This window comes from Shewanella sp. SM29 (assembly GCF_025654245.1).
Classification (GTDB): domain Bacteria; phylum Pseudomonadota; class Gammaproteobacteria; order Enterobacterales; family Shewanellaceae; genus Shewanella; species Shewanella oncorhynchi.
The window spans coordinates 1-57479 of the sequence record NZ_JAKKRN010000012.1; the positions used below are offsets into that span (position 1 = coordinate 1).

Annotated in this window: 55 protein-coding genes and 1 pseudogene (1 of these 56 running past the window's edge); 26 read left to right on the forward strand and 30 right to left on the reverse strand. The window is 45.2% G+C overall.

What is annotated here, in order from left to right; all coding sequences use genetic code 11:
* Positions 1-157, reverse strand: a 157-nt coding sequence (locus L5L77_RS10085) for a transposase (protein WP_263185135.1), incomplete at its 3' end; no start/stop codon positions are given.
* Between the two features lie 321 nt (positions 158-478).
* Between L5L77_RS10085 and L5L77_RS10090 the strand changes: the two genes are divergently transcribed.
* Both L5L77_RS10090 and L5L77_RS10095 read left to right on the forward strand, forming a co-directional pair.
* Positions 479-1480: an NAD(P)H-quinone oxidoreductase gene (locus L5L77_RS10090; protein WP_263222661.1), complete on the forward strand. Its 1002-nt coding sequence runs from the start codon at positions 479-481 to the stop codon at positions 1478-1480.
* A gap of 490 nt (positions 1481-1970) precedes the next feature.
* Positions 1971-2375 carry a hypothetical protein gene (locus L5L77_RS10095; RefSeq protein ID WP_263181798.1) on the forward strand — a complete coding sequence of 135 codons (405 nt, stop codon included), beginning with the start codon at positions 1971-1973 and terminating at the stop codon, positions 2373-2375.
* 133 nt (positions 2376-2508) lie between these two features.
* On the opposite strand, the gene L5L77_RS10100 is transcribed toward L5L77_RS10095, so the two are convergent.
* The 5 genes from L5L77_RS10100 to cutA form a co-directional block, all read right to left on the reverse strand.
* Positions 2509-3543, reverse strand: a complete 1035-nt coding sequence (locus tag L5L77_RS10100) for an aldose epimerase family protein (RefSeq protein WP_263222664.1) — start codon at positions 3541-3543, stop codon at positions 2509-2511.
* A gap of 190 nt (positions 3544-3733) precedes the next feature.
* On the reverse strand, positions 3734-4879 hold the full coding sequence (galK, locus tag L5L77_RS10105; RefSeq protein WP_263142063.1) for a galactokinase: 1146 nt from the start codon (positions 4877-4879) through the stop codon (positions 3734-3736).
* 295 nt (positions 4880-5174) lie between these two features.
* Entirely contained in the window at positions 5175-6830 is a 1656-nt protein-coding gene (locus tag L5L77_RS10110; RefSeq protein WP_263222666.1) for a cation:proton antiporter family protein, read from the reverse strand.
* Positions 6831-7011: 181 nt separating this feature from the next.
* A complete protein-coding gene (locus tag L5L77_RS10115) occupies positions 7012-8847 on the reverse strand; it encodes a protein-disulfide reductase DsbD (RefSeq protein ID WP_263222668.1) in 1836 nt (611 codons plus the stop codon).
* Entirely contained in the window at positions 8844-9167 is a 324-nt protein-coding gene (gene cutA / locus L5L77_RS10120; RefSeq protein ID WP_113940010.1) for a divalent-cation tolerance protein CutA, read from the reverse strand. The genes L5L77_RS10115 and cutA overlap by 4 nt, the downstream gene beginning before the upstream one ends.
* Before the next feature lie 225 nt (positions 9168-9392).
* Here cutA and L5L77_RS10125 point away from each other — a divergent pair, with 225 nt between their 5' ends.
* Positions 9393-9989 carry an FxsA family protein gene (locus L5L77_RS10125; RefSeq protein ID WP_263222670.1) on the forward strand — a complete coding sequence of 199 codons (597 nt, stop codon included), beginning with the start codon at positions 9393-9395 and terminating at the stop codon, positions 9987-9989.
* 293 nt (positions 9990-10282) lie between these two features.
* On the opposite strand, the gene L5L77_RS10130 is transcribed toward L5L77_RS10125, so the two are convergent.
* The 3 genes from L5L77_RS10130 to L5L77_RS10140 all read right to left on the reverse strand — a co-directional run bounded on the left by L5L77_RS10130 (position 10283) and on the right by L5L77_RS10140 (position 16137).
* Positions 10283-11269, reverse strand: a complete 987-nt coding sequence (locus L5L77_RS10130; RefSeq protein WP_263222671.1) for a DUF3187 family protein — start codon at positions 11267-11269, stop codon at positions 10283-10285.
* Between the two features lie 695 nt (positions 11270-11964).
* The gene (locus L5L77_RS10135; RefSeq protein ID WP_263191728.1) at positions 11965-15051 is read right to left on the reverse strand and encodes an efflux RND transporter permease subunit; all 3087 of its coding nucleotides are present in this window, start codon (positions 15049-15051) and stop codon (positions 11965-11967) included.
* A 3-nt stretch (positions 15052-15054) separates the two neighbouring features.
* Positions 15055-16137, reverse strand: a complete 1083-nt coding sequence (locus L5L77_RS10140; protein ID WP_263181793.1) for an efflux RND transporter periplasmic adaptor subunit — start codon at positions 16135-16137, stop codon at positions 15055-15057.
* A gap of 128 nt (positions 16138-16265) precedes the next feature.
* Between L5L77_RS10140 and L5L77_RS10145 the strand changes: the two genes are divergently transcribed.
* Complete coding sequence (locus L5L77_RS10145) at positions 16266-17255, forward strand: LysR family transcriptional regulator (protein WP_113940006.1); 990 nt, start codon at positions 16266-16268, stop codon at positions 17253-17255.
* A 1-nt stretch (position 17256) separates the two neighbouring features.
* Here the strand turns inward: L5L77_RS10145 and L5L77_RS10150 are convergent, their stop codons facing one another.
* Entirely contained in the window at positions 17257-18624 is a 1368-nt protein-coding gene (locus tag L5L77_RS10150; RefSeq protein ID WP_173246972.1) for an MATE family efflux transporter, read from the reverse strand.
* 224 nt (positions 18625-18848) lie between these two features.
* On the opposite strand from L5L77_RS10150, the gene L5L77_RS10155 reads away from it, so the two are divergent.
* The 4 genes from L5L77_RS10155 to L5L77_RS10170 all read left to right on the forward strand — a co-directional run bounded on the left by L5L77_RS10155 (position 18849) and on the right by L5L77_RS10170 (position 22781).
* Positions 18849-19139 carry a co-chaperone GroES gene (locus L5L77_RS10155; RefSeq protein WP_006086113.1) on the forward strand — a complete coding sequence of 97 codons (291 nt, stop codon included), beginning with the start codon at positions 18849-18851 and terminating at the stop codon, positions 19137-19139.
* 57 nt (positions 19140-19196) lie between these two features.
* Positions 19197-20834, forward strand: coding sequence for a chaperonin GroEL (gene groL / locus L5L77_RS10160; RefSeq protein ID WP_011847850.1), 1638 nt, complete (start codon positions 19197-19199; stop codon positions 20832-20834).
* A 405-nt stretch (positions 20835-21239) separates the two neighbouring features.
* The gene (gene hipB, locus L5L77_RS10165; protein ID WP_263181791.1) at positions 21240-21476 is read left to right on the forward strand and encodes a type II toxin-antitoxin system antitoxin HipB; all 237 of its coding nucleotides are present in this window, start codon (positions 21240-21242) and stop codon (positions 21474-21476) included.
* Positions 21477-21479: 3 nt separating this feature from the next.
* Positions 21480-22781, forward strand: a complete 1302-nt coding sequence (locus L5L77_RS10170) for a HipA domain-containing protein (protein WP_263222673.1) — start codon at positions 21480-21482, stop codon at positions 22779-22781.
* 628 nt (positions 22782-23409) lie between these two features.
* Here L5L77_RS10170 and L5L77_RS10175 read toward each other — a convergent pair.
* Positions 23410-23859: a hypothetical protein gene (locus L5L77_RS10175; protein WP_263222675.1), complete on the reverse strand. Its 450-nt coding sequence runs from the start codon at positions 23857-23859 to the stop codon at positions 23410-23412.
* 123 nt (positions 23860-23982) lie between these two features.
* On the reverse strand, positions 23983-24306 hold the full coding sequence (locus L5L77_RS10180) for a hypothetical protein (RefSeq protein WP_263222677.1): 324 nt from the start codon (positions 24304-24306) through the stop codon (positions 23983-23985).
* Positions 24307-25227: 921 nt separating this feature from the next.
* On the opposite strand from L5L77_RS10180, the gene L5L77_RS10185 reads away from it, so the two are divergent.
* Both L5L77_RS10185 and L5L77_RS10190 read left to right on the forward strand, forming a co-directional pair.
* On the forward strand, positions 25228-25791 hold the full coding sequence (locus L5L77_RS10185; protein WP_263222680.1) for a hypothetical protein: 564 nt from the start codon (positions 25228-25230) through the stop codon (positions 25789-25791).
* A gap of 119 nt (positions 25792-25910) precedes the next feature.
* On the forward strand, positions 25911-26297 hold the full coding sequence (locus L5L77_RS10190; protein WP_219253638.1) for a carboxymuconolactone decarboxylase family protein: 387 nt from the start codon (positions 25911-25913) through the stop codon (positions 26295-26297).
* Positions 26298-26455: 158 nt separating this feature from the next.
* Here the strand turns inward: L5L77_RS10190 and L5L77_RS10195 are convergent, their stop codons facing one another.
* A complete protein-coding gene (locus L5L77_RS10195) occupies positions 26456-26707 on the reverse strand; it encodes a DUF2999 family protein (protein ID WP_006083102.1) in 252 nt (83 codons plus the stop codon).
* 358 nt (positions 26708-27065) lie between these two features.
* Between L5L77_RS10195 and L5L77_RS10200 the strand changes: the two genes are divergently transcribed.
* From L5L77_RS10200 to L5L77_RS10210, 3 genes are all read left to right on the forward strand, one after another.
* On the forward strand, positions 27066-28580 hold the full coding sequence (locus L5L77_RS10200) for an ATP-binding cassette domain-containing protein (RefSeq protein WP_263222682.1): 1515 nt from the start codon (positions 27066-27068) through the stop codon (positions 28578-28580).
* 542 nt (positions 28581-29122) lie between these two features.
* Positions 29123-29419, forward strand: a complete 297-nt coding sequence (locus L5L77_RS10205; RefSeq protein ID WP_212600126.1) for a DUF134 domain-containing protein — start codon at positions 29123-29125, stop codon at positions 29417-29419.
* Positions 29416-29931 carry a NifB/NifX family molybdenum-iron cluster-binding protein gene (locus L5L77_RS10210; RefSeq protein WP_212600127.1) on the forward strand — a complete coding sequence of 172 codons (516 nt, stop codon included), beginning with the start codon at positions 29416-29418 and terminating at the stop codon, positions 29929-29931. Before L5L77_RS10205 ends, L5L77_RS10210 begins: the two co-directional genes overlap by 4 nt.
* 19 nt (positions 29932-29950) lie before the next feature.
* Here the strand turns inward: L5L77_RS10210 and L5L77_RS10215 are convergent, their stop codons facing one another.
* The 3 genes from L5L77_RS10215 to L5L77_RS10225 form a co-directional block, all read right to left on the reverse strand.
* Positions 29951-30295 carry a thioredoxin family protein gene (locus L5L77_RS10215; protein WP_263186720.1) on the reverse strand — a complete coding sequence of 115 codons (345 nt, stop codon included), beginning with the start codon at positions 30293-30295 and terminating at the stop codon, positions 29951-29953.
* A 34-nt stretch (positions 30296-30329) separates the two neighbouring features.
* Entirely contained in the window at positions 30330-30506 is a 177-nt protein-coding gene (locus L5L77_RS10220) for a hypothetical protein (protein WP_212600129.1), read from the reverse strand.
* Between the two features lie 93 nt (positions 30507-30599).
* A complete protein-coding gene (locus L5L77_RS10225) occupies positions 30600-31253 on the reverse strand; it encodes an excalibur calcium-binding domain-containing protein (protein ID WP_263222683.1) in 654 nt (217 codons plus the stop codon).
* Positions 31254-31664: 411 nt separating this feature from the next.
* Here L5L77_RS10225 and L5L77_RS10230 point away from each other — a divergent pair, with 411 nt between their 5' ends.
* The gene (locus L5L77_RS10230) at positions 31665-32051 is read left to right on the forward strand and encodes a PadR family transcriptional regulator (protein WP_105251375.1); all 387 of its coding nucleotides are present in this window, start codon (positions 31665-31667) and stop codon (positions 32049-32051) included.
* Position 32052: 1 nt separating this feature from the next.
* Positions 32053-33003, forward strand: coding sequence for a hypothetical protein (locus L5L77_RS10235; RefSeq protein ID WP_263222684.1), 951 nt, complete (start codon positions 32053-32055; stop codon positions 33001-33003).
* A gap of 147 nt (positions 33004-33150) precedes the next feature.
* Here L5L77_RS10235 and L5L77_RS10240 read toward each other — a convergent pair whose 3' ends face one another.
* Complete coding sequence (locus L5L77_RS10240; RefSeq protein ID WP_263222686.1) at positions 33151-33966, reverse strand: transporter substrate-binding domain-containing protein; 816 nt, start codon at positions 33964-33966, stop codon at positions 33151-33153.
* Between the two features lie 327 nt (positions 33967-34293).
* Between L5L77_RS10240 and L5L77_RS10245 the strand changes: the two genes are divergently transcribed.
* The 6 genes from L5L77_RS10245 to L5L77_RS10270 all read left to right on the forward strand — a co-directional run bounded on the left by L5L77_RS10245 (position 34294) and on the right by L5L77_RS10270 (position 41045).
* Positions 34294-36351, forward strand: coding sequence for a TonB-dependent receptor (locus L5L77_RS10245; RefSeq protein ID WP_411569230.1), 2058 nt, complete (start codon positions 34294-34296; stop codon positions 36349-36351).
* 271 nt (positions 36352-36622) lie between these two features.
* Entirely contained in the window at positions 36623-37465 is an 843-nt protein-coding gene (locus tag L5L77_RS10250) for an AraC family transcriptional regulator (RefSeq protein WP_263222689.1), read from the forward strand.
* Positions 37466-37603: 138 nt separating this feature from the next.
* Positions 37604-38317 (forward strand): LysE family translocator, encoded by a 714-nt coding sequence (locus tag L5L77_RS10255; protein ID WP_263181750.1) that lies wholly within the window; start codon positions 37604-37606, stop codon positions 38315-38317.
* Positions 38318-38414: 97 nt separating this feature from the next.
* The gene (locus tag L5L77_RS10260; protein WP_263181749.1) at positions 38415-39245 is read left to right on the forward strand and encodes a hypothetical protein; all 831 of its coding nucleotides are present in this window, start codon (positions 38415-38417) and stop codon (positions 39243-39245) included.
* A gap of 544 nt (positions 39246-39789) precedes the next feature.
* Complete coding sequence (locus L5L77_RS10265) at positions 39790-40182, forward strand: hypothetical protein (RefSeq protein WP_263185659.1); 393 nt, start codon at positions 39790-39792, stop codon at positions 40180-40182.
* A gap of 185 nt (positions 40183-40367) precedes the next feature.
* Positions 40368-41045: a hypothetical protein gene (locus L5L77_RS10270; RefSeq protein ID WP_041411383.1), complete on the forward strand. Its 678-nt coding sequence runs from the start codon at positions 40368-40370 to the stop codon at positions 41043-41045.
* Positions 41046-41569: 524 nt separating this feature from the next.
* Here the strand turns inward: L5L77_RS10270 and L5L77_RS10275 are convergent.
* A pseudogene (locus L5L77_RS10275) lies at positions 41570-43515 on the reverse strand (EAL domain-containing protein).
* A gap of 224 nt (positions 43516-43739) precedes the next feature.
* Here L5L77_RS10275 and L5L77_RS10280 point away from each other — a divergent pair.
* Positions 43740-44498 (forward strand): phosphatase PAP2 family protein, encoded by a 759-nt coding sequence (locus tag L5L77_RS10280; RefSeq protein ID WP_173497921.1) that lies wholly within the window; start codon positions 43740-43742, stop codon positions 44496-44498.
* A 54-nt stretch (positions 44499-44552) separates the two neighbouring features.
* Here the strand turns inward: L5L77_RS10280 and L5L77_RS10285 are convergent, their stop codons facing one another.
* Entirely contained in the window at positions 44553-45101 is a 549-nt protein-coding gene (locus L5L77_RS10285; RefSeq protein WP_113939984.1) for a DUF2799 domain-containing protein, read from the reverse strand.
* A 180-nt stretch (positions 45102-45281) separates the two neighbouring features.
* Here L5L77_RS10285 and L5L77_RS10290 point away from each other — a divergent pair, with 180 nt between their 5' ends.
* Entirely contained in the window at positions 45282-45596 is a 315-nt protein-coding gene (locus L5L77_RS10290) for a hypothetical protein (RefSeq protein ID WP_411569229.1), read from the forward strand.
* Between the two features lie 335 nt (positions 45597-45931).
* Entirely contained in the window at positions 45932-46792 is an 861-nt protein-coding gene (locus L5L77_RS10295; protein WP_173497172.1) for a PA4780 family RIO1-like protein kinase, read from the forward strand.
* 738 nt (positions 46793-47530) lie between these two features.
* On the opposite strand, the gene L5L77_RS10300 is transcribed toward L5L77_RS10295, so the two are convergent.
* Entirely contained in the window at positions 47531-47764 is a 234-nt protein-coding gene (locus L5L77_RS10300) for a transposase (protein WP_106649408.1), read from the reverse strand.
* A 673-nt stretch (positions 47765-48437) separates the two neighbouring features.
* Here L5L77_RS10300 and L5L77_RS10305 point away from each other — a divergent pair.
* Entirely contained in the window at positions 48438-49127 is a 690-nt protein-coding gene (locus L5L77_RS10305) for an OmpA family protein (RefSeq protein WP_168825788.1), read from the forward strand.
* 265 nt (positions 49128-49392) lie between these two features.
* A complete protein-coding gene (locus L5L77_RS10310; RefSeq protein WP_263185664.1) occupies positions 49393-50229 on the forward strand; it encodes a molybdate ABC transporter substrate-binding protein in 837 nt (278 codons plus the stop codon).
* A 78-nt stretch (positions 50230-50307) separates the two neighbouring features.
* Here the strand turns inward: L5L77_RS10310 and mgtE are convergent, their stop codons facing one another.
* The 10 genes from mgtE to kdsC all read right to left on the reverse strand — a co-directional run.
* A complete protein-coding gene (gene mgtE, locus L5L77_RS10315; protein WP_113939980.1) occupies positions 50308-51672 on the reverse strand; it encodes a magnesium transporter in 1365 nt (454 codons plus the stop codon).
* A 250-nt stretch (positions 51673-51922) separates the two neighbouring features.
* Positions 51923-52198, reverse strand: coding sequence for an HPr family phosphocarrier protein (locus L5L77_RS10320; RefSeq protein ID WP_173497174.1), 276 nt, complete (start codon positions 52196-52198; stop codon positions 51923-51925).
* Positions 52185-53039 carry an RNase adapter RapZ gene (gene rapZ, locus L5L77_RS10325; RefSeq protein WP_105251390.1) on the reverse strand — a complete coding sequence of 285 codons (855 nt, stop codon included), beginning with the start codon at positions 53037-53039 and terminating at the stop codon, positions 52185-52187. The genes L5L77_RS10320 and rapZ overlap by 14 nt, the downstream gene beginning before the upstream one ends.
* Complete coding sequence (gene ptsN, locus L5L77_RS10330; protein ID WP_006083071.1) at positions 53036-53479, reverse strand: PTS IIA-like nitrogen regulatory protein PtsN; 444 nt, start codon at positions 53477-53479, stop codon at positions 53036-53038. Before ptsN ends, rapZ begins: the two co-directional genes overlap by 4 nt.
* A gap of 2 nt (positions 53480-53481) precedes the next feature.
* Positions 53482-53769 (reverse strand): ribosome hibernation promoting factor, encoded by a 288-nt coding sequence (gene hpf / locus L5L77_RS10335; protein WP_006083070.1) that lies wholly within the window; start codon positions 53767-53769, stop codon positions 53482-53484.
* Positions 53770-53797: 28 nt separating this feature from the next.
* Positions 53798-55276, reverse strand: coding sequence for an RNA polymerase factor sigma-54 (locus L5L77_RS10340; protein ID WP_105251391.1), 1479 nt, complete (start codon positions 55274-55276; stop codon positions 53798-53800).
* Positions 55277-55383: 107 nt separating this feature from the next.
* Positions 55384-56115 carry an LPS export ABC transporter ATP-binding protein gene (gene lptB, locus L5L77_RS10345; protein ID WP_105251392.1) on the reverse strand — a complete coding sequence of 244 codons (732 nt, stop codon included), beginning with the start codon at positions 56113-56115 and terminating at the stop codon, positions 55384-55386.
* Entirely contained in the window at positions 56112-56666 is a 555-nt protein-coding gene (lptA, locus tag L5L77_RS10350) for a lipopolysaccharide transport periplasmic protein LptA (protein WP_105251393.1), read from the reverse strand. Before lptA ends, lptB begins: the two co-directional genes overlap by 4 nt.
* Entirely contained in the window at positions 56653-57213 is a 561-nt protein-coding gene (gene lptC / locus L5L77_RS10355; protein WP_105251394.1) for an LPS export ABC transporter periplasmic protein LptC, read from the reverse strand. Before lptC ends, lptA begins: the two co-directional genes overlap by 14 nt.
* On the reverse strand, positions 57210-57479 hold the 3' end of the coding sequence (gene kdsC, locus L5L77_RS10360; protein WP_028759542.1) for a 3-deoxy-manno-octulosonate-8-phosphatase KdsC. The gene runs 282 nt beyond the window's last position; 270 of the gene's 552 nt are visible here — the last part of the coding sequence; its start codon lies off the right edge, out of view — the gene reads right to left on this strand; it ends in the stop codon at positions 57210-57212. The genes lptC and kdsC overlap by 4 nt, the downstream gene beginning before the upstream one ends.

Sequence of the window (57479 nt, forward strand, 5' to 3'; positions counted from 1 at the left end):
CTTTAGGTAAATCTCGCCAAGGGATACCTGTTCTAAGGCGGTAAAGAATACCTTCGAATGTTTGTCTATGTTCAGGTTTGTCATAAACACGGCCTGTGCTTTTCATTAAATGAAATAGCTTTTCCCAGCGTTCATCGGTTAGCATAAGTCTTGGCATGGCTTGAGGTTATGGTTACTTTTGGCGAAGCAAATTATAACGTCTTGCCATGCTGTCTAAAAATCACTCTCGAAAGATCAACAGACCCTAGTATTTGTCATAATATTTTTTTGATACATCTTTTCTGTTCAGCTTAGGTTCAGCTTTCAGTTCAAATGGTTAACGTCAGCCGCTTGATTGAGTGTGATGGAATATAGAATGGAATAACTGTGGCTATTTGGCTTGAAATTGCGCTAGCTTAGCCGCATTAAGGTTTAGCAAATGAACCGTTTAAGCATAGCAATCTGCTATTAGGTTGGCGCCATTCTCACAGGAGCTTTTATGTCAGCTTTACCAAGCGAGTACACCCATATTCATGTTGAGCAACCTGGGGCGCCCGAGGTGATGCGGCTATCGCGCTCGCCTTTGCCTGTCCCTGCGGCGGGGCAAGTGTTGATCCGCGTACATGCAGCAGGAGTGAATGGCCCCGATGTTAAACAAAGGGTGGGCGCGTATCCACCGCCACCGGGTGCATCACCGATTATTGGTCTTGAGGTTGCTGGAGATATTTGTGCCCTCGGTGACGGCGTGAGCCAATGGCAAGTTGGCGATAAGGTATGTGCCTTAGTGCCGGGCGGCGGTTATGGCGAGTATGTGCTCACCTATGCTGCCCATTGTTTGCCGATCCCGACGGGCTTTAGTTATGTGCAGGCGGCTGCGCTGCCAGAAACCTTCTTCACCGTATGGGGTAACCTGTTTATGCGTGCGGGACTCAAAGCGGGCGAGACGGTACTGATCCACGGTGGCTCAGGTGGCATTGGTAGTACGGCTATTCAGTTGGCCAGTGCGCTGGGTTCAAAAGTGATAGCGACGACGGGACAGGATGAGAAACGCGATTATTGCTTGAGCCTTGGCGCCGCTGAAGTCATCAACTATCGTACTCAAAACTTTGTTGAACCTGTGATGGCACTCACTCAAGATAAGGGCGTAAACGTGGTATTTGATATCGCGGGTGGTGATTTTATCAATCTTGACTTACAAGCCTTAGCGATGGACGGGCGTATGGTGTCGGTAGCTATGCAACGGGGGCCTAAGGCCGAGGTTGAGATTTTCCGCCTGATGGCAAAACGTATCATGTGGACAGGGTCGACCCTAAGACCGCAGAGCGTGGAGGCCAAAGCCGCCATTGCCGCTGAGTTATTGGAGAAAGTTTGGCCGTTGTTAAACGCCCCTAAAATTGTCCCCAATATTTTTGCAACCTTTCCATTAGCACAGGCCGCTAAAGCCCATGCTTTGATGGAGTCGGGTGAGCACAGGGGCAAAGTAATACTGACTGTCATTTGAGCTAGGCATACTTGGTTTTGCAGCGACATATTTGCTTTAAGTCGCTGCCATTCGAGTCAATCTAGAAGACATTCTGACATCATAGTGGCTTAGTCATTGTTCGGTAAATATGAGTTTGTAGCGCTGTAATTAAATCTTCATGGATAACCTTGATGGTTAACTTTACAGCAACCTCGAATTGTTAACGTTGATGACTCATCAAACACCATAGATATGATTGCTTTTTCTTGGGAATAAAACTTGCCGCGTCGATTTTTTAGACTAAAGTCGTTAATGATTAAACTTTTTGGGTACTTTGGCAGAAATTAATTCGTAATTAGTGAAAATTTCATGGTATGAGGCATTGATTATCGGAAATATTCTGTAAAAATACCCAGTTGAAAACGTCAGAGACTTTCAGGCGCTATTCGTGGATCAAAGCAAGCGATGCTTCGCTTATTCAGGCTAAAAAACTCATGGTGTATGTGTTGATTTAAGGGTATTAGCATATATGTATAACACAGCAAAGAAACAGGTTTGGTATGGTGAGCTGAGAACATCGAAAGGCAACGCGATTGTCGTCCATGACAACCAGCTGCCCGATGCCTCCCCAGGACGTATCTACCTATACAATACCGATCGCGATGCGATCATTGAGTATGTGGAAGATATAGTCAAAGTGAACCTATACGACTTAGATGAGGCTGCGTTAAAAGCTGCTGAGGCTAAGTTTGGTGGTGCATGGAAGGCGGCAAGATCTCAATTTATGAGTAAACATCAAGCTCGCATTGACTTGAACAACGTGAAGGAAAGTGCGCCTGTACGTAAGGCGAAGCCTGAAGTTGAACCAGAAGTCGAATCTGATGCCGTTGGCGTGGATTTTGACGATGATTGGGGCGATGATTTTGATGATTAACACAGTGTCGGCCTAAGGGCTAACACTGTGAGTGTAAGGAATAAAGTAGTGTTTATTTTATTCCTTATCGCTTTATTTATTCCCTTCTGCTAAACCGCGCTTTCCTCGTTTTCTCAATTTTTATTGCGAATGGCTACGCATCGGCATCGAACTGATAACGACTGATGTGGTGATAAACCTTGCCTGGCATTAACCAAACGTTATCACCAAAGCGCTCGCCTTGGTTCGGTGAGTCTGGCAGCATTTGCGGCTCTAAACACACAGCATGATGTTGATTTAATACCTGTTGATTGCGACCTACAGTGCCATTTAAAAAATTAGCACAGTACAGCTGCACACTCGGTTGATTAGTATAAACCGTCATAGCGCGACCGCTGATGGGACTGCTTAAACAGCCAAAACGGGCGAGTGAGCCATCGGGATTATTCATCATATAACAGTGATCATAACCGCGAGTGCTTGCGAGTTCAGCGGCATGCAGCTTATCACCTAAGCGTATTGGTTGACTTAAATCGAAAATCGACCCAGTTGTATCGGCAATCCCAGTGGGAACACTGACATCGTTCATGGTCAGATAGCGCTTGGCATCGATTTGCATCAGATGTTCGTGATTGGTCTCTGAACCATCGAGGTTGAAATAACTGTGCTGGGTGAGGCTTACGGGACAGGCTTTATCGACGGAGGCTAAGATTTCTACGTACAAATTATTGCCTGCGAGGCGGTAATCCAGCTGAACCGTGCAATTACCGGGGAAACCCATGTCGCCATCTGGGCTCATTAAGGTCAAACGCACACCATCGGGGAGTTGACCTAGTTGCCAGTTTTTACGATTAAAACCCTCATGGCCGCCGTGTAAACAGTTAGTCGCTTGGTTTACATCTAATTGATAATCATGACCTTGATAGTGCATTTTGCCGTTAGCGATGCGATTTGCAAAGCGGCCTGCAATGGCACCTAAATGAGCCGATTGGGTCAAGTAATCTTCGGCGCTATCACAACCTAAAACGATATTGGCACGTTCGCCGTGTTTATCAGGGGTCCACAGAGCGCGGATAATACCGCCTAAGCTGATGACTTCTAATGCGAGTATGCCATTGTCGATCCGAACCCGTTCGATTTCACCGCCGCGGGGATCTGTCCAAGGATCCAAAACACTGAAACGTACCATTTAGCTTCCCTCTGTGTTGAATATGCTCACTGCTTATTGTGTTAAATGAGTATGTTAACCCTATCATTTGCCATCAACAGCATAAAGTTCAGTGATGAATTCGTATGTTATCGACGGCGTAGTCACTCTATTCGGTTGTCTTTGGTTTAAGTGCGGCTAAGTGCTTGTTCTAGCAAATTGCCTGTTCGGGCTAGTTATCGATGCGGCCCGCGCCAGCGCTGGCGGAACATAAATACACTGTGGCATCGATGGCGGTTTTTTCGAAGAATTCATGTTCAACGGCGGCAACAACAGCGTCCGTCAGTTCATGGTCGACTAAGGCGACCACGCAGCCGTCGGTCATGCGGATGCCACCACGTTCGCCGATCACTTGGCTAACAATTTCAACTAAAGTATCAAATTCGGGCAGTGTGACTTCAAAATCATCACGCAGTGAAGCATGGGATTCAGCCATTAAACGACTGAATTTTTGGATGTTATTTTGCTCTAGGGCGCGGGCAGCATTTTGAGTTCTTTGGTTCTCAGTGACTACGTGTTTCGCTCGGCGGTATAGCACTTCATCTAAATCGGCCTTTGCACTTTCTAGTTGGCGTAAATCGAGGTGACGCAGTGCATCTAAGCCAAAGTACTCTGCCGCTTGTGCACACTCAGTGCGACGTTGCTCATTGGTCGCAGCTAAGCGTTGTTTCTCGATATGGGCATCTATGATGATAAGGCTTAGGTTTTCTGGAATGGGAATAGCTTCGCTATCGAGATCTAAGCAGTCAATCAGGAGTGCATGGTCTTGCTCACCCATGGCGCTGCACATTTGATCCATGATGCCACAGGCCGACTCAACATACCTGTGCTCGCCGCGCTGTGCGAGTTGCGCCACCGCCATTGGGGATAAATGCAGTTGGCTGGTATCACTAATGGCTGTACCGAAGGCGACAACGAGTGCGCCCGAAGATGAAAGACCTGCAGCAAGTGGCACATCGCCCACAATGGCTAAGTCTAAGCCCTTGGCTAATAAGCCAGTTTGCGCCATAGCTGCAGTAAAACCTTTGAGGTAATTCACCCAGCCATCTTGCGGGTCCATGTCGTTTTCTTGGCCGAAAACCCACTCTTTAATTTGTCCGGGAAACGCATCGGCGACGGCTCGAAATTTAGTATCTTCACGGCGTTTTACCGCAATGACTGTATGAAAATTAATGGCTGCCGGGAGTACAAAACCGTCGTTGTAATCCGTGTATTCACCGATCAGATTGACTCGCCCAGGGGCTTGATATAAATCGTCGGCTTTAGTGCCAAAGGTTTGGACAAATAACTTTGTGGCGCGTTGCGCAGGGTTTGACATGCTGTAAAAAATTCCAAAAAAGCTGAGCTAATTTCGTTACCGTCATCGATTTATATCACGACTGAGTCAGTGATGTAACTGAGATTTTTTGCTGAAATGGCGATAGGCTGCAATGAGTAAATCGATACTGGGATGAGGATGCAAAATAGCGTATTGAGTGTTTTATCTAGTTAATTGATTTGTAAAGATTAGTCAGCATTTAGTTGGATGCCGCACAAACTAGCAGAGGCTGTTACTGCTCGTTTGTGCGACCTGTTATGGTGTGATTTTAATTTAATGCAGCATTAGCAGGCACTTAACTATGTGGCTCCGCATTAAGTTTAGGATCAGGCACTTGTACAGTATCTTCCGCTTGAACTGTGTTTTTCTCCGAGTTTTGCAATAGCTCGTAAATTACATGATCCACAAAACCGGCACCTGCGGCTTCGTACAGGTTGTACACACTGTGTACCCCCGATTCTCGAAGCGCCGCGGCATCATCACTGTACTGCACAATTGCACTGATTTTACCTTGATAATTCAGTTTTTTGAGTTGCTCAACTGCAAACATATTTCCCGCGTGGTGCGGCATGGCTAGCAGTACCAGTTTAAGATTAGGTGCTCTGTCGAGTTTTTCCCAAAAGTCGGTATCTGAGGCGTCACCTTGCACTACATTGCGACCCTTTGTTTTATGTAAGTCGACTAAGTCTTGCTTGTGTTCAATACCGAGAATTTCCCCATCAAATTGTTCCCTGAGTTCATCATAGGCACCGCTACCAATACGGCCCATGCCTAAGATTAAAAAGCGTGGATTGCCAATGGCGATGGGTCTGTCTTCTGGGTGTAACGGGCGTTTTTCAAGCTTGATTAAACGCTGCTGGAATCGCTGGTAGATATTACCGACGGTGGCGTTAAGTGGCGCGGCGAGTAAAAAACTAAAGCTTAATGCCACGGCGATGATCACTAGCCACTCAGGAGGTAACCAACCTTTATAGGTGGCTACTGCGGCGACGATCAAACCGAATTCACTGAAGTTACCTAGGTTAAATGAGCCCAACATAGAAGTACGCGAACGCAGCTTAAAGCGGGTAAGAATGTAAACAAACAGCAGAATTTTGAGTGGCACTAACAACACCAATAGCGCCGCGAGGACGATATCCGATACCGTAGGTAAGCCATTGAGTCCTATGGTTAAGAAGAAGGCAACGAGGAAGAGTTCTTTAAAATAGAACAGGGATTTTGCCAGCTCGGAGGACTTTTTGTGGCCCGCCAACAAGATACCGATAATCAGTGCGCCGAGATCGGGTTTTAAACCAACAGATTCAAATAACCAAGCGCCAACCACGAGTGCCATAACTAGGCCGAAAAGGACTAAGAGTTCACCGTGGCCGACACGGTCGAACGCTTTATAGATGAGCGGTTTAGCCAGTGGCAGTAAGAGTAATGCAAAGGCCCATACCGAAGGTACATCGCCTTTAGAAATGGTTAAAAACAGTACGGCGAAGATATCCTGCATAATCAAGATACCAATAGCGACCCGGCCGTAGAGGGATTGCACGTCGCCTTTATCTTCTAACACTTTGACCACAAATACGGTGCTGGAGAAGCTTAATGCGAAGGCAATTAACGTCAGTTGTTCTAGGTTCAGACTCGTGAGTTGGCTTAAGCCCAGTAAGCCGAAGAGTTTCAGAATCGGCACAAAAATCACGATCGAGAGCACTAAGTGCACACTCGAACCCGCCCATACTTCGGCCTTGAACAGGCTACGAATATCGAGTTTTAACCCTATGGCGAACAACAGTAAAGTGACGCCTAGGCTGGCGAGTTCTTGCAGTAATGGCAGGCTTTCTTTATCTATTCCTAAGATGAACAGTACAAAGCCTGCCACTAAGTAGCCGATGAGCGGAGGGAGTCCTATACGGCTGACGAGCATGCCGCAGATGAGTGTAATAATGAGGATGCCTGGTTCCATGATGCTCCAATCTAAAAAGTCTAAAATTGTAAGTGATTGTATAAGAAATCTATGACACTTGGATAAAAAAGCGGACTTTTAATGAAAAAAGTCCGCTTTTTATTGGTGTTGCGGTAAATACACTTGGCTGTTAAAACTCGCGTGAACTAAATCACTCCGCTGGTCTAAGCCTAAATCGTTACTATTTCACGAGATGATCTAAATGGGTGGCAAAATCTTTGGGGCCCATAAAACCAGTCACGCGTAAATCTTCCCTTTGCTCACCTTGTTCATTAAACATCAACAGCGTAGGCAAACCGAGCACATTGTATTTTTCGAGTAAGGCCACATCGACCTTGTCACTTTTAGTCACATCCGCTTGTAGCAGTACGATTTTATTCATGCGGGCTAACACGTCGGCATCTTTAAAGGTGATGGCTTCGAACTCTTTACAGGCAACACACCAATCGGCGTACAGATCGAGCATCACAGGCTTACCTTGGGCGGTAGCGGCTGCAATTTCTTGCTCAAGATCTTCAATGGATTTAATGCGTTTAAAGCCATGGACTTCTTCGGTCGTCGCCGCAGTGCCTACGGAATTGTTATTAAAACCAAAGTGTCCCATCACAGCTTGGAATCCGTAGGAGAAGCTCGCCAGTAGTGCCAGCGTTAATAGCACTGAACGTACAGTTTGTTTCCAGTTAAATTCACTGAGTTTGTTCTGATGCATCAAGTAGCCAGTGAAGCTTACGCCCCACAGTGACCAAAGCACATCGGATGTTACGCCTGTCCAAATGCGGCCAAGCATCACGATAGATACAGCGATCAGCAGGAATCCGAAGATAGTCTTGATGATGTCCATCCAAGCGCCGGCTCTCGGTAATAATTTACCGCCTGAGGTGCCGATAATCAGTAGTGGTAATCCCATACCCATGCTGAGTACATACAGGGCTAAGAAACCTTGGAGTAGGTCGCCGGTTTGCGCCACATAAACGAGTGCACCCGACAGCGGCGCGGTAGTACAAGGTGATGCGACAAGGCCAGAAATCACGCCCATTAAGAACACGCCAACTAAGTTGCCGCCTTTTTGATTATTCGAGACTGAGTTCATCTTCTCCTGCCAGCTCGATGGCAGTTTCAAATCGTATAGGCCAAACATAGATAAGCTGAGCACAAAGAACAAAATCGCGAGTACGACTAATACGGCAGGATGTTGTAATGCCGCTTGGTATTTTAGTCCCGCCGATGCAACCACTAATCCTAAGATAGAGTAAGTGATTGCCATGCCTTGGACATAAGCCATGGACAAGGTAAAGGCTTTTGCGGTTGAGAGCTTTTGCCCTTGGCCGACAATAATACCCGACAAAATCGGATACATAGGAAATACGCAGGGCGTTAATGCCAGACCGACACCTAGACCAAAGAAGATCACTAAAGTCCAAATTAAACTGTCGTTCGACAGCATTTGGCTCAGGGTATCTTGCTGAGTAATGGGTTGCGTATTGGCTTTATCGGCAGTGCTTGGCTCAGTGCTGGTTTGCTCAGTCGTCGTGGTTGATTCGGCGCCTGCAATTAAGCCATCGTTGGCTGCAATCGCCTTTAAAACGACTTCATGCTTGGTCGGTGGATAACACAATTTACCTTCGGCACAACCCATAAAGGTCACTGTGAGTGTGGCATTTTCATCGGCCTGTTTTAAACCAACGGGAATATCGACATAGGTATAATAGACTTCTTGCTTACCAAAATACTCATCTTCATGGGGCTTTCCCTTTGGTAGAGCGACCGTGCCTAACTCGGCACCATTGACGCTAAATTTAAGCTTGTCGCGGTACATATAGTAACCGTCGGCAATCACCCAATTGAGTTTGACCTGATTACCTTCCTGCTTGGAATCGAAGACAAATGCTTGATCGACAGGCATCAATTCAGGCTCACCCTTCATGAAGTCGAATTTGGTACCGAAAACTCCTTCACTATGAGCTAAGGGCGCAAGAAGCAATAAAGAAGTGAAAATAAGGCTGAGTAGTTTTTTCATGGCTGAGTGTTGTCTTTTATCCAATCTAAGTAGGCTGGTAGCCCGTGGGTCACAGGCACGGCAATAATTTCGGGTACTTGATAAGGGTGAAGCCTAAGCACAAGTTGTTCTAACTCTGTATATCGACTTTGTAAACATTTAATCTGTAAGCTAAATTCTTGCTCTTCACAGATTTTTCCTTCCCAAGCATAAATTGAACGTATCGGGGCGGAAATCTGAACACAAGCGGCAATACGCGACTCAATTAAAGCTCGAGCCAAAGTATTGGCTTGTACTTCATCGGGGCAGGTAGTGCTAACCACTAAATACTGATGCTGCATAGTGTTAGGTATCGTCTCTTAAGAATCTTAAAGTTCGCTTAAGCCAACTTCGTTAGGCTACTTTACGTGTTTTAATGGTCTCATACATTAGCGGGTTAACAAAAGGGTGAGCTAAATATCAGTGTTTTGCTCCCTTACTTCGTCCTAATGGTTATCCTGACTTGAATTAAGACCGGATAACCCCCATTTAGTTTACAGAGATAGTCAGATAAACCTGAGGTCGGTATGTTTTTCATTATTTTTTTACTCTTTGTGCTGATCCCAGTAATAGAGCTGTCGGTGCTGATCCGTGTGGGTGAAGTGCTTGGCACTTGGACGACCATAGGTTTAGTGCTGTTTACCGCCGTGCTCGGGGTCTCTCTGGTTCGCAGCCAAGGCTTAAACACCTTAATGCAAGTACAACAAAAACTCGCCCGCGGTGAAGCACCGGGGCAAGAAATCGTTGAAGGTATGATGTTAGCTATGGCGGGCATCTTGCTCGTGATCCCCGGTTTTGTGACCGATGCTATTGGCCTATTATTCTTGACGCCATTAACCCGTCGTCCCATTGCTGCCTTGTTGTTCAAACGCATGCAGTTACGGGTTGTTGCCGGTTTACAGGGCACAATGCACGGTGGCTTTCAAGCGGGCCAAGGTCCCTTTCGGCCTAAGCCACAGGACCCATTTGGCCAAGCGCCATTTGATGATAGTGTGAAAAAGGACGGTAATGTGTTTGAGGGGGACTTTGAACATAAAGTCGATCCAAGTGATATCAAACCCGCTAGCCATCAACTCTCTGATAAAGCGCAGGACAAAGAACAGGACAAAGACCCTAAGCCTTAGTCTTAGTCTTAGTATGAGTCTCGTATTGTCTTAGTCGCTTGTTGCGTTAGTTTGTTATTGGATTAACTCATTTGATTATCGCGTTTATTCGCTTGAGTTTTCTCCCTAATATGCCTTAGATACCAGTGGCCCACTGAATCAATCTGACCTGTGCCGCTGGTTCACTTCCCCGTAATAGCCATTTCACTCTTAAAAAAACTCCAATACTAATAACCCGCTCACTCAGCATAAGAGTTAACATGATATTAGAGAAAAGCTTTTTTATCGCATTCATGCGATAAAGTAAGGTATTTTTAAATCATGACTCTGTACCCAAGAGAAAAAGCAATATCAGTGCTGTTGTCCATGTTGAGTAGGTTTTCGACGATAGTAAATTCAATTGCACTGTTATTCAGATAATACCTATAGCCTAGAAATACTTCGTGGGAAGGTTTTGAAAAGTCATTATCTGTTTTGAGTAAACCTTCATAATGATGTAATTCAATAAGCCAACCATGGCGTCCCATTAAATACTCATAACCTAAAGATAACATTACAGCATGGTCTTTATAGTCTATTCCAGATAGACTTTCATCATTTCGTCTAAAGCTTATACCTGTTGTGGAGTAAAAATGATGCATTCCAGATGTATAGCTATAATTCAGCTGTAGTGCTTGCTCAAAACGGTTATCTACAAATGGGCCAGAATTAACATGGTTGTAATATAAGCTGCCACCTATTGATAGACCATAATTATCCTCACTAAGCAATTGATATTCTAAATAGAAATTTAGGGCATTCGTTAGCGTATCGCCAGAAAGATCAGGTTGATTTATACCATTCTTTGAAAATATTTGGTTTTTGTCTTTGATTGTATTGTCGCGGCCATTTTGACCCACACCAAATGCATCATGAAACCAGATAGTGACCGAGTCAAGATGGTTATCCCCACTAAAACTCCACTTATAATTAGTATCAAACATCCATTTTTCAGTGAGTTGCCACTTTATTCCGCCATTAAGAGAATTATGATAATAGTCAGCATAGTAATCGTCAGTTTCAGCCCATACACTTGCTACTGTTGCAGATCCGTATATCTCTTTTTTCCCTTCAGGCAGTGCAAATCCTGAACGAAGTAGAGGCGTTAAGCTACCCGCCTGTGTAGGTGATTGGGCATGCACACGAAGTGGCCCATAATGACTATAATTGATATTTTCTGCGAAAGTACTCGGTAAAAATATTACCGTATAAATTAGATGTGCTCTAATAGTCACAAATAAAATTTTCTTTGCATATTTCATCGAAAACTCTTTTTTAGCTAATCTCTATTAAAAGCAATGTTTTGTAGTGAGGCTGATGTTATGTATAAATGACTTAAATTTTGTCTGTTTGAAGCAATAAAGTTTTTGATTAGACAGATTTCTAATTGATTTTAGAATTAAAAACTACAAAAAACATACCATAATAGTACAAGTGCGAGCCAGAATGACCTACAGATAAACGGGATTGTAGTGAGTATTAGTAAAGTGCTAATAACTGCCAGTAATATTGTCTGTTTACTCATCGTCTGGACGCTATCAAAGCGTAATTTCATGATGTTTCTCAAACATAAATTAGTATTCCAACAAATTAATAACATTATTTATGTTGTTAGTTATAGGTAGTGGTATTTCAGATGGCATTGTAAATGAATAATCAGCACTAAATATACCGCTGCTATTTACTCGTGTAAATGTGTGTAACTGGTAATTGTCCCGTATTAGCGGTGAAAATATGGAACTGATAGTTCATGTTTTTAATTAATATATTTATTTATCAGTCATATTAGTTATCGTAATTAAAGATCAATCTCAGTTTGCCAAACTTGTCCATCTAATGGATGTGTTTGTTTAAATGGTCCCTCAAACCGCAATAGATCAAAAATGAAATGGCCAGCCAGCCACGAATGACTGACCGGCCGCGCCGGGAAGCGTTTTTGGATAAAATGCGGAGCAGGTTAGCTGGGTGATTGACCTCCTGTTGCCGTCGCTTTGATATTGAATACTAGGCTGTACATCACTGGCAGTACGATGAGCGTCAGCAGAGAAGCGAAGCCTAGACCGAAAATAATTGTAATCGCCATAGAACCGAAAAACGCGTCGGGGATCAGCGGTATCATCCCGAGCATAGTGGTTATCGCGGCCATCATCACTGGACGAACACGGCTGACACAGGAGTCGATTAAGGCAAAATAGGCTGGTTTACCTTCACTGAGCTCGAGGTTGATCTGATCGACCAAGACAATACCGTTTTTAATCACCATGCCCGACAAACTCAGTAATCCGAGTAGTGCCATAAAGCTGAAGGGCGCATCGAACAACAAGAGTCCCGCTGAAACCCCAATCAATGCCAGTGGCACAGTAAACCAGATCACTAAGGGCTGACGCACTGAGTTGAACAAGAATACGGTAATCAAAAACATCGCCAGATAACCTAAGGGAATTGAGCTAAATACCGACGCTTGTGCTTCACCTGCGGTTTCAAATTCACCGCCCCATTCCAAGCGGTAACCCGCGGGCAAGCTGATCGCTTCGACTTGGTCTTTGATTTTGCGCAGTACAGAATCGGCGGTTTCATTGCTACCAAGCTTAGGATCGGCCATTACTGCGAGCATGCGCATGCGATCGCGGCGCATCACCAGCGGATTTTCCCACTCAGTGTTGAAGCTACTGACTACTTGGGTGGCGGGCACAAAGGTATTGTGTTCGCTGCTCCAAATTTGCAGCTTCCATAGGCTGTCCGCTTGCAAACGTTCTTCGGCGGGCGCTCTGGCGACTATCGGCAACAAGTGGCTGGTTTCTCGGTATAAACCTATTTGCTTACCGCTAAAGTTAACCAATAGGGCATTGTCGAGGTCTTGCTTACTGATCCCTGTTTCGCGCGCTTGGGCATTTTCCAGTTGCGGACGGATCAACGGCACTTGATTACGCCAGTTGTGACGTATGCCATCCATGCTTGGTTCGGCGTGGAAAATCGCCTCGGCTTGAGCACCTAAAGCGCGCAGCACTTCAGGGTTATCACCGTAAAAGCGTGCCTCAATTTTGGCGGCGGGCGAAGGGCCGTTCTCCATGTTTTTTAAACGATATTGTGCATGCGGGAAACGTTGATTTAACAAGGTTTCTAATTCTGGCATATAGGCTTTAACTGCGTCTAAATCCTGCATTTCTACAATCAACTGGGCAAAGGCGGGATAGCCTTTTTCTGGCTGATAGGGCAGGACGAAACGCTGCGAACCTTGGCCAATAACGGTTGTTAAGTGTTTTAGCCCAACGTCTTTTTGCTCGTCCAGCGTAAGCATTAACTTCTCAATATCAGCGGTAAAACGCTCGGTCGCCTTGATGTCAGTCCCCTCTGGCATCCAGATATCCACAAAGAAAATCGGCGTGTTAGAAGCAGGAAAGAACACATTCTTGATATGACCAAAGCCCACTACAGCGCTGAAAAGCATAGCGATAACCAGCAGTATGCTCACCAGCCTAAAGCGCAGTGCCACAATTAAGCTTGTGCGATATAAGCTGAAGAACCAGCCCTTGTAGGGGTCTTGGGCTTCTTCATCGCTCGGCGCATCTTTAAATAACAGATGACAGAAAAACGGCGTGAGTGTGATGGCGGTGATCCAGCTGATAAACAGTGAAATCATCAACACTTGGAATAAAGAACGGCAGAACTCACCGGCGGCATTTTGCGATAAGCCAATGGGGGCAAAGGCAATAATGGCAATCACAGTCGCGCCCAATAACGGCCACTGGGTTTGGGACACTATCTGTTTGGCCGCTTCCAAACGGGTCTTACCGCGACGGATACCAATTAAAATGCCTTCAGTAACGACAATGGCGTTATCGACCAACATACCAAGGGCAATAATGAGTGCGCCGAGGGAGATGAGCTGTAGATCAATCCCGAGCACTTTCATCACGATAAAAGTGCCTAGAATCGTCAGCAGTAAGATCAGGCCCATCAGCAGGCCTGAGCGCAATCCCATAAACAGCAGAAGCACGGCGATCACTATGGCAATGGATTCCATTAGGTTGATTAAGAAGCCGTTAACTGTCTCATCTACCGCCTGGCTTTGATTATAAACCGTCGCTAAATTCATGCCGATTGGGCGTTGCGATTCAAGCTCGGCTAAACGGTCACTGACCTTTTGCCCGATTTCGACTACATTCACACCGCTAGAGAAAGAAATCCCCAGCGATAACGCAGCTTCACCTTTATTGTGATAAAGCACGTTAGGGGTTTCGTCATAATCCCTTTCAATATTGGCAATGTCGCCAAGGTAAATCAGCTCAGAGCTACCCGGAGGGCTGACGATCAAACGCGCGAGATCCTGCACATTGCTAAATTCGCCCGTGGGATGAATGCGGATACGGTTATCGCCAATCACTAAGCTGCCCGCGTTAGAGACGACGTTTTGATTGTTCACTAAACCATAGATATAGCTCTGATCTAACCCCAGTGCCGACAGCTTTTGCTGGGAGATTTCAATTACGACTTGCTCAGTGACGTTGCCAGCAACAGAAACCTTTTTTACTCCAGGTACTAGCACTAGCTCGCGGCGCAGATAGTCGGCGTAATTGCTCAACTCGCGGTTGCTGTAATCAGGTCCCGAAAGGTTAAATAAAATGCCATATACATCGCCAAAGTCGTCCATCACCTGTGGCGTTGCTGTGCCCGGCGGCAAGTTTCCCGCAGCATCATTGACTTTACGACGCACTTCATCCCACACCTGCGGCAGGCTGGTTTTATCGTAGCTTTCTTTAATCTCGATTTGGATTTGTGATAAACCCGCACTATTAATTGAAGTCACATGCTTAATGGCGTCGAGTTGCTGCAGGGCATCTTCGAGCGGTAATGTCACTTCTTCTTCAACTTGCTCAGGCGATGCACCGGGATAAGCCGTGATCACTAAAGCTTCTTTAATGGTAAATTCGGGGAATTCTAGTTGCCCCAAACCAGTAAAACTGACGCCACCACCCACGAGTAGTAGCAACACAAACATCCAACTGATGACTTTGTGGCGTATCGAATACTCTGCAATGTTCATCAATTACACCCCACGCTGCCAGCGTAGTGGTTTGACTTTCATGCCATTGGATAATTGAGACACTCCAGCGCTGACGATGAGATCGCCCTTGTTAACGCCCGTTAAAATCTCAACACCTCGATTACTCACGCGTCCTAGCGTCACCATCGTCGGTTTTACTTCACCCGATTGCGCTTGATAAATCCACACTTGCACTTGGCCATCTTGGTCGCGCTTATCGATAGCGGTCACTGGCACTACCGTTGACGCGAGGGCACTAGGATCTTTGACTAAGGCTAAGGTCAACTCGGCACTCATTCCTGGAAGTAACTGAATATCTTGAGGTTGAGGTAACGAAAACACCACTTCATAGGCTTGGGTGCCCGGCGTGACTTGAGTCGAGTATTCTTTAAATTTGGCATCGAAACTTTGCTCGGGGAAGGCACTAAAACGCACCTTAGCTGTAAAATGAGCTTGATCGGTATATTGCTTCAAACCCGCCGCCATCGACTCGGGAACTTGAATGCTAATATCGAGCAAATTATTGTTTTGTAATGTTAATACCCCTTGATTTGCTTGCACTATTTGGTGGTTATCCACTAAACGTTTGGCGACTGTACCGCTAAAAGGTGCCGTTAAATGGGTGTAACTCAGTTGATCGCGTGCAGCGGCTAAGGCGGCGGTGGCCGATTTGAGTTGCGCTTGAGTGCTATCAAACTCAGATTGTGAAATCAGCTTGCGATTGAGTAGCTCGACTTTACGTTTAAAGTCAGCGGCTAACAGTTCATGCTCCGCCTCGCGGGTCATTAAATTATTGTGGGCGTCCCTGTCATCAAGTTTTGCGAGTAAGCTACCTTGAGTGACTCTTTGCCCTTCAACTAATGCTAATTCTGTTAATTGTCCTGAAATGCGGAACGACAATTCTGCGCGACTATTGGCGGCAACGCGGGCTGGAAATGTTCTGAAATCTCCGTCTTCTACATTGAGTACTTCAAACAGTTTAACCGGACGAATTGTTGCCACTTGCACTGAACTTTCCGCAGGCGAACAACCACTGATCAGGGCTGGAAGCAGCATTGTCAGCGGCAAGAGTCGATATGATTTCATGGTGGAGATTTCCTAGTTAACAAATTGTCAGCATTTCTGGGCGCGAAGATACCAGCTAAATTAGTTGCAATAAACGGGATACTTTGGGATTATCAGTCCCACATAATGAGATTGAACTTAAGGTCAAAATGAAGACAGAGGACTTAGCGTTATTCCACCGAATTGCTGAAACCGGTAGTTTGATTGAAGCGGCGGATTTACTTAACTTACCTAAATCGACTGTGAGTCGGCGTTTGCAAGCCTTGGAAGATGAGCTGAACATTAAATTGTTCCACCGTCAGAGCCGCTCTATGACGCTCACTTCTGCGGGCAGCCATTTTTACCAGCGCTCGCAGAATATTTTGGCTCAGCTCGACGAAACCCTATTCGAAATGACCAATGACGATGCTGAGATCAGCGGGCATTTGCGTATTCAAATGTTCCCCATCCACAGCATGAAAATCTTGATGCAAGCCATTTTCCGCTTTATGGATATGCACCCTAAACTCACCTTAGAAGTCATCAGCAGTTCAGAATCCGTTGATATGGTGAAACATAATCTCGATGTGGCTTTTGTGGTCGAGCCTGCGTTGGATACCTTAGATTTAGTAGTGCGGCCGATTTTTACTACTGACTTACGTTTTTACGCGAGTCCGCAATATTTAGCGGCACACGGTACACCTAAAACACCGAAAGAGATTGAAGCACATAATGTGTCTATGTTCCGTTTATCCAACGGCAAAATCTTTAATGAGTTATTTATCGGTTCAGAACAAGAGGTGAGAGTCAGAGGTAATTTCTGCTCCAACAGTATTGAAGTGGCGGTTGAGTTTGGATTGCAAGGACGCGGCATAGTGTATGCGCCTGCTGAAGTCGTGGATGAATATGTACAAAGCGGTGAGTTAGTGACTTTGTTACCTGAAATCCAGCCCCACCAAGGCGAGTGTTTCTTAGCTTATCCATCAAGACGTTACGTGAGTTTAGCCTGTCGACGCTTTATCGACTATATCATGCAAGAGTTAGTACCAAATGGCGTGCCGATCAACATGAGTGAGCAAGGCCCACGTCGATCCTGCAAAGCCTCTACGGGAGCGTTTTCAGACGACGTGTTGCGCTTTCCCGTTAAAAAATCAAGCTAGTTTACCCCTCGCTAATGGCGTTTGCGGTCGTGATCTTTGTGGGCTCACAGATCCGCTGCGCCAGCCAATAACAGGCAATTCCCATCAAAATATTGGTCACAGGTAGCGCGAGCAGCAGGCCTTTAACGTCACCTATATACGATCCCAAGGCTGCTAGCGGCAGCATGAGCAGTACTAAGCGGCACAGATTGATGACTAATGAACTCATAGGCCTGTGGTAGGCATTGAGCGAGGTCGCGACAATAATCACTATACCTAAAGGTCCGTAGGCGCAGGGCAGCACTAAGATATAAAAACTTAGCCATTCGATAACCTGCGGATCGGTACTGAATAAATGCGCGATAGGCTCGGCTAAAAAGATCAGTGGGATATAGAGTAAGGTTTGGAAAATAAAGATAAATTTTATCGATAATAGCAGGGCTTCTTTCGCTCTGTGTGGCTGTCCTGCCCCTAAATTTTGCGCAATAAAGGGCATTAAACTCGACGACAGTGCCATCACTACGATTAATAGCACTGACTCTAATCGAGTACCGGCACCAAAGGCTGCTACGGCGCTGTGATCGATATGCGCCAACATGGCCATAATAATGGCATTGGCTAACGGATTGATTAAATTCATCAAGGCGGCGGGTTGTGCTATATGGGCTAGTTTGCTCCAGTTCGCGCGCATTCTGTCTATGTCAAAGGCGGCCCATTCGAGCATTTTGCGCCTGACAATCAACAAATATCCCGACAAAGATAAGGCAATCAACCAAGCAAACAGGGTTGCAATTGCGGCGCCTTGGATTTCTAAACGTGGAAATGGCCCAATACCAAAAATCAGTAACGGATCGAGGATAAGATTGATGAGCGCCGCCAGCGCCATGATCATCGCCGGCGAGCGGGTGTCGCCAGTGGAACGTAAACCTTGATTGCCTACCATCAACAATACCAGCAGCGGTGCGCTGACATACCAGTAAATCATATAGTCGTGGATCAGCGGCAAGCTGTCATCGTTTGCCCCGAGTAAGCGAAACAGTGGCGTAATAAAAATGCTACCCAGAGCGGCTAAACTGGCGATCAAGACAAATGTGAGCAATAAGGCATCATGCAAGAACACTTTGGCCTTGTGGGCATTACCTGAACCGATAAGTCGACCTAAATTGGTCGAGACTCCAGCGCCAATACCAATGGCGATGCTCGAGATCACTAAGGTCACCGGAAAGGTAAAACTGATGGCGGCTAAGGCTTCAGTGCCCAATTGGCTGATAAAAAAAGTGTCAGCGAGGCTGAAACCTAGAATGGTCATAATGCCAATTAAGTTGGGGAGGCTCATGTTGAGCAGTACACGACCAATTGGCGCGGTGAGCAGCCCGTGTCTGTCTTTCATGGAAAAATAGTGCCTTGTTAGCGAGCGGAGGCGAGATTCTAGCAGGATTGTGCGGACTTGAAAAAACCGACATCAAAAAATTGAAGTTTTTTTTGTAAATGCCCTTGGATCTCGACACTGTCAGCCCCATATCTCAGACAGCAAAAGAGCAGACTAAGGTGTCTGTTTTTTTAATCACAAATAGGCTCGATTGTAGGGCATCAAATCATTAGGAGAGTTCATAGATGAATATTCGTCCATTACATGACCGCGTAATCGTTAAGCGTCTAGAAGTTGAATCAACATCAGCGGGTGGCATAGTACTGACCGGTAGCGCCGCTGAAAAATCAACTCGCGGTGAAATCCTTGCTGTGGGCAATGGCCGTATTTTAGAAAATGGCACAGTTAAGCCACTGGATGTCAAAGTGGGTGACGTGGTGATCTTCAACGAAGGTTACGGCGTTAAGAAAGAAAAAATCGACGGTCAAGAAGTCTTGATCCTGTCGGAAGCTGACCTGATGGCAGTAGTGGGTTAATCCTCAGCATCAATTCGACATTCCAATTAATCATTAAAAATTTAAAGGATAATCAAGATGGCAGCTAAAGAAGTTGTATTTGGTAATGACGCTCGCGTAAGAATGCTGGCTGGCGTAAACATTCTCGCAAACGCAGTTAAAGTGACCTTAGGCCCTAAAGGCCGTAACGTGGTATTAGACAAGAGCTTCGGCTCACCACTGATCACTAAAGACGGTGTTTCTGTTGCCAAAGAAATCGAGTTAGAAGACAAATTCGAAAACATGGGCGCGCAAATGGTGAAAGAAGTTGCTTCTAAAGCCAACGACGCCGCCGGTGATGGTACTACTACTGCAACTGTACTGGCTCAAGCCATTGTAGTTGAAGGCTTAAAAGCCGTTGCAGCCGGTATGAACCCAATGGATCTGAAGCGCGGTATCGACAAAGCCGTTATCGCTGCAGTTGCTGAATTAAAAGCCTTATCACAACCTTGTGCAGATTCAAAAGCGATTGCCCAAGTTGCGACTATCTCTGCAAACTCTGACGAATCTATCGGCGAAATCATCGCAACTGCGATGGAAAAAGTCGGTAAAGAAGGCGTGATCACAGTTGAAGAAGGCCAAGCGTTAGAAAACGAATTGGACGTAGTAGAAGGTATGCAGTTTGACCGTGGCTACCTATCTCCATACTTCATCAACAAGCCAGAAACGGGCAGCGTTGAATTAGATCACCCATTCGTGCTGTTAGTAGATAAGAAAATCTCTAACATTCGCGAACTGTTACCTATCCTTGAAGGTCTGGCAAAAACCGGTAAGCCATTGCTTATCGTTGCTGAAGACGTTGAAGGCGAAGCATTAGCAACATTAGTTGTGAACAACATGCGCGGTATCGTGAAAGTGGCTGCTGTTAAAGCACCTGGCTTTGGCGATCGTCGTAAGGCAATGCTGCAAGACGTAGCAATCCTGACTGGCGGTACTGTAATTGCTGAAGAAATCGGCCTAGAGCTTGAAAAAGCAACGCTGGAAGATTTAGGTACAGCTAAGCGTGTTGTGATCACTAAAGACAACACCACCATCATCGATGGTAACGGCGAGCAAACACAAATTGCTGCTCGTGTAAGCCAAATCAAACAACAAGTTGAAGAATCAACGTCAGACTACGACAAAGAAAAACTGCAAGAGCGTATGGCTAAACTAGCTGGCGGCGTAGCAGTGATTAAAGTTGGCGCAGCGACTGAAGTTGAAATGAAAGAGAAAAAAGCCCGCGTTGAAGATGCTCTGCATGCAACTCGCGCTGCGGTAGAAGAAGGCGTGGTTCCTGGCGGCGGTGTTGCTCTGGTTCGCGTAGCTTCTAAGATCGCTGAAGTTGAAGTATTAAACGAAGACCAAAAACACGGTGTGGTTATCGCACTGCGTGCAATGGAAGCGCCACTGCGTCAAATCGCCACTAACGCGGGTGAAGAAGCGTCAGTTGTTGCTAACACAGTGAAGAACGGTAGCGGTAACTTCGGTTACAACGCTGGCAACGACACTTACGGCGACATGTTAGAAATGGGTATCCTTGACCCAACTAAAGTGACCCGTTGTGCATTGCAATTCGCTGCGTCAATCGCAGGTCTGATGATCACTACAGAAGCTATGGTTGCTGAGATCCCACAAAATGCTAGCCAAGATATGGGCGGTATGGGTGGGATGGGCGGAATGGGCGGCATGATGTAATTTTTGCTGGTCTAAAACGTTGATTACGGCGTTGCAGCTCGCTCACATACACACAACGTATGCTACGCTCACAGCGCCTTGTATTGAACGTTTTATCCTGCGCAAAAACGTCTGCGGTCTTTAGCTTAATCGCTTAAACCTAAATTGTTGTAAAAAATGAAAGCCCCGACACTGGAAACAGTGTCGGGGCTTTGTTTTTAGTCTGGTAGCTTGGGCAAGTTTCAGGTGTACTTAGCTACACTTTTTGGGATTTAAGCACTGAAATGACCACAAAAGTGTAACATTGTACACTTTTGAGTGGCTTGTCATTTTCAACAATCCAAAAGTGTAGTTCTGTACACTTTTATATTGAATAGGGCTGGTTTTAGGACTAAGGTGTATGAAGTTACACTTTTGGAGATGATTATGGCATCACCGCTAAATCAACAATCCCTCGGCTTGTTAATTAAAGAGCGAAGGAAAAGTGCTGCTCTTACTCAAGACGTGGCAGCCATGCTGTGCGGCGTAACCAAAAAAACGCTGATCCGAGTTGAAAAAGGTGATGATGTTTATATCTCAACCGTATTCAAAATCCTTGATGGTCTGGGGATTGATATCGTTTCGGCTCAAACCAGCGACACCGAAACTAACGGCTGGTATTAACCCATGAGTACTTCCAAAAAGCTCACGTTAGAGATGCACCTCGGTGATTTAATTATCGGGGAATTATCCTTTGATGCGACGACCGACACCTTTGCCGTACATTACACCAAAGACTGGCAACAGAGTGGATTCCCACTATCCCCAACAATTCCCTTAGATGGCATAGGAAGTAGCAGTCAGATATCGATGTTTTTGGTTAACTTATTACCGGAAAACAAAGGATTAGATTATCTAATTGAATCGCTTGGCGTCTCCAAGGGAAATACCTTTGCCTTGATCCGTGCAATTGGCCTCGATACCGCAGGTGCTGTTGCATTTGTTCCTAAGGGGACTTTGCTGCCTGAAACACAATTACGGCCAATTAAGGCTGAAGAAGTTATTCAGCGAATTGAAGATCCCACAATGTGGCCGATGGAAATTTGGGACGGCAAACCTCGACTGTCGGTAGCGGGTGTACAACCTAAATTAAACCTGTTTTATAACGGTGAAGAATTTGCATTTGCCGAAGGCGCGCTTTCATCAACCCATATTGTTAAATTCGAAAAATATCGCCATTTAGTGCTCAATGAATTTATGACGATGCGCCTAGCTAAGGCGATTGGAATGAATGTGGCTAATGTTGATATCGTTCATTTTGGCCATTACAAAGTACTCTGTGTCGAACGCTTTGACCGACGTTATATGCCAAATGAGCAAAGGGTATTAAGAAGGCATATTGTCGATAGCTGCCAAGCACTTGGTTTTAGTGTTAGCAAAAAATATGAACGTAATTTTGGTTCAGGGCGTGATGTTAAAGATATTCGTGAAGGGGTAAGTTTTAACAGGCTCTTTAGTCTTGCTGCAACATGCCGTAATCCAGTGGCTGCTAAGCAAGACATTTTGCAATGGGCGCTGTTCAATTTACTGGCCGGTAATGCCGATGCACACGGTAAAAACTACTCATTTTTTATGACGCCAAGCGGAATGGAGCCAACTCCTTGGTACGATTTGGTCAGCGTGGCTATGTATGAAGATTTTGAACAACAGCTTGCGATGGCAATTGATGATGAATTTGATCCAAACAGCATTTACGCGTATCAATTGGCTGCATTTATTGATGGCTTAGATTTACCAAGGAATTTATTAATCAGTAACTTAACGACAATAGTGCGAAGAATACCACAGGCAATAGATGGTGTGATTTCAATGCTCCCGGCCCTCGATGAGAGTGAAACAGTATTTGTGGCTCATTACAAAGCGCAGTTGCTGGCGAGATATGACCGTTACCTTAGTTTTGCCGCCGAGATCAGGGATGTGGAAGTGTAGTGCTAGCTACATCTTATCAGCCAGCGTTAATTTCGCAGGGAAGGGGGTACTCCTGTCACCTTCGCTTTATTTGTTAATCTATAGAGTTGGGCATATCCCATAATTCTTGATTGCTTTTAAAAGCAAAATCAAAGTCGTGGGGCTTCACCCCCTGATTTTTAATTAAGAGTCGACCAAAAGGGGAAAAGCGCCTGTTCCCCTTTTGGAAATCCCCCGGCGTCCCTAGCGAAGTTACATGCATTGGTTAGTAGCTTCGTGCTTATTCGAAAATCGCTAACGCTTCCGATGGTACATCCTGTACCCCGAAAGCTACGCAGACGTCCTGTCTGCGTCACACGCCATTCTTTCAATAAAGAGTCTTCAACGCCCCGCGGCAACTTCGCAGGGGAGGGTGAACTTCTGTAGTCTCGGTGTCTGTTGTTAGATCCAAAAGAGTTATGCCTGCCCCATCTTTGTCGCAGGTATTTTTTAAGCATGTTATTCCCCTTGGGATGCATTGCCTCACGGCAGAATTGAGCGCCTCACGGCGGGTTAAAGTGCCCACGCTTCACAGCGTTTGCGGGCTTGCGGTTTATAGGTATACGGGGATTTTAGGCGGGAGAAAAGCGTACCCGTTAACGGGTACTTATTATAAAGATTTCAATTCATCTGGTATATCAACATTAAAGTATGAAAAACTAAAAAGTAAACGTTCTTTAATAATGTGAGTATCATCTTTATCAGTAAATTCTTTTATCTCGGAGATCACTTGCTTTAGTATTAAGTTGAAATAATCTTCATCGAAAGCTTCTACCTTTATCTCTTTTCTTGTTAAGTTTTCTACCTCGAAAAAGCCAAAGTGCTTAAGAGCACAATATGCCATATAAGCGAAATCTAACGATATAGCAAGTCTCAGGGATTTTAAATTCTCTTGGTTTAAAATCACCCCAGCCTTGAAGCTTAAATACATTACTAATAAAGTAACGTTACATGGCAATATTGCCCCTTTTACAATAACTTCTTTTAAATCAACTTCATTGAGTTCATCCAAAGCAACGTTTTCATTGTTTTTATCAGAAAAGTGTCTTTGAGAATTCAAAATAGTACCAATTTTATCGAAACCCTGATTAACTGAGTGAGGAATGATTTTTACGTCATCAGAGAAATCATTAATTTTTGAACTTAACTCTTTAGTTATTATTAAAAGTGCATTACTTGCGGATTAAACATCCTTTGCTGATAAGTTAATTGTTGTTGCAGTTCCCTTGATATCGTTAAAAGACTTTGCTAAATCACTATTTGAATGAACAGCATAGAAAATGGCAAAGACCGCCAAAATTAATGAAGAAATTGTCGCCGCAAATGATACATAAGCAACTATCTGTACGTTTTCAGCAAAATTTGCACTAGATAAATATACTATCAAGCCAACTAGAATTAGCACTATGTAAAAAAAATGAATGCCACTTTTTTCAACAAACTGTATATAAATAAGTTTTTTAAAGCTGTAATTTTCTTCTACTTCACTGTTAGATGTTTTTTTCACTTTTTATCTCCAGCAACTTTTATTTCAGCACATTACTGTCATCGACTCCTAAAATCAATATGTTACTCTGTTAACTCCTTGTTTGAATGATCAAAGTTTTGTTTGATAAAATATTCCCCTTAACTACCTCATTCATATCCTTCATCACATAATCCAGCGGCACCAGCTTTGCCAGTACGATGGGGCTGATATCCATTTCGGCGGCCACAACGAATGATAGTCGCATTACCTAATGCGGGCACAGCCACATTTTGTAACGTGTTTGACGTTGTGGCTATCCTTCTGCTTTATTTATTGGCTTTTTTAACGCTGATTACAATTCATATTGATTGATGGGACTTGGCTTTTAATAGCATTAACATAAAGCCTGAATTTAACGAGCCATCCATTGTTAAATTTGCAGAGTGTATGCTTGTAAAAAGGCATGCAGATAACTGGATAGTTGGTTGGATTAAGCATTGGCATGTATGTGACCGTTGACGGCATGGCCGCTCTTTCATATCTGACCCATAGGGATATGGGAAATGTCACTATGATGTCTGGAACATCATTGACCATGTGATCGCCGCATTTGCACTTCCGAATGCAGCAGATGCCGTCGTCGACCCCTCATGGATACTTCTTGTGAAATAAAAGGGGTGGCGCGTCACTGGAATGACAGTGCTTAATCATCAGCTTCCGCTGTTAAGCAGCAAACGAGCAGTAAAAGAATCTAACGAGCCATCCATTGTTAAATTTGCAGAGTATATGCTTGTAAAAAGGCATACAGATAACTGGAAAATTGGTTGAATACTAATATATTGGCAGACATTTAAGCTGAACAAAAATAGTGGGTTAAGCTCTTATTCTCAATTACAATGCACTATTTTTATTCGCTAAATGCGGCATTAAACGAGCAGGAAACCCAGTATGAATATCCCAATGATTACCGCGCTTCAGAGTGCTATTACCGAAGCGCTCGCGAGTATACCAACCGCTGAGGCGGAGCAGATCTATGCATTGTCTTTCTATATCAACAACGAATATGACGATCCCCGTCTGCCTACGCTGACAGTCGGCTATAACACAGTCGACGAGTGGCATGCCTCGATTCCAAAGGCTTCTAGCTCTGACGAAGCAAAATGGAACTATGCCTTCTGGCTTCAAAACGAACTCCTCGTCTTTGGGGATTCTGACTCTCAGACTGCGGATATCTTAGCTCGCTGGGTGGCCGATCTCGGTCTCGGGTACAGTGATGCGGAGGAAGATGTCGATTTTGAGCGCTGCCTTGAGCTTGGTCAGGAGATAACCGAGCAATTTGTAGCTGCAGTATGTGTTGTCGCTTCTACACTCCATTCCAACTTAACCGTTAGTCGCGTTTTCGGTCGTTCGGTACCCATCATAGTTCACGAGCTCGAGTACTATAACGAGATCGCAGATCAGACAGAGGCCTGTAACCCTCCCAGACTCGCCGAAGAGTTCGTTGCTTGGGTGCGCTCAATCTAACGTTGGTTATCAGTTATAGGTGGTAAGGATATAGGGCAGATTGGTTGGCGGCGGTTCAATAAGTCTAATCGCAGAGCTTAATCACATAGCTTAATCACATAAGAAAAAAGGATGCATCGATGAACGATGAGCAATACGAGAAGGGGCTTGAGGTGCGTCGTGCTGTGATGGGCGATAGCTATGTGGATAAGGCGCTCAATAGTGCGACGGATTTTACGCAACCGCTGCAAGATTTAGTTACGGCCAATTGCTGGGGTGAGGTTTGGGTGCGTGATGCCATCTCAAGGCAAACGCGCAGTTTGATTACCATAGCGACGCTGGCGGCATTAAAGGCGCCGACTGAGTTAAAGGGCCATGTGCGGGGCGCGCTAAACAATGGCTGCTCGGTTGAAGAGATCCAAGAAGTCTTACTGCATTGCACCGTTTACTGCGGTATGCCTGCAGGGATTGAGGCTTTTCGAGCGGCGAAAGAGGCGATTGAGGAGTGGCAGGCGCAAAACAGTTAGCTCACTTGGTACTATCATTTTGAGCGTCAATGGCTTTGAGGTTTAGTTGCTGTCAGATTTAGTTACTTTGCGGTTTAGTGGTTTTAACATTCGCTAGGGGAGCTGAATTACGCGTATTCCCCTAGCGCATGATGGCTACAAACTTGAACAGTCTGCGCTTATTTTTGCAGTTGGGCTTTTGCGGCTTCTACTTTTGAGAAATCCAAACCGAGTTCAAGCACGGCTTCTTTGATCAAGGCCGGTTTTTGCATCACTAGGCCCAGCAGTTGTTGTAGTTTTTCGGCTGGGATGCCTAATTGACCGAGCGTACCCATCGCCATTAATGGATTTTCGGTTAATGTTTGAAACAGTTCTTGGATTTTAGCGTCACTGACGTTGTGTTCTTTTAAGATGGCAATAATGGGATTCATTGCATTACCTTGTTGATATGAAAGTTAAACAGGTGCCGATTTTATCACAGTTCTGCCAGAGTGGTTGCCTCACACATGCGTACCTGTTGGATGTTGCCACGCTTTGCCTATGCCATTAAGCGCATTAGATTTTATTCCCAATAAGCTTTACTCTGGTGTCGTATTCCCCAAAATCTGCCGATAAAAACCTGAGCGACTGTCGTGCATCGTGAGCTATTGCATTGGATATTATGGCTCTAGATATCATGACTCTAAGATATTGTGGCTCTAGATATGATTGCCTTAGATATCATGGCGCAATGCGATTGGGTAATCGCTGGCTTTTATCATCCCTTAAAAATAGAAAGGAACTGTGGTTATGCTTGATGTTGTCGCGAACCAAGACAAAAGTATTGTGGTTAAACAGTTACGATACGGGCGTGATAATGAGGTGTTAATCGTCGATGAGTGGCAACTGCACCCTGCAGAACACTGGGCGATTTTCTCGACCGATAGCTATTGTGGTTCCTTGCTCGGGCGAATATTAACGGGTGATATTCTGCCCGATGAAGGGACGATTTCTGGCTTGCCGCAACGTATCGGCTGGGTGTCACTTGGGTTGCAGCAAGCATTGCTGGAGCGCGAGTTAGAAAAAGACGAGTTGGATTACGGTTCGAGTGTCGAATCCTTAGTATTGGAATGCTGCCAAGATACCAAGCAACTCCCAGCATTATTACAAAAGGTTGGGCTTGAGCCTCTGCGTCGGCGCGGTTTTCGGCAATTATCCACGGGCGAAACGCGCAGAGTCATGCTGGCACGTGCACTGGCAATGTTACCGCAATTGCTGATTTTAGATGACCCTTATGCTGGCCTCGATGTTGAACATCAGGCGAGTTTATCTGAGCTGCTGAGTGAAGTGGCTGAGCATACTCAGTTGCTGATCATCACCTCACGCCAAGAAGAATTGCCGCCGTGCATCAGCCATGTAGCGCTGTTTAATGGCGAGATGCTGAAATCGGGGCAGAGTGTGCACAAACTCAGCCCGTCGATGTCGATTGAGCAATGGCATAATCATCCCGTGATGGCGCAGCTGAATGCGTTATCGGCACAGCGTAGCGATGAACTCTTGGCCTTGATGGAGCGGCAAAGGCACAACGCCGAGGCGTTTGATCCTCTGGTCGAGATTAAAAATGGCAAAGTGGAATATGTCAGTGGGCTGATTTTCAGCGGCGTGAATTGGCGCATCGAGGCGGGGCAACATTGGCAAGTTCGTGGCCCAAATGGCTGCGGTAAAAGCACTTTGCTGGGACTGATTTTAGGCGACCATCCCCAATGCTATAGCAATGACATCACGCTCTTTGGCCGACCTCGCGGAAGCGGCGAGAGTATTTGGCAGATTAAACAACGGATTGGCATAGTATCGTCGGCGCTACACTTGCAATATCGCGTCAGTTTCTCGGCATTAGATGTGCTGCTTTCGGGCTTTTTTGACTCTATTGGCCTGTACCATAAACCCACTAAACCTCAGCTAGATTTGGCGAAGGAATGGTTGGCGATTCTGCACATGACAGGGCTGGCGAGCACAAGCTTTAAGAAGCTCGATTATGGTCAGCAGCGGTTACTGCTGATAGGTCGCGCCTTGATTAAACAGCCACTGTTACTGATTTTAGATGAGCCGTATCAGGGCTTAGATTTTATCAATCGCACCTTAGTGATGCGGGCGCTGGAGATGATAGCCGAGCATCATCTGAGCCAATTGCTGTACGTGTCTCACCATAGGGAAGATGCCTTACCTGCGATTAAAAACTTTGTCGATTTTATCAAGCAAGATGACGGCTATTCGGTACAGGTGAACTACTGTGAGTCTGAGGATTTAACCCGTTTAAATCAGTAAATGCCACCTATCGTAACAGCTTAACGGCTGCTTATTTGTTTGCAGAGTTTGTCATTATCCCTCGGCACTCCAACACAGGTTAAAATTGACTTTACAGGGCGCTAGCCATTGAGTGTGTTAGTCACGCTCAATGGCAATATATCTGTGGCGCGAAAGATTTTCGTATTCCAGTGAAAACTGAGATACACCACATATCGATAATGAGGGTATCGCCCTAGTGTTTTATCCCCCATTCGTCAGACAGCAGTTCTGTTAATTAGTCATGCTTGATATAGGTAACTGTGAGCCGTCTTACAGTTTTGAATGTCGTTGGCGCGAATAATAGTTTCTGGCCTAGGCCAAAAACTCGTAACAGTTTTATGGTTCATCCACTGAACTTATTCATCAAGTCAGTTATCACGCTTGAGAATCCAGAGCTATGGACTCCCTTAGCTAGATGAGCCCTAGATGAGCCTTAGTGTCGTGCGCTGTAAACAAGATGTGCACTAAGACCTAAAACACGATTTCAAGACATTTAAGACGACATAAAGATAAACACATATATGCCAAGACCCAAAAAATGCCGTCAATTATCGAGCTGTGTGCCCTGTAGCCTATTTAAGCCTAATGGGATCCCTGCGGTTAAATTAACTCATATTCAATTAGAGGCCGATGAGTTTGAGGCCCTCGAACTGGGTGACGTTAAAAGATTAAGCCAGATCGATGCCGCTGCCTTGATGGGGATCTCTCGGCAAACCTTTGGATACCTTCTCGCCAATGCCCGTAAAAAGGTGGCGACGGCTATCACTCAAGGTCAAGCCTTGAGGTTGCCAACCCAAACAGACAAGGATTTATCATGATTATTGCCATGCCTATGAGCCGCGAACGCCTCGCCAGTCACTTTACTAAAGCCCTACAAATTGGCTTTTATAATGAACAGTTTCAGCTGATTAAGCTGGTCGATAACCCGGCAATTGAGGGTGACTGTAGTGCTAAAAAAGCCTTATTAGAGCTGATTATTCAACAAGGTACCGACATTGTACTTGTGCAGAATATCGGTGAGCGCATGTTAGGAAAGTTGCTAGATGCGGGGATTAGTGTGAGCAAAGGCAGTGCGAGTCAAACAGTGGTGACTTTACTTGCACAAACGGCTGATCTTAATCTTAGATTGACGGATGCATCCCAAGGCCGCGCTTCACTCAAACATGCAGCCAAGGGCGGATGTTGCCACTCTACAGGTGACGGCTGCGGTTGCAGTGGTAAAGCTAAAGCAGCACCTAGATCAACACGTCTTATGGGCATGCCCGCAGCACAGGTTAAGCTTGATCAGTCAGTGCATTACGCTGGGTTTAGACCCTTGGTAAACAAATAATCTCACTGTCTAATTTGGATTATTCCGCCACAGTTAAACCATAGGGGCGGGCAAGCGCCCCTCGAATATCCGCTAACGAAAATACCTTGGAAAACCGTCCAAAGGTTTTGCCATAAAACACACATTCCACTACAGGTAAGGCAAATACATTGCGGCTCGCCGCTATCTCACCTTGGGCTTGGCAATCAATATAGGCCATCCGTATCTGCGGGAACTCTTGCGCCAACATCTCAGCAATTCTCGGTTTGAGCGTTTGGCACACACCGCAGTCCAGCGCGCCAAATAACAACAGCACCGCAGCATGCTCGGTTAACAAGGACTCCAGCATCTCAGGTGAATCCATTTCGATGATATCAGTGTGCATGCGTTACCATTTGGAAGTTGTGATAGGTATGAATTCATGGGCTAGTTTGCGTATTTCTAGGGTTAAAGCCAGCCATTTTTACCACGCTACTACCGATAAATTGACCAAGGTAGAATAAGCCAAGCATGAGAAGCCCGATACTGGCAGCAATCACTCCGATTTGCTGTATGCCTGTCAGGCTATCTCGCCATTGTTTTAGATTATTTATCATTTCACTACTAGCTACTAGCTACTAGCTACTAGCTACTAGCTACTAGCTACTAGCTACTAGCTACTAGCTACCTGCTCATCATATGTCGCATCGCTAACTGCACCACTGGCGCTCGCAGGGAATGCCATCACCGTTACCATCCATTTGAGTATTGGGGCAATTTTGGATGTAGAAAGTCGCCTCAGCACAGGAGCTCATGTGGCTGCAATGGGTTTTACCCGCTTCACATTGGAAACTTGGTGTTGCCGTTGCTTGTGTTCGCGCTTTAGTTTCATACATGGGCATTGGCTGAATGTCATCATTCGTGAGGACTGGGGCTTCATCGATTGCAGGATCTTCATTGAATTCTTGGTATTGTTTAAAGCCAAAGATAACGATGGCCACGATTATTAGCAGCGGGATTATCGTATTAAAGGACGATTTTCGTGAGTTATGGCGATGCGCTTTGTCTTTGTTATTGAAGTTGAAGTTTTCATTGCGTGATTGGATATGAGAGTGGGAGCGTGTTGTTGCACTCGCTGCAACGACTGCGACGCCTTCAATCGAGGCGATAACCGCTTTTCTTTTGCCGTCATTTTGCACTTCCGTTTGAAACAGAATGCTGTCGCCCACTATGGGTTTTCTCGCCATCTTTTTCAGCACTGAAATGTGAATAAACACATCTTGGGCTGCGTTTTTTTCAGGCTGAATAAAGCCAAATCCCTTTTCATCGTTCCAGCGTACCAGTACGCCTCTATCCATGAGCATTTTCTATGTCCTTAATTTAACGGCTTAATATTTTTAGTTATTGAATATCAATACTTACTTGAGTCGTGCCTATTTATCTCTTTTAAGGAGCAAACCGTACTTAGGTTGACGAGTCAGCGATTCAATGTTGGCAGCTAAGTTACTCAAGCATAGGAAGTTTTGCAATTTTTTATCTTGAATTTGCTTATGTGTGACTCATTCGCATTGAGTGTATGGCGGTGGGGAAATGTGAGCACTTAGCAGAAACGGTTGGCATTTTTGTAAATTAAATACAAACAATAGATTGCATTAGTAACAAACAAAGTGATCAAAAAATGTGCGTAAAAACTTGCAATCTTACTGTGTGCTACATAGTATTTGCTGTGTGGCGCACAGTGTGTGTGACACAGTGTTAAGGATAGGAATTCGACAATGACAAGTTCACAGCTAGTCAAAATGCGACTCGAGTTGCGCCGTGGGGTATTAGTGTTGGCGGTACTGGGATTATTAAAACAAGCCCACTACGGTTATTCGCTCCGCAAACAGTTGCAGGAAGGCGGTATCGATATTGACGAAGGGACTCTGTATCCCTTAGTGCGCCGCCTAGCCGATCAAGGATTGTTGGATAGTGAGTGGCGACAGGCCGAAGGGCGTGAGCGTCGTTATTACCAATTGTCGTCATTGGGGGCTGAGTTGCTCAGTCAACTTACCGATGAATGGCAGCAACTTAATGGCGCCTTGGCTTTTTTACTGGAGCAAAGCGCTGACACTAATGGCTCTGATATGAAAAGCTCAGACGAGAGTGCAGAGGAGATTTGATATGGAATTAGTCGATCGCTATATCGCCGCGGTGCAGCGAGAATTGCCCGAGAATAAACGTCAGGAAATTGGTCGTGAATTAAAAGCTAATATCTGCGACCAATTGGATGCCCTATCTGAACAAGGCGAATTGACTGAAGCGCAAATTGTCGCGGTATTAAAGCAAATGGGTCATCCCTGTAAGGTCGCGCAGCAATTTGTTCCGGCAGTGCCTATTATTGCCTCTGAGGATATTCCGCTTTTTAAACATACACTTTTCACTGTGCTTGGGGTCTTGTTTGTGCTGCAGGTTGTGGGCGGCACGACTCAATGGTTGGACTCTGCAGAGGGGGATCTATTAGGATTTATCCACCATATTGCCAAAGGTTTTATTGGCGATGCCTGTCTTGCCTTTACCGCTATCCTGTTGGCCTTTTGGAGTTTCTCGGCTCAGGGGAAACCCCTATCTGGCAGTAATTGCCAAAAATGGCAGCCGCAGAATTTGCCTAAGGTTGGGCCCGGTTGGCAGCATATTAGTTTAAGCGATGTGTTTACCGATCTGGCGACATATCTTTTTCTCTTACTTGTGATCTGGTGTTCTGTGTGGATGAGTAGCGAGCAATTAGCCGCGCGGACTGTGATTTTCAGCGCCAGTGCTCAGCAATTGTTGCAATGGTTTAGCCCTATTATTTTGCTGTCTATGGGGAATAGTCTCTGGCAACTACGCCGCCGAGTGTGGACTACTGAATTGTTACTGGCGAATATGGGGATCAATCTTGCTTATGCCTCGTTCTTAGTCTTTCTGGCCTTTAGTTCGCCACTATTACAAAACCAAGGAGCTGAATTAAATGGGGAGTTTACGTTATTACAGTTAGAACATTGGCTAAGTTATACTCTAGTGATTGCCGCTATGTTCCCTGGCTATGAGGTGATTCGCGATGGGTTGCGTTGGCGTAAACTCGCAAGCAAATAAGTAAGGTTTAACCTAGGTTTTGTAGGTGAGTTTTATTCACTTTTTCATCGAATACATGGCCTGTTCAGTATGATTGAACAGGCTTTTTACATTAGTGCCATCTTCTGTGGAGAAAAGTAAGCCACGACTTTTACCGTCGATGCAGATTTATTCTGGGGTATCGCCATTATTCATTTCATTATTAAGCGATTTTTGGGCCTGTTGTTTGTAGGTGTCAAATATGCCTTCTTGCTTCATCTGTTTTAGCTCACGAGCAAGATTAACGGCGAGTGCCGCGTGACGTTTATTTAAGTAACCATAGCTGGTGAGTTCTTCTAGGGTGGCAATCGCGATTATTTTGCTGCCTTGAAACTCAGGCGTTTGTAATAGATCCAATGAGCTTGCCTCCGTATCAATATAGATATCGATTCGGTCGCGGAGCATTTTACGAAAGGAGCTCGCGGGGGACGAAGATTCAGTCAGACGCTCCTTAGGAATGAGTCCCTTTAGCTTTTGTTCTGCGAGGAACACGCCTCGATAGTATTCGATCTTGTATCGACTCTTTTGCAGCGCTTGCCAGTCAGGTATTTTGATTTCGGGATTGTGCGCGAAGGCAATTAAATGGGTATCGATAACCGGTTCTTCAATTCGAATGAGGTTGGTAAACTTTTCGCCATAATGAGATACACGCCCCGGCTCACCATCCACTTTACCTGAGTCCGCCATCATACTGGCGCGGGCTGCGGGAACCACTTGATAGGAGAAGTCATATCCTAAGCGTTCAAAGGCTTGGGCGTAAATCAGTTCAGCCCATTTAAAGTAGAAGTTATGTTTGGGGTCCTCATAAAACGCCATCGTAATGATAGGTTTATCAGCAATCATCGCTGTGGTTTCTGCTGTTGATTTGCTGGTTGCATGAACCGAGACACAAAAGAAAAGGCCTACCCACACACTCCAAATGTGCATATTGCTCCATCGTTGCATAGCGTGTCTCTAAAAGTGTTGAGTTATTTAGAGTATAGCTAGCCTGATAAATGGGTTCATTTTTATTCAAGCAAGATTATTTCATTTCCATGATTTCGCACTAACACACGGTTGAAATGTGATCTACTGGCGGACATTTTGTCCTTTTGGGTTTAAAAATGTGCGATACGGCACATAGAAATGATATTTGCCTGTATTTTGCTGGTTTTTTATTCATCAGAGTTTGAGCTTGATCGGTTTTTTGCTTGTAAATAAGGCGTTAAATCCCTGCCGTCTATCACCTGTAGTAGGAAAGAAAGGATGAAATCGGGACTGGGATTATCAGGAATGCGGTTATCAAAGCTTTGGTTATCAATAACGTGGTTATTACCTCTTTGTTGTTTATCGAGTGCCGTAGTGGCAGAGGCGACAACGGACAATATCGAACGCCTAGAGGTGCGCGGTAGGCAAATTAATACCTTAGGCCATAGTACCTCGGCATCTGAGGGAATAGTCGGCGTGGCAGAAATCGAGAGTCGCCCCCTATTACGAACCGGCGAAATCCTCGAATTTGTTCCTGGGATGATAGTCACTCAGCACAGTGGTTCGGGTAAAGCGAATCAGTATTTCTTACGCGGCTTTAATTTGGATCATGGCACAGACTTTAATACTCGAGTCGATGGTATGCCTGTGAATATGCGAACCCATGGGCATGGTCAGGGTTATACGGATCTTAACTTTTTGATCCCTGAACTTATAGGCGAGATCCGTTATGCCAAAGGCGCTTATTATCCTGAGGTGGCCGATTTTTCTGGCGCAGGTGCTGCGCAATTACTGCTGGCTGATCAACTCCCTCATAACCAAGTTGGGGTGACGTTGGGTGAATATGGTTACCAGCGACTCGTGGCGACTCAGGAGCTAAACACTGACATAGGTCGTTTTATTTGGGGTGGTGAGGCGCAAACCTATGATGGCCCATGGACGGATATTGATGAGGATGTGAGTAAGATCAGTGTCGTCGGGCGTTATTTAACTCGGCTCGGCGAGGGTGACTTGAGCGTCACTATGATGGCCTACGACAACAGCTGGAATTCGGCGGATCAGATCCCCGCCCGTGCGGTGGATTCTGGATTGATTGATTTTTATGGATCTTTAGATAAAGACGTCGGTGGTGAATCTAACCGTTATAGCGTTTCAGCTAATTACGATGCGGGTGATTGGCAGGGAAATGTCTACGCCATTCGCTCGACTATGAATTTATTCTCTAATTTTACCTATTTCTTAAACGATCCCATCAATGGTGATGAGTTTGAACAAGTCGATGAACGCACGATTTGGGGCGGCGATCTCAAGCGTGATTGGCAGACTTCACTTGGTGGCACTCAACTGAATTACAGTGTGGGCGGCGATGTGCGTTATGACGATATTGGCGCAGTGGGTTTGTATAACACTCAGGCGCGACAACGGCTGAATACGGTAAGGCTTGATGAAGTGCAAGAGTTGTCGAGTGGCATCTTTGGCAAAGTTGAGTGGCTGCCTGCTGAGCAATGGCGTTTTAATCTTGGGCTGCGTTACGATTATTTTGATGTGCAGGTCGACAGTGATAATCCGCTTAACAGTGGCGATGCGTCCGATGGTATGTTCAGCCTCAAAGCCGGTGCTTCTTATTTGTGGAGCGATAATCTTGAGTTATATGTTAATGCAGGCCAAGGGCTACATTCGAACGATGCCCGCGGTGCAACGATCAAGGTTGACCCCGTGAGTGGCGATGAGGTCGAAAAAGTCGATCTGCTCGTGCGCTCAAATGGCGGCGAATTTGGGGTGAAATACTATGACAGGGACTTTATTAATTTCTCTGCTGCGATCTGGTATCTGCAACTAGATTCAGAATTAGTATTTGTGGGCGATGCGGGTAACACTGAGGCGAGTCGTGCATCTGAACGTTATGGTGCTGAATTAACAGCTTATTATTGGCTGAATGAGGCAATCAGTATCGATATGGAATTAGCGTGGACTAACGCTAGATTTACTGAAAATGAATTTGAAGAGGGCAAGTATATCGATGGCGCGGTCCCCTTTGTTGCCAGTGCGGGCATCACCTATCGACCCGACGGCGATGGCCTGTATTCCAGTGTACGCGTGCGGCACCTTGGCGAGCGGGTGCTCGACAGCTTTAATGACCACAAGGCTGATGCGACCACATTAGTTAACCTCGCGTTAGGATACGAGTTCCGCCGCTTCGACACTAAGCTTGAGCTGCTAAACGTGTTTGATAGTAAAGATCACGACATAGATTATTTTTATGCTTCTCGTTTGCCCGGCGAAGCAGGCGAAGGCGTTGAAGATCAGCATTATCATCCTGTTGAGCCACGAATGGTAAGAGTCAGCGTGAGTTATCATTTTTAGTGATATTCATCTGTTAAGGCGATATCGAAGGTTATTACGTATGTCGCCGAGCAAAAATGTATCTCATTAAGCGTCCAGATAGTTGGGCGCTTTTTTCTGCTGCACTCATTTAAGCGCTAATTTAAGCGCTAATCTAAGCCCAAATCGCTTCAAACTATGTGGCTGCAATAATTTACTATTCCCGCGCTGACAATGGAGGCTAGAATGATGACGAGTCGATCTGAGTTTCCCCCTGTTTTACAGCTGATGCTATAGGTAATCGCCGCGAGTTATGAGTACTGCAACACCCATTGAAAACATTAATTATTGGCGTCATCCTAGCTTATCAGGCATAGAACTGAGTCAGGCGGAATTCACGCATTTCAGCTTTGATAAACATGTGCATCTGGATTACCACTTAGGTGTGGTCACCCAAGGTGCGCAGCAGTTTGTGAATAAGGGCAGCAGTTATCAGCTTGGTCAGCACAGCCTATCGACCTTAAATCCCGACGAAACCCATGATGGTCAAAGCCGCGATGCCGACGGTTATCGGGTGAAAGTGATGTCGATTCCCGTGGAATACATGAATGAAGTCAGCCTAGAACTGGGTTTGAAGGAGCACTTTTTCAGCGCGCCTATGGTGGATGACCCGACGCTTTATCAATATTTTATTCAGCTACACGAGCTATTAATTCAAGGCCAATGTGGTGCGCTTGCGGGTGAGTCCCACTTACTGAATTTTATTCATCTGCTGCTGGAGCGTTACCCAAGCGGTATTTCATCTTGCCTATCTAAACCGAATCAACCGCAGGGGTTATCTAAGTTGCAGGTGAGCTTAGTGAAACAGCGAATTCACGATGAGCCTTGGCATAATACTCAACTTGAAACCTTAGCCAATGAAGTGAATTTAAGTAAATTTCAGTTTTTACGGCAATTTAAACAGGCAACAGGGATGACTCCCCATGCGTACCTTAAACGGGTGCGCTTAGAGTTGGCGAAAAAATCCTTAAGTCATGGCGCTTTAGTGGCGGATGTGGCGCAGCAGTTCGGATTTTTCGATCAAAGTCATTTAAACAAAGCTTTTAAGCAGGCATTCCTATTATCGCCAGTGCAATTTCAGCGGCGTATGCTCTAATTTCCGCCCGTCTTTCGACGCCGCTGGTTTTTAAAAAACACTGAATAGTGCAATTTATTACAATTCAGCGCTGCGACAAATTGCCATACTGGCTGCCTCAGTTATCGTTATTAGCCTTTTTTGCGGAGCCGCATATCTATGGATTTATCTTTATTACTCACCTTGGCTGTAATCCATGCCGTTGCTTTAATCAGTCCCGGACCCGATTTTGCCATTATGGTGAAGATTGCGACTCAGCAGTCCAGAAGCACTGCGGTTTCCGCCGCTGTGGGGATTTCAATAGCCATTTTAGCTCATACGATTTTGAGTCTGACCGGTGTGAGTCTACTCATTAAGAGTTCGCACACTCTGTATCTCTTAGTGCAAATTGTGGGCGCTTCTTACCTCGCTTGGATGGGGTTTGGTGCCCTGCGTGCCGGTCTTGCGATACTCGCTAAACGTAAAATGAGTGCCAGAGTCCATGCAGGAACAAATGATGATGCTGTTATTAGCGCTGGTGACGTTGAAGGCGTGGCGTCTGTTGCTGGTGGCTTAGGTGGCGCTATGTCGCGCAGGCAAGGTTTTTTGACTGGGCTTTATACCAATCTATTGAATCCGAAAGCATTAGTGTTTTTCTTAACCTTGTTTTCGGCCTTGATTACCCCAAGTGTTACAACGAGTACTAAAATCGCTTCCGCTATTTTGTTGTTGTCTTTGTCATTGGCATGGTTTGGTTTTTTAGCGGTAATGTTGTCAAAGGCGCAGGTGCAACTTAAATTGCAGCGACTAACACCGGTTATCGATGCGGTTATTGGTGTTATCTTTATGTCGGTAGCCTTGGCGATTTACTCAAACCTATTATTAACCGCTTAGTCAGGCGCAGTGTAAATCACCTTAGGTTTTAGTCTGAGGCACTTATGGTATTCTTGGCTTTTAGTCTCAGCAGAGACATTTGGAGTAAGGGATAAAGATGCCATTCGCCTCACGACTCAAGGGAAGCAAATTAGCTGTTTTCAGCCAAGTTACACTGATGAATATCGCGTTTTCTGCGGCGTTAATATTCAGCGTTATGGGTTTAAGCATCAATGCAAACGCCGCTGATGAAGCCATGCCAGAGGAATATATTCCTCTGGTGCAGGGACTTATCGACGCCGCCAAGGCCAATGATCTTGAGGCGATTGCTAAGCGTGTGGCTTACCCGCTTAAACGTGAATATCCGATCCCCGCGATTCAAAATACCCAGGAAATGATCGCACGTTTCGATCAGGTTTTTGATCCTAAGCTGCTTGAGCAGATCGCCCATTCTAAGATTGAAGCCGATTGGCAGACGATGGGCTGGCGCGGCATTATGCTCGGTAGCGGCGTTGTGTGGCTGGATTTTGATGGCAAGATCATCGCCATTAACTATCAAACACCGGTAGAGGCAAAACTGAAAGCAGAGCTTATTGCTAAGCAACAAACGGCATTACATCCGAGTGTGAGTGAATTTGTCAGCCCAGCGTTATCTTGGGAGACCGCCAAGTTTACCATTCGTGTCGATGATATGGGGAACAGCCAATACCGCTATGCCGCATGGGCAAAGGGTAAGTCATTGAGCGACAAGCCAGATTTAGTGCTGAATAAAGGCAAACTCGTATTTGATGGCAGTGGGGGGAATCATTCATACCAATTTCGCAGCGGCCCATACCAGTATTATTGTTATGTCACCGTCTTAGGCGGCAGCGATAGTCCTCTAGGCGAGCTAGTGGTGTTTAAGAATGACCAAGAAATACTGACACAAGCTGTCATTAAAGCAGACTAGTCTCGTTTCCATATCCCTATTAGTGAGATTTAAAGCCGCGACCCTATGGTGATGGTCGCTGCTTTAGTCATCCATGTTTTAGAAGGTCACTGTTGCAATAGTGCTAATCTTAACTAACCCTGTCGCTGTTCGTTTAGCTAAAAAGCTATTGCCCCAAAGTTATCTTACTTTGTCTTCAGTTGTGCAGCATGAATTGTCATTATTTCCTCAGTGACTCGCCGTAAATATATCCCTATAGGCTCGACGGCGATATCCATGCCGCCAACGGTCACTGTTGCAACAATGCCAATCTCAGCCAACCTTTTCACTGTTAGCTTAGCTAAACCAATTCCGTGTTTTGAGCACCTAGACAGGCTAAATGAAACGTATAGTCGTTGACCAAACTTTAGTAATGTTACAAAGTGTCTGCAGGAACTCGTTCAGATCACTTAACAAACCACTAAAGCAGGACTCGTCATCGTTAGCTCGGTCTCGCTTGGCTATAGATTTTTAACCAACAATTATTCACCCCTTCGTAGGGTGCTATTAGTCATTGAGGCTTCCATTGAGTAATCGAACTTTTGAAAGAAATTACTTTCTAATTATATTTATACCTGTACTGATGCCCGGTCTTATTCTTTATAGCCTTATTCAGGGGAGTAATGATAAAGCACTTATATCATTAGGTATTTTTTGTTTTGCTATCTATTGTCATTCTCTAAGTTCAAAAGTTATAAAATCAGTAGCCGGTTTTACTACAAGGATGGTGTCGTGCAGCATTGCTTTAACAGTAGCTTTGGCTATTGTTGCGGTTTCACCTGAAGCAAAAAATGCTTTTGCTGGAGCAGTTCTATTTTTGTATATTCCAAATTTACTTATTAGTATTGTTGTTCTCAACAATAGTCAGCTCGCCAAAGAGCTAAAGGAAAAACTGAAAAAAATTTATAACAAGTGCTAACTAAAAATGCTTGTCTTTAGTTCATACTGGAATGGCCTGTATTTGACTGTCAACCTGATACCCCAAAGCTTGCTTCGCTTTATCAAACTAGCTCTGCCAGTTACAGACATATTGACCAAGTTTCAGTAATGTTAGAAAGTGTTCACAATTACTGGAACGTTTCAATGCGACAAAGGTTAGCTTTGATGAATAATCAGATTATTACTTATGGACTAGCTCTTTTTTTACTGTATGCAGGAAGCACTGATGCACGCTTTATTCGTCAAGATTTAGCACAGGCAGTGTTGTCAGCTGAAAACATCGTTGACGTAACTGTTATTTCATCGGAAATGATTGAGTGGACACATACACCCAAATGGAAAGTAAGTTTAGGCGACAAATCGCTTTGCGGATACAAGAATAAAGTTAGGGTAAATGAAAGTTTGTCTAAACCCAATTCAGACCAGTTGACCCTGGGCTCTAAAGAAGAACTTATACCAGGGCGACGATACCTTCTTTTTATTGAAGAACGTGGTGGTTTTGCTAACGATGTTATTTATAAACGTGAAGGAGATGAAAGAACTAGATTCGAGGATTGCTTGTCACGAGTTCCGAAACTTAAAAGTAACTGGCTCACTACATCCTACTTTAGCGGCGATTCAGAATCTAAAGTGACCTTAAGTTATTGGCTGATCCCGCCTAATGATTTACCTCATAATACTTTTTATATATCCGAAGTAAGGCAAAATGGAAAATTAGTTCCATTAACGGAATCTGCTGTAGATGTGAAGATCAAGGACGAATTAGTGCTGCCAAGAGATATCGTTTTATGGAAGGATTTAAGATCATGGATGATAGATTTAACTAATCCTTCAACAAAGTAATATTAAATAGTTATTTGTAGTGGCATATTAATTTTCTGGCAAATTCAAAGGAAAAAATAGCTGTTTATTACACTTCTTTGCAGTGTTTGACAGCTATTTTATTGCCTCTGATAGGGGCATTAACATATAGAGATTTTAATCCGAAAATTACAGGTTAGAGTGTTGGAACTAACACGTTTAAGTCTAAAAGCGTGCAGCGTAAGGCTTTTAAATCTACAGATTACGCTAATGCCAAAAAGGTGCGCCATGGTGATTAGCGAGACGACCGTCCGCCCCATGGACGGGGTGGTCGAGCATCCAAGGACGGACTGGCTGCGAGTCGACGAGCAAATACCATGGTAAACCTATATGAGTGGATATCAGCAGACGCTAAACTGCTAACGACTAAAATTACTGGTCCCAAACATTAGTCTTCAACACATATCTATCCCAATGTAATTTATAACATTCTGTGGAAATGACAATTCACGCAGCATTATTCAGTCGGTTTTAATTCGCGAAATAAAAGAGCATTAAGGATGAACTTAATGCTCTTTTTTATGGATAAATGCCTGCTCAAACTGTGTTGCGGTAATGGGTTTACCGTAGAGGTAGCCTTGGCCTAAGTCGCATACCTCGTGACGAATAAAGGCATCTTGTTCTAGGGTTTCTACGCCTTCGGCGATCACTTCCAAGTCCAGTTTCTTACCAATGGCAATAATTGCCTTGGTTAACTCTCTATTTTGTTCGTTTTCTTCGAGTTTACTAATAAAGCAGCGATCGATTTTTAAGGTGTCGAAAGAGTATTTTTGTAGATAACTTAAGGATGAGTAGCCTGTGCCAAAATCATCTAGGGAGATGCGGATACCGAGTTCTTGTAGTTTTTGGATGGCATTGTGGGCAATGTGTTCATCCTGCATCAGCATGCCTTCGGTAATTTCAAGTTCTAAGGCGGTGGGGGGCAATTGATAAAGGGTGAGTAAGTCGGCTATGTGTTCGCTAAAGCGGGGATTGCGAATTTGCAAAGGGGAAATATTGATGGCGATTTTAAACTCTTGGCCTACCTCGCGACACCATTTTGCCGCCTGAGACAGTGCGGTATGTAATACAAAATTGCCAATATCGATAATCTGGCCATTACGTTCAGCTAAGGCGATGAATCTGTCTGGGGCGACATTGCCAAGGATGGGATCGGATTATGCCAGCGCAGCAGGGCTTCGGCACCAATCACTTGCTTCGTCTTTAAGTTAATAAAGGGTTGGTAATGCAGGCTTAACTCGTTCTTGTTCAGTGCATCGACCAAGTGGGATTCCAGTTGATAGCGTAGGTTTAAAGCGGCTTGCGTATCTTGATTAAAGAAGCTGTGAGTTGAGCCATCAGCCTTGCTGATCGTCATGGCCGCTCCGGCTTTTTGCAGCAGGATGGCGGCATCGATACCATCCATAGGCGCTTGTGCTATGCCCATGCTCGAGGGAATCGTGATTACAAAATCAGCCACACCAAAGGGGGTATTACAGCAGTTAAGCACTTTATTGATGAGTTTATTGGTTTCGTTATTCGAAGGTTTGTGGGCTTGAATAATCACAAATTCGGCGCCAGCGATGCGGGCGATAAAGGTGTTTTCATCGGTATAGTGCTGTAAACGTTGGCTGAGAATAGTGAGAATTTTATCGCCAATCAGGTAACCATAACTGTCGTTGATGGATTTGAAATTACGCAGCCCAAGATAGAGTACTGAAATCTTTTCTTTGCGATTCACTTTTTCGAGCATGATCGACAGACTATTAATCAAATTGATGCGGTTGGGTAATCCCGTGAGTGGATCGTAGCTTTTATGGTATTCCAGTGAGGTTTCGGTGGAGGTGCGGTTTTCGATTTCTTTGATGAGCTTGCCGCTAAGTTCGGCGAGTTCATGGGTGCGCTGTTGTACTTTTTGCTCTAGCTGCTGATTGTACAGTTGTAGCTTAGCCTGTTGATAAAGGGTGACTAGGTTAGCTTCGATACCATTTTGAAACCGAGCGAGTAAGCTGCGAAAAGATTGGCGGTAATTATGCTCTTGGCTATCGAGCATGCAGATAGTGCCAAAGGCACTGCCATCTGGCCAACGTAAAGGTAAACCACAGTATGCGATCATGCCGAGTTTAATGTCAGGATTTTTGTCCCAGTTTTTATCCTTTAGGGCATTAGGAATGTGGAGTTCCTTACCTTCTTTGATCACTGTTTCGCAGTAAAGTCCGTGGCCTAAACTGTCTTTATCATGTTTTTTATAGGGATTACCTTGGGTGCGGCTCGAGGTAAAGACCTCAATATCGGTTTGATGGACACGCATGATCAAAGCGGCGGGAGTGTCGACTAATTCAGAGAGTAAATCTAAGGTTTGTTGCCAGTTATCAACCATTTCTTGGGGAACAACGATTTTGTCTGTGTCGATAGCAATGTCGGCAAATAAACGATCTTTTTGAGACTGGTTAATGGCGAGGTTGTATGGCATGAATGCTCAGTCCTAGAGGCGCGATACTATTCATAAACTATAGTCTTTTTACTCATGATGTGAGTCTTTTCGATAAATTTAGTTACTGCAAAATCTCGGTTCTATCTTAAATGCTGCGCTGTTAAATCTCTTAAGTGTTAGGTAAGAATTCAACGGTACTCTAACACTAAATGTTCTGATTTTTGGATTTATTAGTGAATAACTATCTGAAAGATAAAGTTATGATGACATTTATGGATTTTGCTAAGGGGCATTTAATTACGCCGCTTTTAGTGTTTGCAGTGATCATAGTGGGGCTTGAATGGACTCACGCTGATATGAAAGTCGCGACTTTGTTATTTCATTGGCAAGGAGGTATCGACTCTTGGCCATTGAGAGGATATTGGTTGACCGAAGATTTACTGCATGTCACTGGGCGTAACTTTGTCATCTTGCTGGCGGTGAGTGTCGTAGTCGGCATTGCCTTTAGTTTTCGAAGTGACAGGGTAAAACCGTACCGCAAGGGCCTGATTTACCTATTTAGTAGCGTATTGGCGAGTGTGTTGCTGGTCCGAATTGGCAAGAGCGTTACTCACATGACCTGCCCGTGGGATGTGATTGAGTTTGGCGGCCAGATGATACATACCTCCTTGTTTTCTCGTTTACCTAAAAGTGCTGAGTTTGGTCAATGTTTCCCTGGTGGCCATGCCAGCGGCGGGTTTGCTTGGGTTGCCTTGTATTACGTGCTGCGTGAGTATCGCCCGCATTTAGCTAAGTTTGGATTAATCTTTGGTTTGAGTTTGGGCCTAGTATTTGGCATTGGCCAAGAGTTACGCGGCGCCCACTTCTTGAGTCATGATTTATGGAGTTTAGCCATAGCATGGACGTCCGCTAGCCTACTCTACTATGTGTTTTTTCTGCGCTCGCCTGCGTTTAGAAAGTCTAAATTGGTCGCTTTGGGTCAAATGTTCAAGGTTACAAGTAGTGGAATACCGCAAAAATAACGAGCTGCGAAGCTAAAGCCCTGAGTCCTTATTGGGTTCAGTGTTTTTTATGGCTTAAAATCTAAATTCGAAGCGCATATCTGGTCTGCGTAGGCGAGATCTTTCATCTAACAGTTGGTTTTTTTCGTTGAGTAGGCTGTTTTTCTGTTTCAATAAGTCAGCCTTGTCGGTGAGATTATTGATCTTGCCATCAAGACTGCTTATTTCTCTCTCTATGGTATTTAAGCGGTCGGCAATCTCAGTTAAACGTTTGTTGGTCAGGTATTGTTGATGGCCTTGGTTATAGCGCTCAACAAACTGGTTATTACTGCAAACCCCATAATAACTTTCTCCCGCTAAGCCTACGCGGTAGCCATTTTCTGGCACGCAGTAACTGGCTAACCCTTGCTGGTATCCTTGTTTCCATTGCGCGGTATCGACACTGAGATTAAATTCACGACAATCTTTTTGATATTGATTTAATTGCCCAGAACTTGTCCCACGGTTGCCATCGGCAAGCCCAAGGGCAAACCAATCACTATTGGCGCATTCTTCAATAGATAAGCTGCTGCATTGAGTCAGGGATAAGACTGAAAGTGCGAGGAAAATGCTGGGATAGTGCATGGATAAGTTCTCTATATGTTGTGGCGTTTAGGATAAAGGCTCTTATGGGGGAGATCTAGCTATATATACCGCCGTTTATACGGTCATAGATGCGTTTTGTTGGGCAGAATCCATCACAGTTTAGCGGATGAATGCATGATAACCAGCTGATATTGTGTTAGTTTGTGGTTAACACTTTAAATGTCTGCTTTGGTGCTCGCTATGATTTCACATATTTCATCTGTGTATTCTGCTTCATTACCGGCAGTTAAGTCGTCTCATCAATCCCTTGATACTGCCGAGCCAAGTGGACTTAAATCCTTTACCTATGGTGTATTAGGGCTGGCGGCTCCCAAAGCTGAGGTCAGTTTTGATGGCAATGCAACGAGTAAAATACCTGAGCCTAGTGCGGATGATGTAGATGACGTTAAGAGTTCAAACGACACTTATTACAGTGCAGGCCAAATATTGAAAGCGGCGGCGACTGTGGGCAGTGTGATTGCCTTGTTTGTTTGAGTTAAGTTCCTGCACCAATTTAGCTCTGGGTATTATTTCAACTGGCTTGGATTGGCATATTCGCCGTGGAATATGGCTTGTTGTTTTGAGTCTGGTTTTATTGGGGTGAGCATAAAAGAATATTCTTTTAGTTAAAGTGGTATTTTCAGTCTCTTTCTTTGCCAAAGCGCTGAGTAAATCTGGTATTGTGTTTAACACGCAAGTGCATTAGTTTTTACTTAAAATTCGTTTAACAATCCTAAACTATATTCATCAAACTTCCGCTGGAGACCGCTTTTGTATGAAGATTTGCCCGCAGTATTCCATATCATGCCTAAGTAAGGTATAAGGGCGCTATGAAAACTCCGAAACGAATCCAACCCCTGGTTGATGAAGGACTGGTCGATGAGGTCATTAGCCAGTTAATGAGCGGTAAAGAAGCGACTGTGTACGTTGTACGCAGTGGTGATGATATCCGCTGTGCCAAAGTCTATAAAGAAGCGGACAAGCGCAGTTTTAAGCAAGCTGTGTTATATCAAGAAGGCCGAAAAGTCCGTAACAGTCGTCGCGCGCGCGCGATGGAAAAAGGGTCTAAATTTGGCCGTGATCAGCAGGAAGAAGCTTGGCAAAATGCTGAAGTTGAAGCACTTTACCGTTTAGCGAATGCGGGTGTGCGTGTGCCAAAGCCTTATGGTTGTTTCGATGGCGTGTTGCTGATGGAGTTAGTGACGGATGCCGAGGGCAATGTCGCGCCGAGATTAAACGATGTTAGTATGTCGGCAGAAAAAGCCTTGAAGGATCATGCGTTGGTGATGACCTATGTCAAACGTATGCTCTGTGCGGGGTTAGTGCACGGTGACTTGTCTGAGTTTAACGTGTTAGTTGACAGTGAAGGGCCAGTGATTATCGACTTACCTCAGGCCGTCGATGCCGCTGCAAATAACCATGCTAAATGGATGTTAGCGCGTGATGTGAATAACATGACTCAATACTATGGTTTGTATGCTCCTGAGCTGTTAAAAACACAATACGCCAAAGAAATTTGGGCCCTGTTTGAAGCCGGTGAATTGAAACCTGAAACGCCATTAACGGGTGAGTTTACCGAAGTGCTGGTTGAAGCCGATGTTAGTGCGGTCTTGGAAGAAATCCAAGCAGCCTTTGAAGAGGCACAAGAGCGTAAGCAGCGGATCCAAGAGGCAAACGAAGAAGACTATTAATCGTCAGTCGTTGTTTTTCACCCATAAAAAAGACGCTCAAAGTAGCGTCTTTTTTATGCTAAAAATTAAGTGAAATTATTATTTTTATTGTTGATTTTATTATTGTTATTTAATTTTTGGCGTTAGCCAATCCTTGGCTTAATCCCCAATGGAAGCTGGGGCCATCCTTGTTGCTACAAACAAGCTAGCAATCATCGAACAGTGTGATAAAAGGACAAGAGCTGAGAGAGAAATATGTTCATGACTTGGGGGAGCACAATTCACATATTTAATCTTTGGGGAAGATAACTCCCTCAATCCTTGCCGAAACTTTGGTCACTCTTCAGTCAATCTATGTAATACCAATCACGGCCTTCCTTGGCGCACTACACTCATTGCAGTGCTGGATCATCATTGATCCTGTGAATAAAATGACAAGGCCAGAGAGAGAAATATGTTCATGACTTGGGGGAGCACAATTCACATATTTGATCTTGGGGGAGATAACTCCCTCCCTAGTCTTGCCGAAACTTTTGCATTGTCCCTATCCGTTTGTTGCTGTTAATACTATTTCCCAATCTTCGCTGGGTTCATCAATTTGGACGACAAGGCCGGACTAAAAAGGGCGCTGTTATTATTGTTGTTAGCACATCTTTTACATCGTTAGCGTTATCAGCAGGGCGATATGCAATCTCGTCCGGCCTTGTCTATTCGGGCACGTTTAGCTTGTTGTACAGGCACTCAATTGCCATGCAGCACTTAACCTATCGTGCGTAGCTCTTGATTGAGCTGTTTAATTTTTTTCTGTAGCTGGGCAATCTCACTCATTAATGCGCATTCTCTTTGCTGGGGTTGCAGATCGCTTTCTCGCACCCATTGGTAGACTGCCTTAGCAGATAAACCGTATTGACGTGCAACATCCGACAGTAAGCGACCTTGTACTTTAACCTCGGTGATAACATGTAGCTTGAGACTATTTTCTGCGATTCCCATGAGCGTTCCCTCTTTTTACTGCCTTCTAACCAAAATATGACCGTTTGCGTTGCCTTTTATTGATGATATTGACGCTGTTCTAAATCCCACTGGCTCAGACCTAGGTGGCGCAGACAAATCCATTCGTGGCGACATAGTGCGATAAAGTTCATGACTGTTTTCATACTTCCTCCTTTATGACCCTAAATACTCGAGCCCATTTTCTGTCTCGATAGGTCCATTTAATTTGGATTAATCCTGTTGAAGTCGACTTGAGTTTTCGGCGATTTCTACCGCGTCTGACTGTCTACTCACTTAGTAGTATGTAAAATTCGTGCCAATATTCTAATTTTTATTTTAATGTTTAAAATCATTGGCTTGTATATTCGATTAAAACGGCGTGATTTTTTAGTGCTGCCAAAAAAGGTGCAAGGCGCACTATTTCGGTGCCATTGGCTTGATATGGAGCAGGGCGGTCTAAGCCATGATTGAAGCCCGAAATCTGTATCTTTGCTGACTAAAATCTGGATTAGCATAATTGAAGATGGATAAAGGATTGTCTCCAGCGCAATTGCTTATATACTGCCTGCTTTGTGGCAATCCCTAGGTCATTCGTATTACCTAATGGACGTGATATTTCTTGCCCTTTTGAGCGGTATTCACAGTCATCAATCATATAAAGAGGTTATAAATGATGAAGTGTTTTCAGGCAGTGCAATCTAAACCATCCCTGTTAGCCATAGTGGTATTGACGACCGCGCTAGTTGCATCGGGTTGTACAACAATCAATCCCTATTCAAACGAAGAACAAACCGCTAAAGCGACCAGTGGCGCATTGATTGGTGCCGTCGCGGGTGCCGCAATTGGGGTGGTATCTTCGAGCAAGAGCGACCGCGGTAAAGGTGCTTTAATTGGTGCTGCATCGGGCGCCGCAGTCGGTGGTGGTATTGGTTATTACATGGATGTGCAAGAGACTAAATTACGCCAACAATTAGCCTCAACGGGCGTGAGTGTGACCCGTAACGGCGATAACATCATTTTGAATATGCCTAATGAAGTGACCTTTGGCGTAGATCAAACCGAGTTAAGTGACGGGGCTAAACGCGTGCTGAACTCAGTGGCGGTTGTGGCCAAGGAATACAGCAAAACGCAGCTTAACGTATTAGGTTATACCGACAGCAGTGGTTCAGACTCTTACAATTTACGTCTGTCACAGGTCCGTGCTAGCGAAGTGGGTAATTACTTGATGAGTAAAGGCGTTGCCTCTGCCCGTGTAAAATCAAAAGGTATGGGTGAAGCGAGTCCTATTGCATCAAATGCCAATGCAAATGGCCGAGCACAAAACCGCCGCGTTGAGATCGTACTAATACCAACGGGTAAATAGTCTGGTCTAAGCACAAAGTTCTCGCTGAAAAAGTCGCCTGGGGCGACTTTTTTGTTTTCAGTGGTGGGCTAATTGAGTGATTAGCTTGCCGGGCTTCAATTAGACAATTTGTCCTTTATGAAGCGCACCTTGAGTGACCTGCACCACAAACATATCACTGCTAATTACCTTGGGATGAGTTCAGCTTGATCCCTTTATCGATTTCACGTTCTGTATGGGGATAAGTCACAAGAATGACTTTTAGTGCCTAAAGGAGAATATGACTATGATAAGCAAAAATGTGTTAGTAGCCTTGAGTTTAAGTCCTGTCATCATGGTGACTGCTGTACAAGGAGTGCCGATGAAAGCCGAATTGACCACAGGAGTCACGCCGATAGAACTGCGCGCCGCAGGCAGTTTAAAGGCTGCGATGAGTGATATTATTGCTGCTTATCAAGCACAGTCGCAAATAAGTGTTGTAGCGCAATATGCGCCCTCAGGTTTATTGTTAAAGCGCATTCAAGAGGGCGAGAAAGTCGATATCTTTGCCTCGGCGAATATGAAACATCCACAGGCATTAGTGGATTCGGGTCAGGGCGAAGCGGTGCAAATGTTTGCCCGTAATCAACTCTGCGCTGTTGCTCAAGACACAGTTCAGGTGACGAGTGCGACGTTACTCGATACCTTGTTAGATCCTAAGGTTAAAGTCGGCACCTCAACCCCGAAAGCCGACCCCGCGGGTGATTATGCCTGGGCCGTTTTTGCTAAGGCCGAAGCGGTAAAACCCAATGCGAAAGCCGCGTTAGAGACCAAGGCATTACAACTGACGGGCGGCCCTGAGAGCGTTAAACCGCCTAAAGATCGCAACCCCTATGGCTGGGTGATGGAAAACAAGCAAGCGGATATCTTTTTAACCTATTGCACTAATGCTGTGCTGGCTAAAAAAGAAGTGCCGAGTTTACAAATCATAGACTTACCGCAGGAACTCGCCGTGGGTGCCGACTATGGTTTACTGGTTTTGCAAGGCGCTAATACTGCCGCTAAGCCGTTAGCCGAGTTTATTCTATCGACAAAAGGCCAAGCGATTCTGAGCAGTTATGGTTTTCAACCTCCGGCAAAATAGCCTTCTTTAGTTTTCCAGTGGGATAAAAAACGGCACCTTTGGAGTGCCGTTCTGTGGTTAGCTTAAACTGTTAAAGCGTTAGTTCATCAGGTAGAGCGTCGCTAACCCGAGGAAGGCGAACAGGCCAACCACGTCAGTGACTGTGGTGAGCACCATACCGCCAGCGAGGGCAGGATCGATTTTAAGTCGTTTTAAAATCAATGGAATACTCGCACCTGCAAGCCCAGCTACTGTCATATTGATCAGCATAGCGCTACCAATTAATCCCGCCAGTGCCATATCATCCTTCCATAGCCACACGGCGACAAAGACTAAAATAGACCACATCAAGCCATTGAGAAAACCAATAGATAGCTCTTTACCGATAAGCCAGCGGGCGTTGCTTTGGCCGATATGGCCTAAAGCAATACCACGGATCACGAGGGCTAAGGTCTGATTACCGGCAACACCGCCCATGCTAGGGACAATCGTCATTAGGATGGCGATAGTGGCAAATTGCTCAATAGTGCCTTCAAACATATTGCTGACCGACGATGCGAGCAGGGCGGCGAATAAGTTAATCGTGAGCCAGAGCGAGCGACGTAGGGTACTTTTTAGCACTGGACCAAAGGTATCTTCATCTCCGTCCATCCCCGCCATACCCATCATGGAATGTTCAGCATCTTCGCGGATAACATCGACTACGTCATCGATTGTGATACGCCCGAGTAGCTTACCATCACTGTCGACGACAGGTGCCGATACCCAATCATTGCGTTCGAATTTCTGCGCCACTTCGCTGTCGGACATGCTCACCGGAATACTTTGAATATTGGGATCCATGATATTGCGAATTGTGGTGCTTGGCGCGCAAGTCAGCAGATCTGCCAGCCTAACACCGCCAAGGACTTTGTCCTGTTTGTCGACCACATATAAGGTATCTGTGGTGTCGGGTAGGTTGCCCCTTTGCCGAAGATAGCGCAGCACCACATCGATATTCACATCGGGTCTTAGGGTGACAGTATCTGTGTTCATCAAGCTGCCGGCGGTCTCATCTGGATAAGATAGGGCTTGTTCTACCCTCAGGCGATTTTGCTCCGTCATCGACTGCAACACTTGTTTGTAAACGGCGTCGGGAAGACTTCGCAGAATATAGGCGAGATCGTCGGTGTCCATGCTTGCTGTCGCTTTCGCGACTCGCTCAGGGCTCATGCTGCGGATCAGTGGGTCTTTGAGTTCTTCACTCAACTCATCGAGTATGTCGCCTATTTGTTCCTGATCGATGAGCTGCCACAATACTTGTCTGGCACTTGGCGGTGATGATTCTAAGATCAGCGCGATATCTGAGGCGGCCATTTTTTGCAGCATATTACGCACATGCACGAACATGCCGCTGCTAAGCGCTTGGTTTAACTGGTCAAGACTATGTCCGGTGTGATCGTTTTCTGCATTATCTACGGGCATTTGTCCTCCATTGTGCGGCAAATTGGTTTGAGATCTTAGTGTTGGGCTAGGATTTAGCGGTGACTAAGCGTCAGTCGATGACACAGATTAAGGCGGCTAAGGTAAGGTTAAGGCCAGCGCAATGACCGCTAGTGTAATCACCTGTGGCTTGTATCGTCGAGCGACAAATGTTTTGCCATGTCTGAATGGCAAGTTTTTTAAACTAGACATGAAGTGAAACTAACGATGAAGTGCTTAGTGTGAAGTGAAACTAACAGGCTTCGTCAAACTTAGCGTCGATTAAGGCACAAATGGCATCGAGAGCCGGCTCTGCATCTGGGCCTTCGGCGATAAGCCTGATGGTTTTACCCATGCCAGTTTCAAGCATCAGCAAGCCAAGCACACTGGCGGCCGATGCTTGTTTATCGCCTTGTATTAAGGTGATGGTCGCATCAAACTCGGAAGCCAGTACCACCAACTTAGTGGCGGCACGGGCATGTAAACCGAGCTTATTACAGATGGTTATCTGACGCTCAAGCTTTGGCATTATTGAGCTCTCGATGACGGGCATAAACTTTATGTTTACCGTTACTAAAGCGTTTTGCCAATTGCTCTGCGACGTAAACCGATCTGTGCTGTCCACCTGTGCAGCCAATGGCCACAGTTAAATAACTGCGATTGTTACGCTCGAGGTGCGGCAGCCAAGTCTCCAGTAAATTTTCGATTTGCCAGATGAACTTATTGACCAGTGGTTGGCGATTTAAGAACTCAGCTACGGGTTCATCTAAACCAGTCAATGGTCGCAGTGCCAACTCCCAGTGGGGATTGGGCAGGAAGCGCACATCGAACATAAAGTCGGCTTCGGTGGGCATTCCGTGCTTAAAGCCAAAGGACTCGAAGTTGATCACGAGTTCTTTATCGACACTACCAAGGAGAATTTGTCTGACTTGGTCGCTTAAATCATAGATATTCAAATTCGACGTATCTATGTAGTGATCGACCAGTTTTGACATAGGCTCGAGCAGTTTTCCCTCCAGCTTTATCGCTTCTTGCAAAGAGACTCGGCTCTTCGACAAAGGATGCAAACGGCGGGTTTCGCTGTAACGCTTGAGCAGAATTTTATCGCTGGAGTTAAGGAAGAAGCTCGTTAACTCAGTATCTGGAGGTAGGCTAGCGAGTTGTTTCACTAAGACCTTATCCTGCTCAGGCATGTTACGCACGTCGACACTGATGGCGACGAGATCGTTACTGCCTTTGAGTTGCTCAAGCAAACTGCCAATCAATGGCAAGGGAAGGTTATCGACACAATAATAGCCGAGATCTTCGAGTACCCTAAGGGCGACAGATTTGCCTGAGCCTGAGCGGCCCGACACTATGACCAGTTTCATCCAGTGATTACCTGATAGAGTTCCGTTTCATCATGCGTCTTGCGTAATTGCTTTAATATTTGCTTGTCGCTCAGCTTTTCGGCCATGCAAGACAAGGTACTTAAGTGCTGCTGACATTGGTCTGCAGGCACCAGTAGTGCAAATAAAATATCAACAGGTTGCTTATCGATAGCATCAAATGCTATCGGCTCTTCACACTTAATTAGTATGGCAATGGGCTGATCTATATCGGCTAGTCGACCATGTGGAATGGCGATGCCGTTACCTATACCTGTGCTCCCCATCTTTTCGCGCGCCACTAGGCTTTCGAATATCTCTTGAGATGAGAGGGTCGGGTACTGGGCAGCGACTAAGTCGCTGATGAGTTCCAGTACCTTTTTCTTACTGCCCGGAGTGGCGCAGGTAGTGCACTCCGGCCGCAGTATGGTACAAAGTTCCATTATTAGTGTTTTGTTAACTTCTCTTTGTGTTTAATAACCTGACGGTCAAGCTTGTCAATCAGGGCGTCTATAGCGGCATACATGTCAGCATGCTCTGAAGTAGCAAAAACTTCACCACCTATGAGGTTTATTCTCGCTTCGGCAATTTGTTGCATTTTCTCAACATTGAGCACAACGTGCACATTATTGATCTGTTCGAAATGGCGTTCAAGTTTTGAAAACTTTTCTTCTACATATGCACGTAACGATTCGGTAATTTCGACATGGTGTCCACTTAGGTTTATTTGCATAGAAACGTCCTCCGATATCCACTGTAGGTTATAAACTTTTACGCTGATTAGAAGGTGGAATAAGCATAGCCTCTCGGTACTTCGCAATGGTTCTGCGGGCTACGTTGATCCCTTGTTCTGCCAGAAGCTGTGCCATCTTGCTATCGCTTAATGGTTTTTTCTGGTTTTCCGCTGCCACCAGTTTCTTTATAAAGGCTCTGATTGCTGTGGATGAGCACTCACCACCATCGTCAGTACCGACGTGGCTAGAGAAGAAGTATTTTAGTTCAAAAAGTCCCTTAGGGGTATGCATGTATTTTTGAGTTGTGACCCGTGAGATGGTGGACTCATGCATTTCTACCGCTTCGGCAATATCGTTAAGCACCATAGGCTTCATGGCTTCTTCACCATACTCAAAGAAACCTTGCTGATATTGCACTATGCAATTAGCAACTTTAAGCAAAGTATCGTTACGGCTTTCTAGGCTCTTAATAAACCATTTAGCCTCTTGCAGATGGCCGCGAATAAATTGGCTATCGGCTTGGTTTTTGGTACTGCGTGCCATAGAAGCATAATGTTGATTTACATTGATTTTTGGCATGCAGTCAGGATTTAGCTCAACGACCCAGCGGCCATTTTTCTTCGACACAGACACATCTGGGATAACGTATTCGTCATTATTGGGCGTGATCAACAAACCTGGGCGAGGATTGAGGGTTTGGATGAGTGCTATACCATCCCTTAATTCATCTTCTTTTAATTTAGTCTTACGCATCAACAACCTAAAGTCTCGGGCGGCGATCAGATCTAAATGATCTTTGATCAGCATACGGGCGTTTTCTAGGTTGGGAGTATCAGCGGCGAAATGCGACAGTTGGATCAGCAGGCATTCACTTAAATCGCGGGCGGCAACGCCTATGGGATCAAAATGCTGAATACGCTTGAGTACGGCTTCGACTTCGTCAAGCTCAACTTCAGGATTACCCATGGCTTCGAGAATTTCTTCAGTGCTTTGGGTGAGATAGCCCTGATCGTCGATGGCATCAATAATGGCGGTGGCAATGGCTAAATCGGTTTCAGAAAACGGCGTGAGGTTTTTTTGCCATTCTAAGTGTTCGTACAAACCTTCACTGGTCTCGCCTTGGAAGGGCATATCGTCTTCACGACTGCCGCCGGGGCCTGAGTTTGGGGAGGCGGTAAACACTTCATCCCATGTGGTGTCCATGGGGAGCTCATCGGGCATGGATTCTTTGGTTAGCGACTCTGCCGTGTCTATGGTGGAGCTGTCTTTTTCTGGTGGCAGAGTGCTAGATTCACTGAAATCCGTATCGGATAGCGTTTGGTTTACAGGGGTTTTAGTGGCGTCGAATTGATCCTCTTCCAGCTCGAGAAGGGGATTAGAATCTAATGCTTGCTGGATCTCTTGCTGCAGTTCTAATGACGACAGTTGCAACAGACGTATAGCCTGTTGTAGTTGTGGCGTCATGGTTAACTGTTGACCCAGTTTGAGCTGGAGTGACGCTTTCATGTTACCGCTGATCCCTACGTTATTATTGTTGGATGAGGTCGCTTATTATCATTTTGAGTGAAGCCCAATGGCGGTGTAAATTGCCTCCATTGGCTTCGCTCGATTAACTATAGCCTGAATTGTTCACCTAAGTACACAGCCCTAACTTGCTGATTGTCTAAGATCTCTGCTGGAGTTCCTTCGGCAATCAGGTTTCCGTGACTCACAATATAAGCATGTTCACATACATCTAATGTCTCGCGGACATTATGGTCTGTGATCAGTACGCCAAGGCCGCGACTTTTGAGTTGTTCGATAATCTTCTTGATGTCGATAACCGAAATAGGATCGACGCCGGCAAACGGTTCATCGAGCAAAATGAACTTAGGATTAGCGGCTAAAGCCCGCGCAATTTCGACGCGACGACGTTCGCCACCCGACAATGACATGCCTTGGCTGTCACGGATGTGGGTGATATGAAACTCTTCGAGCAGATGTTCTAGTTCTTCTTCTCGTTCTTCGTTTTTAAGTTCTTTACGAGTTTGCAGTACGGCCATGATGTTGTCATGAACAGTTAGCTTACGAAAGATACTGGCTTCCTGCGGTAAGTAACCTATGCCTTTGCGGGCACGCAGATGCATAGGATCTGCGGTTAAATCATCATCGTCGATAAAGATATGTCCCTTATCGCTCTTCACTAGCCCGACAACCATGTAAAAGGTCGTGGTTTTACCTGCACCGTTTGGACCGAGTAGGCCAACGACTTGACCGGTTTTTACCGTCAGACTGACGTCTTTAACCACTTGGCGACTCTTGTAACTTTTCGCCAGATTTTGTGCTCTTAAGGTGATTTGGGTCATTTAGAGTCCTGCTTTTTCACAGGTTTATCCGCTGGAGCATCTGATTTAGCATCATCTTGATAGTTTTCTGGCTGAATAATAGTGATCACGCGATCGTCACCACTGCCAGTACTCTCGGCCATCAATTTCTGTTGAATCATGTTATAGCGGATTAAATTGCCTGTAACTTGGCTACCCGCTTGATCTAATGACGCCATACCTTTCAGTGTTAAGGTGCGGCTTGCCATATCGTAACGAATTTCTTTCGCGCTTGCCGATGCTGGGCGGCCATCGTCTAATATTTGGCTATACGTAGCAGGGTTGCCTGTGGCGACCAAAGTTTTGCTATTTTCACCTTCAGCGGAAAATGCACGCAGTTCATTTGCTTGGATTTTTATTGAGCCTTGGGTAACTTCCACCGGACCAAAGAAGATGATCTGGTTGTTTTTGATATCCGCAGTTTGGCTCACAGCTTTAATTTTGACTTCTTGCTTTAAGTCGCCGACTTTCGCGAAAGCACTCATGCTCATAATTAGCATTAGGCTGGCAAGTAATACGTTATTTTGCTTCATATGTTCCTACTACCTGACTGGTCAATTGCACTTCTTGCGCGTTGAGGTCGGCATAAAGGCCTTGGCCTTGAATATTAAAATCTTTCCCTGTGACGTAAATGGTACGGTCAGAGGTCATTATCATAGTGTTGAGATCGAGTTCCAGATAACTGGTGGACAAGGTCTGAATCGGTTCTTCTGGGCTAATGGCATCGATAATAACATTATTTTCTAATACAACCTTGCCAGTTTCCTTGTTTAGCTTGCCCTGATCTGCCCTGAGTTGCCATTGTGCTTTACCTTGGTCTGGATAAACAAGATAAACAGGTTGAGTAAAGAAAGTTTGATTCGTTGAATCATAATGTTCCATGTGTTTCGCCGTCACACGGCTATTCACTAGTCCTTGCTCATTGAACTCAACACTGCGCAGATCTTCAACGATGAAATCTGGGGTATTTTGATCTTTTACTCTGTTATCGGAATCACCGCTGTGTTTGTTCTGGACCTGCCAGTAAAGCGCTAGTGCAGTTCCAAAAAAAGCGATAATCGCGAGTGTCACACGACTCATATACTCATTCCATGGGCCGAAGTGAATTTATTTTGACTTAGGAGTAACAGATCTGTGAGTTCACGCAGTGCACCGTGGCCACCATTGAGCGTAGTCACAAAATGGGCGTGTTGGCGTACATAGGGGTGGCCGTCAGCAACACTGACCGCTAAACCGACGACATTCATCACGGGGAGATCGACAATATCATCACCGATATAAGCCACTTCTTCTGGGGTGACACCATAAAGTGCGAGCAATGCTTCATAGGGCTCGAACTTATTGTC

Excerpts from the sequence above, each read along its gene's own strand:
- L5L77_RS10240 (WP_263222686.1), bottom strand. The coding sequence starts at position 33,966 with ATGCAACGATGGAGCAATATGCACATTTGGAGTGTGTGGGTAGGCCTT.
- L5L77_RS10205 (WP_212600126.1), top strand. The coding sequence starts at position 29,123 with ATGCCAAGACCCAAAAAATGCCGTCAATTATCGAGCTGTGTGCCCTGT.
- hipB (WP_263181791.1), top strand. The coding sequence starts at position 21,240 with ATGGCATCACCGCTAAATCAACAATCCCTCGGCTTGTTAATTAAAGAG.
- L5L77_RS10135 (WP_263191728.1), bottom strand. The coding sequence starts at position 15,051 with ATGAACATTGCAGAGTATTCGATACGCCACAAAGTCATCAGTTGGATG.
- L5L77_RS10095 (WP_263181798.1), top strand. The coding sequence starts at position 1,971 with ATGTATAACACAGCAAAGAAACAGGTTTGGTATGGTGAGCTGAGAACA.
- L5L77_RS10190 (WP_219253638.1), top strand. The coding sequence starts at position 25,911 with ATGAACGATGAGCAATACGAGAAGGGGCTTGAGGTGCGTCGTGCTGTG.
- L5L77_RS10110 (WP_263222666.1), bottom strand. The coding sequence starts at position 6,830 with ATGGAACCAGGCATCCTCATTATTACACTCATCTGCGGCATGCTCGTC.
- L5L77_RS10150 (WP_173246972.1), bottom strand. The coding sequence starts at position 18,624 with ATGAAAGACAGACACGGGCTGCTCACCGCGCCAATTGGTCGTGTACTG.
- L5L77_RS10260 (WP_263181749.1), top strand. The coding sequence starts at position 38,415 with ATGCCATTCGCCTCACGACTCAAGGGAAGCAAATTAGCTGTTTTCAGC.
- L5L77_RS10295 (WP_173497172.1), top strand. The coding sequence starts at position 45,932 with ATGAAAACTCCGAAACGAATCCAACCCCTGGTTGATGAAGGACTGGTC.
- L5L77_RS10100 (WP_263222664.1), bottom strand. The coding sequence starts at position 3,543 with ATGGTACGTTTCAGTGTTTTGGATCCTTGGACAGATCCCCGCGGCGGT.
- L5L77_RS10210 (WP_212600127.1), top strand. The coding sequence starts at position 29,416 with ATGATTATTGCCATGCCTATGAGCCGCGAACGCCTCGCCAGTCACTTT.
- lptA (WP_105251393.1), bottom strand. The coding sequence starts at position 56,666 with ATGAAGCAAAATAACGTATTACTTGCCAGCCTAATGCTAATTATGAGC.
- L5L77_RS10215 (WP_263186720.1), bottom strand. The coding sequence starts at position 30,295 with ATGCACACTGATATCATCGAAATGGATTCACCTGAGATGCTGGAGTCC.
- L5L77_RS10340 (WP_105251391.1), bottom strand. The coding sequence starts at position 55,276 with ATGAAAGCGTCACTCCAGCTCAAACTGGGTCAACAGTTAACCATGACG.
- ptsN (WP_006083071.1), bottom strand. The coding sequence starts at position 53,479 with ATGGAACTTTGTACCATACTGCGGCCGGAGTGCACTACCTGCGCCACT.
- mgtE (WP_113939980.1), bottom strand. The coding sequence starts at position 51,672 with ATGCCCGTAGATAATGCAGAAAACGATCACACCGGACATAGTCTTGAC.
- L5L77_RS10145 (WP_113940006.1), top strand. The coding sequence starts at position 16,266 with ATGAAGACAGAGGACTTAGCGTTATTCCACCGAATTGCTGAAACCGGT.
- L5L77_RS10130 (WP_263222671.1), bottom strand. The coding sequence starts at position 11,269 with ATGAAATATGCAAAGAAAATTTTATTTGTGACTATTAGAGCACATCTA.
- hpf (WP_006083070.1), bottom strand. The coding sequence starts at position 53,769 with ATGCAAATAAACCTAAGTGGACACCATGTCGAAATTACCGAATCGTTA.
- L5L77_RS10200 (WP_263222682.1), top strand. The coding sequence starts at position 27,066 with ATGCTTGATGTTGTCGCGAACCAAGACAAAAGTATTGTGGTTAAACAG.
- groL (WP_011847850.1), top strand. The coding sequence starts at position 19,197 with ATGGCAGCTAAAGAAGTTGTATTTGGTAATGACGCTCGCGTAAGAATG.
- lptB (WP_105251392.1), bottom strand. The coding sequence starts at position 56,115 with ATGACCCAAATCACCTTAAGAGCACAAAATCTGGCGAAAAGTTACAAG.
- L5L77_RS10245 (WP_411569230.1), top strand. The coding sequence starts at position 34,294 with ATGCGGTTATCAAAGCTTTGGTTATCAATAACGTGGTTATTACCTCTT.
- L5L77_RS10140 (WP_263181793.1), bottom strand. The coding sequence starts at position 16,137 with ATGAAATCATATCGACTCTTGCCGCTGACAATGCTGCTTCCAGCCCTG.
- L5L77_RS10230 (WP_105251375.1), top strand. The coding sequence starts at position 31,665 with ATGACAAGTTCACAGCTAGTCAAAATGCGACTCGAGTTGCGCCGTGGG.
- L5L77_RS10290 (WP_411569229.1), top strand. The coding sequence starts at position 45,282 with ATGTCTGCTTTGGTGCTCGCTATGATTTCACATATTTCATCTGTGTAT.
- L5L77_RS10280 (WP_173497921.1), top strand. The coding sequence starts at position 43,740 with ATGACATTTATGGATTTTGCTAAGGGGCATTTAATTACGCCGCTTTTA.
- lptC (WP_105251394.1), bottom strand. The coding sequence starts at position 57,213 with ATGAGTCGTGTGACACTCGCGATTATCGCTTTTTTTGGAACTGCACTA.
- L5L77_RS10125 (WP_263222670.1), top strand. The coding sequence starts at position 9,393 with ATGTTTTTCATTATTTTTTTACTCTTTGTGCTGATCCCAGTAATAGAG.
- L5L77_RS10285 (WP_113939984.1), bottom strand. The coding sequence starts at position 45,101 with ATGCACTATCCCAGCATTTTCCTCGCACTTTCAGTCTTATCCCTGACT.
- L5L77_RS10305 (WP_168825788.1), top strand. The coding sequence starts at position 48,438 with ATGAAGTGTTTTCAGGCAGTGCAATCTAAACCATCCCTGTTAGCCATA.
- L5L77_RS10310 (WP_263185664.1), top strand. The coding sequence starts at position 49,393 with ATGATAAGCAAAAATGTGTTAGTAGCCTTGAGTTTAAGTCCTGTCATC.
- L5L77_RS10090 (WP_263222661.1), top strand. The coding sequence starts at position 479 with ATGTCAGCTTTACCAAGCGAGTACACCCATATTCATGTTGAGCAACCT.
- L5L77_RS10220 (WP_212600129.1), bottom strand. The coding sequence starts at position 30,506 with ATGATAAATAATCTAAAACAATGGCGAGATAGCCTGACAGGCATACAG.
- L5L77_RS10115 (WP_263222668.1), bottom strand. The coding sequence starts at position 8,847 with ATGAAAAAACTACTCAGCCTTATTTTCACTTCTTTATTGCTTCTTGCG.
- cutA (WP_113940010.1), bottom strand. The coding sequence starts at position 9,167 with ATGCAGCATCAGTATTTAGTGGTTAGCACTACCTGCCCCGATGAAGTA.
- L5L77_RS10225 (WP_263222683.1), bottom strand. The coding sequence starts at position 31,253 with ATGCTCATGGATAGAGGCGTACTGGTACGCTGGAACGATGAAAAGGGA.
- L5L77_RS10170 (WP_263222673.1), top strand. The coding sequence starts at position 21,480 with ATGAGTACTTCCAAAAAGCTCACGTTAGAGATGCACCTCGGTGATTTA.
- L5L77_RS10320 (WP_173497174.1), bottom strand. The coding sequence starts at position 52,198 with ATGCCAAAGCTTGAGCGTCAGATAACCATCTGTAATAAGCTCGGTTTA.
- L5L77_RS10300 (WP_106649408.1), bottom strand. The coding sequence starts at position 47,764 with ATGGGAATCGCAGAAAATAGTCTCAAGCTACATGTTATCACCGAGGTT.
- L5L77_RS10270 (WP_041411383.1), top strand. The coding sequence starts at position 40,368 with ATGAATAATCAGATTATTACTTATGGACTAGCTCTTTTTTTACTGTAT.
- L5L77_RS10155 (WP_006086113.1), top strand. The coding sequence starts at position 18,849 with ATGAATATTCGTCCATTACATGACCGCGTAATCGTTAAGCGTCTAGAA.
- L5L77_RS10255 (WP_263181750.1), top strand. The coding sequence starts at position 37,604 with ATGGATTTATCTTTATTACTCACCTTGGCTGTAATCCATGCCGTTGCT.
- rapZ (WP_105251390.1), bottom strand. The coding sequence starts at position 53,039 with ATGAAACTGGTCATAGTGTCGGGCCGCTCAGGCTCAGGCAAATCTGTC.
- L5L77_RS10185 (WP_263222680.1), top strand. The coding sequence starts at position 25,228 with ATGATTACCGCGCTTCAGAGTGCTATTACCGAAGCGCTCGCGAGTATA.
- L5L77_RS10235 (WP_263222684.1), top strand. The coding sequence starts at position 32,053 with ATGGAATTAGTCGATCGCTATATCGCCGCGGTGCAGCGAGAATTGCCC.
- galK (WP_263142063.1), bottom strand. The coding sequence starts at position 4,879 with ATGTCAAACCCTGCGCAACGCGCCACAAAGTTATTTGTCCAAACCTTT.
- L5L77_RS10195 (WP_006083102.1), bottom strand. The coding sequence starts at position 26,707 with ATGAATCCCATTATTGCCATCTTAAAAGAACACAACGTCAGTGACGCT.
- L5L77_RS10250 (WP_263222689.1), top strand. The coding sequence starts at position 36,623 with ATGAGTACTGCAACACCCATTGAAAACATTAATTATTGGCGTCATCCT.